Genomic DNA, 45187 nt, shown 5'->3' with positions numbered 1-45187 from the left:
GGACACGACCAGCGAGATCGGGCGAGCGGAAGCTCCCGCGGCAGCGGCATTGCTGCGAGGACTGCTCCCCCCCGAGCTCCTGACCCTCTTCGACGCCTCGTTCGTCCGCCTGCATCTTCTCTACGACGAGTTCATCCATCGGCTCGTGCTGCGGGTGGTCAGCGAGACGGGGCTCGAGCAAACGATGCGGGAGCCGGGCACCCCGGCGGAGATCGCGACGCGCGCCGGGTTCGCTGGCTCACAGGCGCTCGTGCCGCTCGACTGGATGCTTCGGCTTCTGGCCGCCCGGGGGCTGCTCGAGGAGCTGTCGGCCGGCGCCGCGTTCCGGTACCGTTCGCTCGGCCCATTCCCGACGCTCGACCCCGCCCCTGTGAGCGAGGAGCAGAAACGACTCGATCCCTCGTGGATGCCCGCTTACACCCTTGCGGAGACCGTCGCGCGGGACTACCCGGCGTTCTTGCGCGGCAAGGTCACCGGCGAAGAGGTGCTCTTCTCCCCCCGGCGGCTCAGGCTCTGGATCGACTACTTCTCCAACGACAATGGTCTCTATGTCGTCAACAACCGCGTGGGAGCGCTCGCGGTCGAGCAGTGGCTGCCCCGGTCCGGCGGAGTGGTGCTCGAGGTGGGCGGGGGGCTCGGCAGTGGCGCCTTGGCGCTGCTGGAGCGGCTGGAGGCGGCCGACCGGCTCGGCGCGATCGCGGAATACCGCTTCACGGAGCTGGTGCCCGCGTTCCTGCGCCGTGGAGAACAGGCGCTGCGGACGCGGCACCCGGGGCTGTCTCGCGTGACGTTCGCGTCCCTCGACATGAACCGCCCGTTCGGGGAGCAGGGGGTGGCGCCCGGGAGCGTGTCGGTCGTCTATGCCGTCAACACGCTTCACGTGGCCCACGACCTGGATTTCACGCTTGGCGAGGTGCTGGGCGCTCTCGAGCCGGGCGGCTGCCTTATCCTGTCCGAGTGCGTGCGCTCTCAGGCGCGGCAGCCGATCGAGTCGGAGTTCGTCTTCAACCTGACAGAGACGTTCCGATCCCCGCGGCTCCATCCGCTCTATCGTCCAAGCGGCGGATTCCTCACGCCCGGGCAGTGGAAAGGGGCCATGGAAGCCGCCGGATTCGCGGACATCCGCTTTCTGCCGGATATCGTGCGGGTCCAGGAACAAGCGCCAAGATTCATCGCTGCCGCCGTCGGGGCAACCCGTCCCCTTTGATCCGCCTTGCGGGGTCCTCTCACCGGATGACGATCGACCGGCCCATCGCTCCGGTGGCCGCTGATCCACATTGACGGAGGGCGGAATGCCAGAGATCCGCTCGATCAGCGCTGTCACGCTTGCCACGAGCGACATGGCGCGAGCTGTCCGGTTCTATGAGGCACTTGGATTTTCGATGGCCTACGGGGGCGAAACGGGCGCCTTCACATCGTTCCATGTCGGCAAGGGATACCTCAACCTCGCGAGGGCCGAGGATCGGACGCCTTCGTCGGATCGGGTGCGCGTCATTTTTTACGTCGACGACGTTGACGCTATGTACGCGCACGTCCTGGCTCAGGGGTTCACGCCGGAGGCGCCCCCTCGGAACGCGTCGTGGGGCGAACGCTACTTTCATCTGACCGACCCCGACGGCCACTCCCTCTCGTTCGCTCAGCCCTTACGGGGTGCCGACCGCTGAGAACACGCTCGGCTTCGTCTTGCTGGGGGCCGTCCTTGACCAGTCCCGGTCTTGGGTTCGCGGCGCGCAACTTTCTGGACTTACAGCGCCGGGGCTTCTGGGCGAGGGCAAGTTGCTGAAAGTCCTGCCGCCCCCGTTGATCTTCTCCCGCCCGGAGAGACCGTGCACTGGCCTCCGACATGGCTCAACCTCCTGTCGTGCGCGAGGCTCCGCAAGCGCCCTTGACACGCACCCGGTTCGCGCCCTACCGTCCAGCCACTGGGGTGCAGCATCGATTGCCTAACAAGTGGAGGAGAGAGCCATGGACATGCTCTTCGGGACCTTCGCCTCGCAGTCCCTTCTCATCGTGCGAGTAGTTCTGGGAATCATCTTCTTCGCTCACGGCGCGCAGAAGGTGTTCGGCTGGTTCGGCGGGCCGGGGCTGCGCGGAGTCATCACCTATTTCAGGCAATCCCTCGGTGTCCCGGCGCCGCTCACGGTGCTCGCCGCCTTGACCGAGTACTGCGGCGGGCTGGCCATGATCGTGGGTGTGCTTGTCCGGCCCGCCGCCGTGGGGCTCATCATCGTCATGCTGGTGGCGATCGCCACTGTGCACTGGCGCCACGGCTTCTTCCTCAACTGGTCGCTCGAGCCCGGCAAGGGGCACGGCTTCGAGATGAACTTGGCGCTGATCGGGATGGCGCTGGCCGTCCTTGTGGGAGGGGCGGGCGCGGTGTCGGTCGACCGGTTGATCCACCCCTGGTAGACCCGTCTGGCCAGGGCATGCCGGGCGTGCGCTCACCGGCATCGCGCCAGCGTTCGGAGTAACGCTGGGTGTCGAAGCCGAGCGTGTGCAGCGCGAGCGGCCAGACGATGAAAAAGAAGGGGCCCCACGGTCTCCGGGCGAGGAAGCGACGACCGGAGGTACGCAATGGCTCGCGGAGGAGAACGCTCCCGTCTCGACGTTTGAGCCGCTGCGTGAAGTCGAGGTCCTCTGTGCCAAGGCAAGAGCCTGGGCCTCGGGGGGCCATGACCGAGATCAGGCGCTATGTTACCTAGGCTCCTGCTGACGGGATGCCCTACCGAAAGCTCGTAGATCCGAAGTAGCAGTATTCACTTTCTGGTCGGTATCGGAGTCACGCTGAGTTCTGCTTGTGTCCTCATGCCTGGATAGTCCCGGACTTCAATGGGGGCGATGAGCCCATCGGCTGGGACGGTGTATGCGAATGTGCTCTCATGCTCCCAGTTGTCGGTTATTGAAAGAGTAAAGACGGTACCCGTCTCGGTGGTGTCCCGCTTGATGTGGAAAATGTGGAACGGCGTCCTTCCGGCTCCTGAGCGGGATCGAGGGTAGCACGACGTGAAGAGGCGGCCCCGCATTTGGCTCCAGAGCCACGTTGAGCGCGCCGGCCATACCTGGATATCCCCTCACACGGGTCCATGTTCACGCGGCGGGCCGCATCCGCTGCCGGATCACCGCCGCGAGTTGCGTGTAGCCGTCGAGCTTGCGCAACCTGATCTGTCCGGTGGCGACGAGGCCGAAGAGGAGCATGAGCGCACTGTCCTCGGTGGGCAGCGCGCCCTGCGTCTTCACGCGCCGGCGGAACTCCTCGTTCAACCGTTCGATGCTGTTGGTGGTGCGGAGCGTTTTCCACTGGGCCTTCGGAAAGCTGAAGAACGTCAGCAGCTCTGTGCCCCCTTCCTGGAGGCTCTTGACCACGCCGGGACACCGCTTCCCCCATGCTCGCTCGAAGGCGGTCCATGCCATCCGGGCGGTCTCGGCGCTCGTCGCGTAGACGATCCGGTGGAAGTCCGCGCGGAGCTCGTCCAAGACATGCTTGGGAGCCTTGCGCTCCAGGTTCCGCAGCTTGTGGACGCAGCAGCGCCGCACCGCCGCCCGCGCCCAGACCTCGCCGATGGCGCGCCGCAAGCCGGCGTGGCCGTCGATGATGCAGAGCAGCGGGGCTTTCAGCCCCCGCCCGACGAGGCCGTCGAGGCACCCCTTCCACGCCTCATACGACTCGCCCCCACACAGGTCCAACTCCACCAGCACCTTCTGGCCGTCGGCGAGCACGCCCACGACAGCCAAGACCGGGACGCGCACCACCTGGCCCCCGCTGCGCACCCGCAGCGCGAGGGCGTCGAGGTAGGCGTAGACGACCTCGAGGTCGTCCAAGGGCCGTCTCTGCCACGCCTCCAGGCTGCTCTTGAGCGTGGCCACGATCCGCGAGACGGCGCTGCGCGACAACGGCGCCCCGTGGAGCAGCGGCGCCAGGGCACCCCGGATCCGCCGGGTGTTGCCTCCGGCCAGATACGTGGCCAACACGGCCGTGTTGACCTCCGCGAGTCGTCGCTGGTAGCGGGGCACCAACATCGACCGCCACTCCTGTCGGCCAGCGCTCGTCTCCACGGTGGCCCGCGGCAGCGAGAGCGCCATCGCCCCGGTTGGCCCGCTCAGCGTCCGCGTCTTCGTCCCATTGCGGTAGCCGTGCCGGCTGTCGCGGCGCTCGTAGCGGCCCGCGCCGAGCGTGGCCGCCAACTCCGCCTCCACCGCGGCCTCGATCGCGCGGCGCACCGCGACGTGGATCAACTCCCCCAGGGTGCTGCGGCCCTGCTCACCCGCGACTGGCTGCGTGCTGGTATGCTCTCCCATGGCGTGTTCCTCCGGAGGCCGTCCTGCAAGACGGCCCGTAAGGGGTGGTCAACCTTCCGGAAGAATGCGCCATTTCTCTTTTCCACACCAATCGGGACACGACCCCCGTCTCACGGAGATCCTTCACAAGAAGACTCTCGAACCAGTACAGCAGCCTACCGCGCAGATGAGCGCCGCGCTGGATCACCGTGGTCGCCTTTCGATCTAGCGAATCCTCCCCGCTTACCCACATGGTCTGTCCGTTAGGGAACGGAAGGCCAATTCTTTCCGGAATAGTCTCCCTGTTCCCTATGAAAGTGTTGCCGTTTGACGTGCGAACGGTGAGCTTAAATATCTCTGCCGTGCTGGCCGCTTCCCCGTGATTCCTGACATTGGCGACTAACAGGGCGACACCGACGGGAGTTCCTTCGGGTTTCTTGGGAGCATCCACCATGACAATATCGTCTATGCCAAGAACGAGCTTCGGGCGCTCCTCATGTCTTGGCGGGTTGGATACTTGCCCGAGAGTGACAATTAGTGAAAACACGAACAGGAACCCAATCAGCCAATATGCCCATTCCTTGCGTGGCTCAACTTTAAATAGCCACATGACGACCCTCGCTAGGGCCGGTGATGGTCGCGCCCTGAATGGCGCTGATCAGCATCCGGTAAGGAGTGAACTCGGCTAAAAGCGTAGCAATTGGGTCGGGGGTCATGAATGGCCTCCTTCGCGCTTCTTCTGCCGAAGGCTAGCGCGGTCCTTTGTATGAAGTAAACAATCGCGCTTGGTCGCGCGCGTCCCCGACGTGCTTGAGCTCGACACGCTCGACCTCGGGAATGCGGCGCACCCAGGAGCACTCCCGCCGATGGAACAGGCGGGAGCCGCGCTGGGCGCAGAAGGGCTCACCGATTTCACAGGCACTATGTTCCCCAGGCTCCAGCGCGCCGCCAATCTCGGCTTCTCACTCGTTAATCCCGAAACCGGCAAGCTGATCGAGGGCGCAGTTTCTCAGGAGAAGGAAACACAAAGGCCCTCATCGGCTCCGGACCTCAGTGGGCGTCGGCGTTCCTGCTTTTCACCGTATCGTTCCTGACACTCTTGCGGGGCTCGCGGCCCCGAACGTAGAGTTGGGTCTATGGAATTGTTCCGCGTGAGGGGGACGCCTGACCGGACCCACGGGCCGCAGCGAAGACGCCGAGCTCCTGGTCGGCGTGGCGTCTCGCGCGAGGAACCCGAGATTCTGGGAGATCTACCCGTGGATGAAGAAACTCGCGATCCGGCGACCCACCTCGGGCTCGACGGGCCATGACTGAGAACGGGCTTTATGTTATCTACGCTCCGCAACTTTGTCTGCCGACAGTCCAGCGAGGGCCCATGGCGAGGAGGCGAGCCCTCGCGCGCGAAACGGAGATGAGGAATCGATGAGGTCTCGGTGAAGAAGCGGACGTGGGTCAACCGCGGGATGCGGCTCGGGCTCCTGCTGGTCGTCCTGCTGGCGGGAGCGCCCGATCCCGCCAGGGCGCCCGCCAGCGACGTCACCGGACTGGACCAGGCCGAGCTGTGGGCGGACGGGTTCACGGACTTGCGCGGGATCGCGGCGGATGCGATCACCGGAGCGGTGTACGTGGCGGACCGCGGCACCGGGACCGTGACGCGGATCGATCCGACGGGCGCCCGGGTCGTGGTCGCGACGGGTCTCGAACGGCCGATGGGGCTGGCGCTCGATCGGAACCGCCAGTTGCTCATCGCCGAGGAGCGGGCCGGGCGGGTGGTACGGGTTGAGGCGACGGGCACGCGGACGGCCTTGATCACCGAGGTCAAGCAGCCGCGCTGGCCGGCCGTGGGCCCAGACGGCACGATCTACGTCTCGGCCCGGCGGCTGACCCGCGGAACCGACCCGGAGCCGGATGATGAGTCGGCCGAGCCCGAGGTCGTGCTCGCCCGCTCACCCACCAGCGGGCTGACCCGTCAATTCGCCGGGGGCTTCAAGAACCTGCAAGGGGTGGCCGTCCACGGGGCGGCGCTCTTTCTTGCCACGCGCGGCCTGCAGAGTGACGCGCACGGGGATGGCGTGATCTTCCAGCTCGCCATCGTGTCCGATGGTACGCCCGGCCCGCCCGCCGTGTTGGGGCCGGCGAATCAGCTCAAGAAGCCGCAGGGGCTGGCGACGGACATGCTGAGCGCGCTCTTCCTCACCACGAAGGAACTGACCGTGGCGGAAGATCGGATCAAGCGGGCCGTGGGCAAGCTGGACCTCAGCGGCCGGCTCACGAGCTATGCCGCGGGGCTCACCGGCCCTCAGGGTCTCGCCTTCGACGCCGCGGGCCATCTCTACGTGGCGGACGGATCCCGCGTGCTGCGGTTCCGGGCGCCCCCGGCCCCGACCCTGAACGGTCTCCCAGACGTCACGAGGAACGTCTCGCTGACCGTTACCGGCATGACCGTGCCGCAGGCCCGCGTCGCCGCGTTCGTCAACGACGACCCCACCGGAGCGACTGCGCTCGCCGACACAGCGGGACATTTCAGCGTGGTGGTGGCACTGGCCGAAAATGCCGACAACCGCCTTGAAGTGTTCGCCACGGGGCACGCGGGCGACGGGCTCACCTCGCCCCCCGCGGAGGCCCGGGTGCTCCACGATGGCCAATCGCCGGCCGTCGCAATCTTGCAGCCGGCGCCGAATACCTGGGTGCGCGGGACGGTGTCGGTGATGGGACGCGGGACCGATGCCGGGAGCGGAGTGCGGGCCTTGCGGTTCACGCTCGATGGCGTCGTTTTTGCCACGGTGACCAATCCTGCGCCAGCGGCAGGGCAGCCCTTCCAGACGACCGCTTCGCTCGATACCAGCAGCCGAGGCGACGGGACCCACACCCTGGGGGTGGTGGCCGAGGACCGGGCCGGCAACGAGGCCACGGCGACCCAGACCTTGCTCGTGGACAATACGCCGCCGGACACAACGATCACCTCGGGGCCCAGTGGCACCGTGAGCGAGACGACGGCGACATTCGGTTTCACGGGGACTGACAACCTGGCGCCCGTCAATGCGCTACGGTTTGCCTGGCGACTGGACGGCGGCGCCTACTCAGCCTTCAGCGCGGCGACCCAAGCCACGGTGAGCGGCCTTATCCCGGGCGCGCACACCTTCGAGGTCAAAACCCTCGACCTTGCCGGCAACGAGGACCCAACCCCCGCCAGCCGGACGTGGACTGTGGGTCAAGCCCTCGCAGTGACCATCACCGACCCGGCCGCAGGGGCGACGGTGCCGGCGGGTATAGTAGTGGTTCGAGGTACCCTCTCGGCGCCGGGCCTCGCGCCCGACTTGGCGGTCAGCGTAAATGGCGTAGCGGCGTTAGTGGCGGGCACGGGTTGGGTCGCCGAGGTCAATCTGTCCGCCGGCAGCCAGGTCATCGAAGCCACTGCGAGAACTGCCAGTGGCGTCCAGGCTTCTTCACGGATCAATCTGAACGTCGTGGGCGGCCCCGCCCCGCCGCTCGTGCTGCGCGGCGTGCCGACTGATGGAGTCGGCCCCCTTGAGGTCCGATGGGAAGCCATTAATCAGTCCGGGCGCGCGCTGGTGCAGTTCGAGCTGGACGTAGCAGGCAGTGGGATCTTTGGGCCCCCGGTGACCACGTTCACCAACGTGCGCACTCTTTACACGAGCCCGGGCCTACGGTTCCCTCGGCTCCGGGCTACCGACGAACAGGGACAGACCTACACGGCCAGCGCCGTGGTCAATGTGGAGGACGCCGGAGCAGCGGAGGCCCGCTTCCAAGCGCTGTGGGCGACGTTCAAGGCGAGACTGCAGGCGGGTGACATCTCAGCGGCGCTCGGCTACATCGTGTCAACAGCTCAGCCGCGTTTCGAACGACTCTTTCAAGCCTTCGGCTCCAATCTCCCCGCGGTCGCCACCAGTCTGGGCGATGCTCAGCTAGCCTTACAGTTCGCCCAGCTCGCGGAGATCGTGCTGACCCGCGGGGAGAACGGACGGACCATGCTCTACTTCGTCTACTTCCGGCGCGATGGGCTCGGCCGATGGTTGATCGAGGAGATGTGAGCGTGCCGGTGCTGGGATCCAGGCACCCTGGGGGGAGAGCGCGCTGGGTTGCGATGGGGAGCCTGCTGCTCCTCGCGCTCGCCTGGCCCTCCCCCGTCCGCGCGGACGGGGGCACGATGCTCTGCCGCATGCTCTTGCAATGCTACTGGGAAAGCCCACCGTTCACGATCCGGGTCATCGACAAGGACACCGGCCGGCCCCTCGTCGATGTGCACGGGCTGGCCGTCTGGATGATCTACTCGGTCGGCAGCGCCACGCAGGCCGTCTTCATGCAGGACGCCGTCAGCGGGCCCGACGGCGTGCTGCGGTTCGCCGGATGGGGCCCGCTTCGCGGCTATCAAGAACTGGAGCGTCCCTTCATCACCCTGTTTAAGCCGGGGTATGTGCTGCCCCGGCCGGAGCCCGGCCTGCGCCGAACGATCAGAGGCCACATCCCGGACGGCGAGTTCGACACGGGCATCCGGCGCTTCTCGCGCGACGGGGAGACCTTTGCGATGGAGCCCTTTCGAGGCAGCCCAGCTGAATGGCTGAAGGATCTGCGGGTGGAGGGCTGGGATATCGGCGGGAACTTCGACCCAAAGAGACCCGAACCGGCGCGGACACCCTATCTGAACCGTCTCTACCGTCTCCGGGCGGAAGTGGAACGGCTCCCGCGAACCGGCATCGAGGAGAGAGACTTGGAGAGCTATAGGGAGAACTTGGAACGCTCGATCCGGCGTCTGGAAGAAGGGGGCAGACCATGAAGAGTCACGGAAGACTCTGGCTCGGTCTCGTCCTCCTGTGCGGTCTTGCGGCGACGCTTGAGGCGTATGAGCTTCGCACCCACGAGCAGATGACCAACGCGGCCATAGATCGATCGAGCGGCTTTCGCAACTACTTGGAGGACGTGGGTCTCAAGCCCGAGGACCAGTTCCAGGTGCCGGGGAGCACTGGACCGTTCGACGACCGTCCCCCAGGGACGCCCGATCAATTAGCTCTCTTCGAAAACACTCGCACCGCCCGCGACTGGATGCGAGAAGGAGCGATCCGGGAGGACGATTATCAGCGGCACCCGGCCCTCGAGTTCCTCGGATGTAGTCCTCCCCCCAATCCCCCGACGCTCATCGACCGCATGACGAATCACTTCTTTGATGTGCAACGTGGTGGGGGTGGACTCAGGATCCCACTCGTGGTGAACGGGACTCCTGCCTCCGACTGGGCACTGGGTCGCGTCGGCCGAGGACCAGCGGACAACCAGAATCACTTCACCCTGCTGGATGCGCGCGACTATCAGCTCAAGTCGTTGACGGCGGCGCCGCGGGCGGAGCGGGAGCAGAATACGGCGCTCCTCTTTCGCACGCTCGGGCACGTCGGGCACCTGATCCAGGACATGGGCCAGCCGCAGCACACACGGAACGACCCTCACACGGGCTGCCTCGGCAACCTCGGAGGCGAGCGGAGCTGGTACGAGTGGTACTACGAGTGGGTCGCGCGAGGACAGCAGGCAGCGCTTCGGGCCAACGCGCTTCCTCTCGGCGGATACGGCCCCGCACAGCTCACTGACTACCAGCATTTCTTCAGCGCACCTGGAAATCGCGGGCTGGCCGACTTCAGCAGCCGGAACTTCTTCACGGTAGGGACGAATCTTCCTGATGATCCGACCCTGCCTCCACAATTTCGGTGCGGCGGCCTTGCCAATCCGACTTGCCAGCCGAATGCGTACCGGCAGGTGGAAGAGACGATCACGATTCCGCTCACGAGAGATCGGGTGGCGACCGGGACGGCGATCATCTTTTTGGCCGACATGATAGATCAACTCACCGGCGAAACGATTGCCGGTGTGAAAGTCAGTGCCCGTTCACTGTGGGATCAGTTCCGGGGACTTAAGAATCAGACTCAACAAGGTCCGGAATTCACTCTGACGTCGGCAAACTACGATTCCATCGGCGGCGTGCTGATTCCCCGCGCTGTTGGTTACTCTGCCGGCTTCCTGGATTACTTCTTCCGCGGGCGGCTGGAGCCGGTCTTCACGGCGAACCCCACGGCCCCGGCAACCTCATTGCTGAAGGTCGTGAACCGTTCGGAGGTGGACCCACTGGGAGGCGGCACGCTGTCGGTGCACGTGGACGATGCAAGCGGGGTGCGGACCAACGTGGGCGAGGCGAGTATCGGCGCGACCCAGCCCGGGCTCACGAGCGAGGCTGGAATAGTTGTGGACCCGTCGCTCGAGGCGCGGGCGGTGACGGTGGTCTACCAGGGGGCGCTCGGCGGCGAGGCGGGGGCCGTGATCGGCAAGGTGCAGCCCGCGGCGGCGGTCGAGCAGATCTTCCGCGGCGGGAGCGACTGGATGTTGCGGACCGCCACCGGGATCTTCCCCCTGGGGCTGGGGCTCCCGCCCGTCGGTCCAGAGGTCGTGAAGTGGGGCGACGTGGACAACACGCTTGTGACTCAGGCCTTCATCGGCATCCTGGACATGCGATTCCAGGCCTACCGCATCAAGCGGGCGGAGGGCAGCCGAACGGTCCCGTTGACCGCCGTCAGGACAGTGGACCTCATCTCGCTTGGCGACCCCGTGACGCTCGGGCCGACGCCAATCGATCTGGGGACGACCTGGACGGACCAGCGCGTGGTGGACTACGAGCAGACCGTGGTCGCGCTCGCTCGGGACACCAACGGCGTTGTGAGCTTCCTCGGCACGGACCCGGGATACACCACGACGATGGACCGGACACGACCCCTCCGCCTGACGATGCCGCTGGACGATCAGTCGCCGGACTATGACTGGTCGCTCCTGGACTTCGCGCTGAACCGCGGGGGCGAGGTGGTGGGGCTGGTCTACGTGAGGATTGGGGCGCCCCCGCTCGTGGAGGTCCCGGTGTTGCGACACCAGGGAGATGGCACCATCGGGAATTCGGGCCAGATTGGGTCGGTGGACTTCTTCACGGGCCTGCGCAACGACTGCTGGTTCATCGTGAACCTCACGCGCCGGATTGTGGTCGGCAAGACTTGCGACGACACGGTCCAGACGAGCCACCGGGCGCGCCAGCAGGGGACCTTGGTCTACGACCTGCGGGATGTCGGCGGCAATTGGGTGCCCCTCTTTACAGTGGCGCCACTCGGGGACGAGCCGGAGGTTGGGACGTTCGCCATAGATCACGGGGTGACGGGGGTGAGCCGGACAGGGGTCTACCGGCGCGAATGGACCACCGCAGGCTACGGCACCGTCCAGGTCGGCTCCCAGGCGAGTAGCGGGCTCGTGGCCTTCTCTACCGATTTCTTCCCCGCGCGCCGACTGAGGGCGGTCGTGAGGGGGTCCTCCACGAGTCACGACGTGGAGGTCGTCACGATCCTGGGGGAGTTACGGCGGTCGGATGGGCCGGCGGAGGGCTACACGGTCTTGGCGGCCGATAGCCGGTTCGTAGAGGAGCGGGAGTTCATACAGGCCTGGCAGTGGCGGCCACTCACGGGGGGGCTTACGCCCTTGGCCAGCCTCAGCGTGCCGGCGAACCCCGGGGTCTTCGTCACCACGCACCTGGTGGATGCCAACCGTACCGCGGGGATGTTGCTGACGACCATCTTCACCTTCCCGCGCCAGCGCCAGACGCGCATTGTCAGCACGGCCCGAGAATTGGTTTTCTCTGAGGCACTTCAAAGCCAGTACGACCTGCTGGAGCCGGGCCTACTCTACGGGCTCATCGACCTCCGCTTCCACCGGCAGGGTCAGGCACTCGAGGCGCTGACGGCGCCCGATCCATTGGCGGCTGGTGGGCCGACCACCGGGGCGTATCACGTGGTCGGCCGACGATGAGGGCGGCGGCGCGAGGACTCTTCGTCCTCCTGCTCGCACTGACCACAGCCCCGAGCGGGGGCGAAGCGCAGGGACTGCCGGCCATCCGCCGGGCCGAGATGCAGCGACAGCCCGTACAGGACGGGGCGAGCCTCGGCGGCGTCCGGCTGGGGATGCGAGAGGAAGAGGTGCGAGCCGTCCACGGAGTGCCGGGCAGCGACGGGGGCTCCACGCTGGCGCAGCGCCTGCTGCGATATACACCGCATCCGGATCTGACGCTCGGCGTCCATCTGGGAGCGACGGGGGTCGAGGCGGTGGAGCTGAGCTGGCAGGGGGAGGATCCGCCCCTGGGCCCCGTCACGTGGCGCGGGGTGCGCGTCGGTGATCCCGTCACCGAGGTGGAGGCGCGGTACGGGCCGTCGGAAAGTGCGTCGCTCTGGTATGCAGCCCAAGGCATCGCGTTCAACGCGGGTCGGCCTTCGGAGCGCGTCGAGTCCATCCTCATCTTCCGCCGAGGCCGACTGGCGCCCTAGCGATCGCAGCGCACCGACGCGAAGCAGGGTCGAGTCTTGCAATCCGCCACGCCCGAATCGGGCCGCTTGACCTCGCTACGTGAGAGGGGCGCGGCTGACGGTCATTGAGTTACGCTGAGAAACTGCGCGACCGCGCTCCACGTTTAGCCGTGGTCGCGGACCGTATCGACGCAGCTGGCATCGCGGTCACCGCGCGGGGCAAACTGAGAACGGGTGTTATGTCATCTACGCTCCGCTCTACGCTGTCGGCCGAGGCCGCCTCAGTGGCCGGAGTGGTGGGCCTCGAGGTAGCGCTCGGCTTCGAGCGCGGCCATGCAGCCGGTGCCGGCGGCGGTCACGGCCTGGCGGTAGGTGAAGTCGGCGACGTCGCCCGCCGCGAAGACGCCGGGCACGGAGGTCTGCGTGGTCCCCGGCGCGACCTTGACGTATTCGTTGGGGTGCAGGTCGATCTTCCCCTTGAAGATGGCCGTATTGGGCAGATGCCCGATGGCGACGAAGAGGCCGTCCACCGGGGTCTCCCACTGGGCGCCCGTCTTGAGGTTCTTGAGCCGCACCGCCGTCACCTTGCCCTTGGCCGGGTCGAGGACATCCTCGACCCCCGTGTCCCAGATGAACTCGATCTTCGGGTTTTTGAGCGCGCGCTCCTGCATGATCTTGGAGGCGCGGAGCGCGTCGCGGCGGTGGACCACCTGCACCTGGCGGCCGAGGCGCGAGAGGTAGAGCGCCTCTTCCATGGCCGAATCGCCACCGCCCACAACCATGATGTTCTGGTCCTTGAAGAAGAAGCCGTCGCAGGTGGCGCAGGTGCTGACGCCGCGCCCCATCAGCTTGGACTCGTTGGGCAGGCCGATGAGCTTCGATGACGCGCCCGTGGCGATGATGACCGTGTCGGCCTCGACAGCTGCGTCGTCGGCTTTCACCCGGAACGGCCGGCTGCTGAAGTCCACCTCCGTCACGTCCTCCGCGATCATCTCGGTGCCGAAGCGCGCCGCCTGGGCCTTGAAGGTCTCCATGAGGGGCGGGCCGTCGATGCCGTCCACGAAGCCGGGGTAGTTCTCGACCAGCGTCGTCAGCATGAGCTGGCCGCCCGGCTGGATGCCGATGAACATCACGGGGGCCAGATTGGCCCGCGCCGCGTAGACGGCGGCGGTGTAGCCCGCGGGGCCTGAGCCGATGATGACCACTTTCCGTGTCGGTGCCATGTCCTCTCCTTGCCTTCCTGTTGGTCTCGCCCTTTGGATGCGCCGAATCGGGCCCTGGATGCCCCAGTGCTACACGCCCCAGATGTTAGACACCCTGCTACACACCCAGGATGCGCTCGAGCTCGGCCAGGTCCCGTATCTCGAACTCGGGAGCCTGCACGCCCTCTGGCAAGGGGCTCCCGTCGCGGTTGATCCAGGCCGCGGCCATGCCGACGCTCTGGGCGCCCGCGACGTCGATGTCCGCGCGGTCGCCGACAAACAGCGCGTCACCGGGAGCCGTGCCCATGCGCTGGAGCGCCAGCTCGAAGATGACGGGCTTGGGCTTGCGCCAGCCGACCTCGTCGGAGACGACCACGGTCTCGAAGAGATCAGCCACCGCTTCTCGCTCAAGAATGTGCCACGCCATCGGCGTGTAGTCGAAGTTGGAGACCACCGCCAGCCTATGACGCTTCTTGAGACTGCGCAGCAGCTCACCGTGGTGCTCGGGGAAGACCACAGCCTTCGAGAGCTCTTTCATGTGGGTCGCCAGCAGCATCTGGAGCGCCTCCGGGGGCACCATTCCCTGGCCGAGGCCCAGCCGCCCGAACATCATGCCGAAGCGCTCGGGCGCCGTCACCTCCCGGTGGCTCTCGCCGCGAAGGCGCTCCGCCTCCTCCCAGCTCCAGAAGAGCGCGTCGACGAAGTCCTCCAAAGAGAGGCCGGGAGCGAACGGCTGGAAGGCACGGTGGAGATGGCCCGCTGTCGTGCGCCGGGTCTTGCCGTTGACGTGCACCTCCGGCAGCCTCGAGCGGTCCAGCAGGACGAGCGTGTCGAACAGGTCGAAGAGGACGGCCGACGGCGTCACGGCAGCGGCTTCCTCTTCCCATACCCCTCGTCGAAGCCGTGCCAGAAGCGGACCGCGTCCTCCCCGTGCTTCCAGCAGAGATTGACCGGCTGGGACCCCGCCACCTGTGGCACCAAGCCTGGAAAGTCCACGAGCCCCGTCTCGAGGTCCTTGGTCACGCCGCCCAGGTCGAGGACCTGCTGGAGCACCTGCTTGACCTCGATCGCGTAGCCGTCGAGCCTCTCGGCCCGCGCCTTCCAGTCGCGCTGGTCCACCATGGCGCCGCCCGAGACCCTGATCCGCTCGCGCTCCTCGCCGAGCGCCTCCTGGAGCGCGCTTGCTCTCCGGTGGAGCTCCATCGCCTCGTCCATGAGATCGGTGAGCCGCGGGATCATCGCGTTGATCTCGGCCGCCGTGAAAAGGCGCGGGGTCATTTGGCCTCCACGAGGTTGGGCCTCTCCACGAAAATGGCGTGGACTTCCTTCGGCCCGTGGACGCCGCGCGTGAGGGTCAGCTCGATGTCGGCGGAGCGCGAGGGGCCGGTGATGAAGTTGATGACGGCGCCCGACATGCTGAGCGCTGGGTTGACGTGGAGCGCCTCCAGCATGACTCCCACCTGCTCCAGTGACTCGACCAGTCTGTCGCGCCCGAAGACGGCCACATGCGTCGCCGGCAGGAGCGAGGTCGAGCGCGGCCGTCCCCTGCCCGACACGAGAACGAGCGTGCCGGTCTCCGCCAGGGCCCAGTCGACGCCGGTCACGCCGATCTCGGCGCGGGCCGCAGCGTCCCGGTGGACCGCGCGAGCCGCCGCGTCTGGGTCGCCGTTCGGAGCCACGGTCACCGAGAACCCCTCCGCGCCCAGGCTCCCGCGCAAGTCGAGCCCGAGCGCCCCCGGATGCCATGACAGGACACTCGTCGCCTGGCGCTCCTGGGCGATGCGGCGGATCACCCCCGGGACCTCGTCCATCTTCGAAACCCGGTGGAAGACCCCGGAGACGCGCTCGAACTCTTCGCGAAAGCGTGCTAGGGCCTGGGGCCAGCGCTCGAGCATCTGGCGCCTGACGACCTCGGCGGCCTGGCGGGCGTCGGCGGGGCGCGGCACGGGCCGCGCTTCGAACAGGCCGCGGGTCTTGGCCATCTCCTGACGAATGCTCCCGAGAAACTCGGCGCGGGTCGTCATGGCCGCTCGAGGTCCTTTCTCTGCTCGAGCTCTGGCCAGCGCTCGCTGAAGGTGCGGGACGCGACAGGCGGCAGGTCGCGGGTGCGCGTCCACTTTCCGAAGAAGAGCGGAAGCCCCCTGAGCCTGCCGTTCCTGACAAAGGGCCTCTGCGCGACCCTACCCAGCACGGCGCCGAGGCGGAAGAGCCCGGGCGACGTCATGATCCGCCGGGCCGCCCGGAAGACCATCCGTTCTGGCCACGACGCGATCTTCTCCCTGTCGAGCTGCTCGCGGAGATCCACCAGCATCCGCGGGATGTCGATGCGCACCGGGCAGACGTCCTTGCAAGCGCCGCAGAGGGACGAGGCGTGAGCGAGGTCCTTGACCGAGGCCGCGCCCTTGAGCATAGCGGTCAGCAGGATGCCGATGGGGCCTGGGTACGTGTAGCCGTACGCGTGACCGCCGATCTGGCGGTAGACGGGGCAGACGTTGAGACACGCGCCGCAGCGCAGGCAGTACAGCGCCTCGCGCAGCGTCCCCGCGATCTGGCGGGTGCGGCCGTTGTCCATCAGGATCAGGTGGAGCTCTTCCGGCCCCTCGCTCTCGCCGGGCTGGCGCGGCCCGCGTACCAGCGTCGTGTACGAGGAGAGCTTCTGCCCCGTCGCGCTCCTCGCCAGGATGGCGAGAAAGACCATCAAATCCGTCATGGTCGGGATGACCTTCTCCATCCCCATGACGGCCACGTGGATCCTCGGCAGCGAGGTGACCATGCGCCCGTTGCCCTCGTTGGTTACGAGCACGATGGTCCCGGTCTCCGCCACGGCGAAGTTCGCGCCGGTGATGCCCATGTCGGCGTCGAGGAATTTCTGCCTGAGCTCCTTCCGCGCGACGGCGGTCAGCACCTCCGGGTCGGCCTCGAAGCTGCCGCCCAGCTCCTTCGAGAAGAGATCGGCGACCTGCCTCTTGGTCTTGTGGATCGCGGGCGCGATGATGTGCGAGGGCTTCTCGTGGGCGAGCTGGATGATGTATTCCCCAAGGTCGGTCTCGACGGGCTTGACGCCGGCTGCCTCGAGGGCGTCGTTGAGCTCGATCTCCTCCGTCGCCATCGACTTGCTCTTCACGGCCATGCGGACGCCATTCTCGCGGCAGAGGCGCAAGACGATATCGCGCGCTTCGTCCCCCGTCGCCGCCCAGTGGACGTGGCCGCCCAGCCGCTCGATGTTGTCGGCCAGGCGCTCGAGGTGGCGGTCCAGCTGCTGGAGCGTCCCCTCCTTGATGGCGCGCGCCCTGTCACGGAGCGCCTCGCCCTCCGGGAAGCCCGCGAAGGCCTCCTTCCGGAGGCCGATGAACTTGGTCGTCGCGATGCCGAGCGCCTCCTGCAGGTGCGCGTCCTCGAGCGCGGCATGCGCCCGCGCCGGGAACGGAGTCCGGAGGCTCGCGTCGCTCACGCGCCCGCCGCCGGCGCCAGGACCTGCGCGAGATGCACCGCACGCACGCGCGATCCCCGTCGCGTGAGCCCGCCGCCCATCTGCATGAGACAGCCGGCGTCGCAGGCGACGAGACAGTCGACGCCCGTGCCCTCCGCGTTGGCGAGCTTCTTGTCGAGGACCGCGGTGGACACTTCGGGCAACCTGACCGAGAAGGAGCCGCCGAATCCGCAGCACTCGTCCGAGCCCGGCAGCTCGACCAGCTCGCAGCCCTTGACGCCCTTGAGCAGGGTCCGCGGCGCGCGCGACTCGCCCAGGCCGCGGAGCAGATGGCAGGAGTCGTGGTAGGTGACCTTGCCCCTGAACGAGGACTCGACGTCGGTCACGCCGAGGACGTCCACCAGGAACTGCGACAGCTCGTAGGTCTTGTTCGCCAGGGCCTCGGCTGCCGCCTTGAGCGCCGGATCGTGCTTGAGAAGTCCCGGGTACTCGGTCTTGACCATCCAGGCGCAGGAGCCGGAGGGCACGACGACGTGCTCCGCGCCGGCGAAGAGCTCGACGGTGCGCGCCGCGACGACCGCCGCGTCGTGGTGATAGCCCGAGTTGAAGAGCGGCATCCCGCAGCAGGTCTGTCCCTGGGGGAACTCCACGGTCACGCCCAGGCGCCGCAGGAGCGTGACCATGGCCACACCCACTTCGGGGAAGAACATGTCACCGAGACAGGTGATCATGATCGAGGCCCTCACGACCTGGCTCCCGATTCATGAGACGAGGTCCCGTGGGGAGGCGGCGGCGTCACGACCACAAGGATCAGCAGCGGTTCGGCGCCGTCATTGACGAGGCCGTGCTCGACTCCGGCGGCCGCGACGAGCGCCTCGCCGGCCGCCACGCGCTCCTCCTTGTCTCCGAGCGAGAACCGGCCGGCTCCTTCGAGCACATAGTAGATCTTGTCCTGGTCGCCGTGGGTGTGGGGCTTCTGGTACTGGCCGGGCGCCACGCAGTAGAGGTCAAGCTGGGCACGGTCCGTCGTCGCCAGCGCGATCTTGGCCATCTTGGCGCCTTCGAATTTGACGTGGTCTTCGATCCTGATCTTCATGCATCCCTCAGCGCGCGCGCCAGGAGATCGACCGGGTGGACGACCTGAAGCTCCACGCCCATGTCCCTCGCGTGCTTCGCGATCTGCATAAGACAACCCGGGTTGCCCGCCGCCACGATGCGCGCGCCGGTCTCGCGTATGCGCTCAACCTTCATTCTGCCGAGCTTCTCGGCCATGGCGGGCTCGGTGAGATTGTAAATCCCGGCGCTGCCGCAGCACAGGTCGGAATCCTTGATGTCCACCACGGTCAACCCGGGGATGCGCCGCAGGAGCTCGCGCGGTTGGGCGCGCACCTTCTGGCCGTGGACCAGGTGGCAGGCGTCGTGGTAGGCGACGATCTCCTCGAGCCTCCCCAGCGGGAGATCCGACTCGACCAGCACCTCGCAGATGTCCCTGATCTTCGCCGCGAAGGCCGGGCCGCCGTCATCCGGAAGCCAGTGACCGTACTCCTTGAGCGCCGAGCCGCAGCCGGCCGCATTGGTCACCACCACGTCCACGACCTCGCCGAACACGGCCATGATGCGCGAGGCCATTCCACGGAACTCGTCGAGTCTTCCCGCGTGGAGGTGGAGCGCCCCACAGCAGCCCTGGGCCCGCGGCACGACCACGTCCCATCCTGCCGCCGCGAGCAGCCGCGCGGTTCGCGCGTTGACGTCCGAATAGAAGAAGCGCTGGACGCAGCCGGTCAGAAGTCCCGCGCGCCCCCGAGGCTTGCCTCGCGCCGGTATGTACTCTGGCAGCGGGGCTGACGGAGACATCGCGGGCAGCAGCGCCTCTATGGATTTGAGCCTTTTCCACGGCGCCAGCACGCTCGACCCGCGCACGAGGGCCTGGAGCCCCGAAGCCTGGTAGAAGCGGAGTCCCCAGAGAAGCGGCGCCAGCCGGGCCGGGTACGGAAAGGTCTCGAGCGCCCAGCGCCTGGTCGCGCGGTCGCTCTCGGGCGCGCGGATGCCCTGCCGCTCCAGCTGGCCACGGGTGGCCTCGAGTAGCCGTCCGAAGGGGACTCCGGAGGGACAGGCCGTCTCGCAGCCTCGACAGCCGAGGCAGAGGTCGAGATGGCGCGCCAGGACCGGCGTGAGCCCGATGCGGCCTTCGGCCGCCGCGCGCATGAGGTAGATGCGCCCGCGCGGGGAGTCCATCTCCTGACCGAGCACGCGATAGGTCGGGCACTGCGGAAGGCAGATGCCGCAGTGAACGCAGGCTCTCAACCCCTCCATGGACGGCGCGTCGGTGGTGTCAAATGCGCCGGCGCCGGCACCGGCCGTCACCGTGCTCACAGGCCGCCTACGAAGCGTCCGGGGTTCAGCACCCCGCCCGGGTCGAACTCCGCCTTGAGCCGCCTCATCACGGCGAGCGCCGTCTCTGGGACCGGCCCCCAGACGTCGGCGGCGGATTTCAGGTACAGGGGCGCCCGCTCGACCACGAGACTCCCGCCCTCGGCCGCGAGGGCCTCTCGAAGCGGCGCCACGATCTCCCTCGCCCACGTGTCCGGGGAGACACTCCCCTCGACTGCGGCGCGAAGAATCCCATTGCCCGCCTCGCCCACGAGCGACACCGTCAGGCCGTGGCGGGATATCACTCGCTCCACCTCACCGGCCCAGAACGGCAGGCGGCGGATCTCACTCGCGAGCTTCACCACGGTGGAGCTCGCGAGCGCGCCGCCCATCCGTGTCCAGAAGGCCGGGTCGAGCGCCGAGACGCGTGCGCCGAGTCGCGACGCCATCGAGCCGAGCTCGGCGCCCTGAGACGTCACCGCCTCGGCCACCGTCGCGACCGACACAGCCAGCGCCGCTTCTCCTCTCTCGCTCCCGACGAGCCCGAGCACCGCGGCATTGAGCCACGCCAGGCGCTCGGGCTCGAGGCTGGACGCGAGGACGGCGACGACGAGCGCGCCCGCGGCCTCGCGCGAGGTGAAGGAGAAGAGCCATGATCCGGAGGCGGGTTGAACGGGATGGAGCCTGAGCGCCGCCTCGACGATGACGCCGAGGGTCCCGAGCGAGCCGGTCAAAAGCTTCGGGATGTCGTAGCCGGTCACCGACTTGACGACCTTGGAGCCGCCCCATGTCACGGTGCCGTCCGCCTGAACGAAGCGAGCTCCGAGCAGGAGATCGCGTCCCGTGCCGTAGCGGAAGCGCCGCTGCCCGCTGGCATTCGTCGCGAGCACGCCGCCCACGGTGCGCGAGCCGCCGCCATAGGGGTCCAGCGCCAGCATCTGCCCGTGCTTGCCCAGCTCGCGATCCAGCGCATCGAGCGTCACGCCAGCCTGCACCGTCGCCACCATATCGGCGGGGACATACTCGAGAATGCCCGCCAGGCGCGAGAGGTCGAGAACCGCGTCCAGCCGGAGCGGCGGCGTGCCGAGGTCGAGCGCCGAGCCGCCGCCCCTCGGGGCGACAGCCAGGCCTTCAGCGGATGCCAGGGCCATCACCCGACTGACCTCGTCAAGCGAGCCCGGTCGAGCCAGCCAGCGCGGCGTCACGCCATCAACCGCCGCGGCCGCGAGCTGTGACGGGGCCGTGGTGAGATGCTCACCGCCGACGATGGCGGCGAAGGCGTCCCCGAGCGCCGGAGCCGAGACGGCCACGCTCAGACCCAGGCGCCGGCCGGCAGCCGGGGGGCGGAAGGCCGGAAGACTTCGCCGCAGGCCGGGTGCGAAGGCAGGAGCTTGCCCGGGTTCATGATCCCGTCCGGATCGAAGACGCGCCTGAAGCGCGCCATGAAGTTGAGATCGGCGTCGCCGAACTGGAGCGGCATGCTCGAGGCCTTGTCGAGTCCGACGCCGTGCTCGCCGGTGACGCTGCCGCCCATAGCGAGGCACGCGCGGAGCAGCTCGTCGTTGGCCTCCTTGGCCCGCTCGAGCTCGCCGGGCTCGAGGTCGTTGTAGAGGATCATCGGGTGGAGGTTGCCGTCGCCCGCGTGGAAGACGTTGGCGATGACGAGGCGGTGGCGCGCGCCGATGGCCTGCACCTCCCGCATGATCTCCGGCAGCCGTGAGCGCGGCACGACGGCGTCCTGCAGGATCCAGCTCGGCGACATGCGGCCGACCACGCCGGCGGCCTCCTTGCGCCCCTTCCAGAGCAGCGCCCGCTCGGCCTCGTCCTGGGCGACCCGGATCTCGAGAGCGGCGTGGTCCCGGCAGATCTGCACGATGCGCCCCGCCTGGGCCTCGATTTCCGCCGCGGGGCCGTCGAGCTCGATCAGCAGCACGGCGCCCGCGCCCTTGGGATAGCCCGCGCCGACGCCCTCGTTGATGGCGCGGACGAAGGTCTCGTCGATCATCTCGAGCGCCGCCGGAATGATGCCCGCCGCCACGATGGCCGAGACCGCCTCCGAGGCGGGGTCGATCGCGGAGAAGGACGCGAGCAGGGTCTTGACTCCCGCAGGCACGTGGAGGAGCCGCACGGTGATCGCCGTCAGCAGGCCGAGCGTCCCTTCGCCGCCCACGAGCGCGCCCGTGAGGTCGTAGCCCGGGTGGTCGTGCGCCTTGCCGCCCACCGACAGAATTTCTCCCGCGCCCGTGACGACCTCGAGCCCCAGCACGTGGTTGACCGTAATCCCGTACTTGAGGCAGTGCGGGCCGCCCGCGTTGGTCGAAGCGTTGCCGCCGATGGAGGAGACCATCTGGCTGGAGGGATCCGGGGCGAAGTAGTAGCCGGCCTCACGAGTCGCCTGGGACAGCCACAGGTTGATGAGCCCGGGCTGGACGGTGGCGCAGCGGTTGGCGAAGTCCAGCTCGAGGATCCTGTTCATCCGGGTCAGCGAGACCATGACGCCGCCGACGGGCGCCATGGCGCCGCCGATCAGCCCGGTGCCCGAGCCGCGCGGCACCAGGGCGACGTGCTCGCGGCGGCAGAGGCGCACGAGCTCCACGACCTGGGAGGTCGTCTCAGGCAGCACCACGACGTCTGGCGCGCCCTTGTAGAAGGTGTGCATGTCAGCCTCGTACACCATCCGCCCTTCCAAGGTCGACACCACTCCCCCTGCCCCAAGAATCCCTTCGAGCTCGCGGAGCAGGGCAAGACTCAGCGCCATAGGGGGCCTCGAAAATTAGTTCTTGAGGGCTGGCGAGAAGGGTCCAGATGCGAGGCGGCGCCCGAAGGGCCGCACGCGAGGCGTACTCCTGTACGTCGAGCGGGCGGCCGAGGGCGCCAACGAAGCAGATGGGCCCTTATCGGCGGCCCGCTTTACCCGATCTTCCAGGTCTCGCCCGAGATCAAGAGCTTCGCGACATCGCCCGGGCCGCGCTCCGAGATAGCCGTCTGCTCCTGCTGGATCACGATCTCTTCGTACGTGGTCTCGCCCTCGAGATTCAGGAGCACGCCCACGGGGACGGGGTATTCGGGCGCCCACAGCTGCGCGAGCAGCATGGCCGTGGCGCGGTCTCCCGAGTCGTGGACCCAGAGCGTGCTCTCCGCCACGTCCTTGACCTTGACAACCTTGGGCTTAAGGCCTTCCAGCACGAGGCCGCGCCGGTCGTCTGCCGGTCCGAACGTGATGGGCTTGCCGTGCTCGAGCCTGCACTCGTAGAGGGCCTTGGAGTCCTTGTCGTAGAGCACGTTCCACGCGAGGTCGTTGTAGACGTTGCAGTTCTGGAGGATCTCGACAAAGGCCGCGCCCTTGTGCTGGGCGGCGCGCCTGAGCGTCTCCTCCATGTGCGCGAGGCTCCGGTCCACGGTCCGGGCGACGAACGTAGCGCCCGCCGCCAGCGCGAAGGCGCACGGGCTGACCGGACGGTCGGCCGAGCCCATGGGCGTGGACTTGGTCACCTTGCCCAACTCGCTCGTCGGCGAGTACTGGCCCTTGGTGAGGCCGTAGATCTTGTTGTTGAAGAGCAGGATCGTGACGTCCACGTTCCGCCGCAGCACGTGCAGCAGATGGTTGCCGCCGATCGAGAGGCCGTCGCCGTCGCCCGTGATCACGAAGACCTTGAGCTCGGGCCGGGCCAGCTTGAGCCCGGTCGCCAAGGCCGGCGCGCGGCCGTGGATCGTGTGGAAGCCGTACGTGTTCATGTAGTACGGGAAGCGGCTCGAGCAGCCGATCCCTGAGATGAACACGATGTCCTCCTTCGGGATGCCGAGACCCGGCATCGTCTTCTGCATCGCGCTCAGGATAGCGTAGTCCCCGCAGCCGGGGCACCAGCGCACGTCCTGGTCGGACTCGAAGTCCTTCTTCGTGTACTTGGGCGCCGCGCCGGGGGTTCCGGTGACCGTGCTCACTGCTTCGCCTCCAGAAGTTGGTTGATGGCCTCGAGGATCTCCTGGCTCGCCAGCGGCATGCCGCGGACGCGGTTGAAGCCGACGGCGTCCACGAGATACTCGGCCCGGAGCACCCGCACGAGCTGGCCGCTGTTGATCTCGGGCACGAGCACGCGCCGGTACTGACGCAGGATCTGGCCGAGGTCGGGCGGCAGCGGGTTCAGATGACGGATGTGGATGGAAGCGACCGCCTTGCCTTCCATCTGCGCTTCCTCGACGGCCGCGGTGATGGCGCCGTACGTGCCGCCCCAGCCGACCACCAGCACGTCGCCGGACTCCTTGCCGTTGATGACCGTCGGCGGGATCTCCTGCGCGACCCGCCGGACCTTCTCGGCTCGCGTGCGGACCATGAGGTCGTGATTGTCGGCCTCGTAGGAGATGTTGCCCGTGACGTCCTGCTTCTCGATGCCGCCGATCCGGTGCTCGAGCCCCGGCGTGCCGGGCCGAACCCACGGCCGCGCCAGGGTCGCCGCATCGCGCATGTACGGAGCGAACCCGTCCTTCTCGGTGCGGAAGGCGACCGGGATGTCGGGCAGCGTCTTGACGTCCGGGATGAGCCACGGCTCCGAGCCGTTCGCCAGGTAGCCGTCCGAGAGCACCATGACCGGCACCATGTACTTGATCGCGATGCGCACCGCCTCGTAGGCGATGTAGAAGCAGTCGCCGGGCGTGCATGGCGCGATCACGACGATCGGGCTCTCGCTGTTGCGGCCGTACAGCGCCTGCATCAGGTCGGCCTGCTCGGTCTTCGTCGGCAGGCCCGTGCTGGGGCCGCCGCGCTGGATGTCGAAGATCACGAGCGGCAGCTCCGCCATCACCGCGAGCCCGATGCCCTCGCCCTTGAGCGCGATGCCCGGGCCGCTCGAGGCCGTGACGCCGAGGGCGCCGCCGAAGGACGCGCCGATGGCCGAGGTGACGGCCGCGATCTCGTCCTCAGCCTGGAACGTGCGCACCCGCCAGCGCTTGTGAAGCGCGAGCTCCTCGAGGATGCTCGAGGCCGGCGTGATCGGGTAGGCGCCGTAAACGATCGGGATCTTGGTGCGCTCGGCCGCGGCGAGCAGGCCCCACGCGAGCGCCCGGTTGCCCGTCATGCTGCGGTAGACGCCGGGCGGCATCTCCGCGGCCTCGATGCCGTAGTGCTCGGAGAACATCTCGGCCGTCTCGCCGAAAGCGTGGCCGGCCTTGAGCACGCGGATATTGGCCTCGACGAAGGTCGGGTTCTTGGCGAAGCGCTTCTTGATGGCGTCAAGCGTCGGGTCGAGTGGCCGCGTGTAGATCCAGGAGACGAGCCCGAGGGCGAAGAAGTTCTTGCAGCGCTCCTTCTCCTTGACGTTGAGCGGCAGGTCCTCGAGCGACTTCTTCGTCATCGCGCCGATGTCCACCTGGTAGAGGCGGTACTTCTCGGCCAGGCCCGGGTCGGCGAGCGGGTTCTTGGGCTCGCCTTTCTCGTCCTTCGGGTAACCGGCCTTTTCCAGGTTGCGCTGGTCGAAGGCGGCCGTGTTCACGACGAGGATGCCGCCCGGCTTGAGATCGGCCAGGTGCACCTTGAGCGCCGCGGGGTTCATCACGACGAGCGCGTCGAGCTGGTCGCCCGGCGTATAGACCCGCTGGCTGCCGAACTGCAGCTGGAAGCTCGACACCCCGAAGAGGGTGCCGGCGGGCGCGCGGATCTCGGCCGGGAAGTTCGGCAGGGTCGAGATGTCGTTGCCGGCCCAGGCCGCCTCGGTGGTGAACTGCTCACCCGTGACCTGCATGCCGTCGCCGGAGTCACCGGCGAAGCGGATGACCGCGCGAGTCAGCGTCCGGCGCGGCTTGGCGACCGCCGGGGCGGGCATTACGGTGTCACTCATGGTCTCGGTCGTCCTCTCAGTGACTGCCTTCGTCGGCGCAGAGCGGCCCCGAACGCATCGTCGCTGGGAACCCCCTCCAAGTGGGAGCCGCTACGGCTTCATGCTACCCAAAACCCCTCGGATAGGCAAGGTTATCTCCGGTCTGACCGCCGGAGTTCGCCGCGCCGCTCCGCGGCCCGTGGCCTATAGCTCGAGCAGCTCCATCTTGGGCGACCGCGTGAGGTTGCGACAGCCCCCGGGCTCCACGAGCACCATGTCCTCGATGCGCACGGCCCCCCGCCCCGGGTAGTAGAGGCCGGGCTCGACGGTCACCACCTGCCCTGTCTTGAGCTCGTAGTCGAGCCGACTGATGCGGGGCAGCTCGTGTATGTCGAGGCCGACGCCGTGGCCCGTCCCGTGGAAGAACCCCTGGTTGCGTCCGTCCACGACGCCAGTCGCATAGCCGCGGGCCTCCATGGTGCGCGCCACCTCGGCGTGGACCGCCCCGCCCGAGGCGCCGTCCTTGACCAGCTCGATGCCGCGCAGCTGGGCCGCCAGGACGGCGTCATAGATCCGGCGAAGCTCGTCGGACGCCTTGCCCTTGACCACCGTGCGCGTCATGTCGGCGAAGTAATGCGAGGTCGATGAGCGCGGGAAAATGTCGAAAATGATGCCCTGGTTGGGGCGGATGGGGCCCGAACCCTGGTTGTGCGGGTCCACGCCCTGCTCGCCGCAGGCGATGATGGTGTGCTGGGCGATGCACTCGTTCTCCATCAGCGACACGTTGACGACCTTCTTCAGGTCCTCAGAGGTCAGCGCCCGGCCCTTCCAGACCACCTCGTCACCGCGGATCACGCTCTGACTGAGCACGTCGAGCGCCGCCGCGAGCGCGGTCTCCGTATGCCGCTGGGCCAGCTCGATGGCCGCCACCTCCTCGGCCGACTTGACGACGCGCTTCGGAAAGAACGGGTGCGGCCTCACCTGCACCGTGACCCCGCGCTCGCGCAACCGGTCGGCGGCTTCGAGCGGGAAGTCGGCGGGCACCTCGACGGTCGCGACCCCATAGTCCTCGAGAAGCAGGCTGACGGTGTCGGTGAGCCTCGGCTGGGCCCAGCGCTGCTTGGCCTTGGCTTCCCACTCGGAGAGCGACAGCACCTCGTCGACGCGGGCCTGCTGGCGCGCTCGGTCCACCTCGAGGTCGGACATGAGCAGGATCTTCCTGCCGCCGACCTCGAGGAAGACGAAGGGGTCCGGGGCCATGAACCGGCAGGCGTAGTAGAGGTTCGAGTCTCCCTCGCTGGCGGCGATGATCAGCGACGCAGTCATGCGGCGGCTCCTCGTCGGGTCTCGTACTGAATGACGGGATTGGCCTGCTCGCTGACCTCGCTCAGGTTTGCGATGCCGAGCTCGCCCCGCTGGAAGAGGTACTCGACGTGCGCCCCCGCCTCCTCGAGCGCCAGGAGCCGAGTGTAGCCCGCCCTCGGCCCGAAGAGGCGCCTGGAGACCTCCACCAGCGTCATCGGATCGCGACAGAGATCGAGCACCTGGCCGAGCCGGCGCTCATGGTGGGCCGCGATGACGCCGATGCGAGCCGGCATGTCCTCGATCGGCGCCTCGTGCCCGGGCAGCGCCAGCCTGATCCCGCCCAGCCGGCGCACCTTGTCGAGCGACTGGAGATAGAGCTCGAGCCCGCAGAAGGGCGTGATGGAGGCCGGCGACTGGTGGGGCGTGATGCGCGAGAGCACGTGATCGGCCGTGAAGAGCAAATCGTCCACCTCGAGGCAGATCTGCCCGGGGCAGTGGCCGGGCGTGTGGTGGACCCGGTAGCCGTTGATGATGCGCTGGCCGTCCTTGACCACGCCGTCGATCGTGACGGACTTGAAGAAGGCCTTCGAGAACCGGTACATGGTCTCGAGCTCGTCCCTCAGCTCGGGCGTGACCCCGGCCCGCTCGAGGAAGACCCGCATGTCCTTCGAGGCCAGCACCATCCGCTCCTCGAAGCGGCTCAGCACCCGGGCATCCAGCTCGTGGACCCAGACGCGGGCCCCGGTCTCGCGGGTGAAGTGGCCGACCCAGCCGAAGTGGTCGATGTGGGCGTGGGTGATGACGACATGTCGGACGTCGTCCAGCGAGACGCGCTCGCCGAAGCGGTCCCGCATCTCGTCGAAGCGCTCGTGGAGCCCCTTGACCGAGTCCTCGGTGCCCGAGCCGACGTCCACGAGGGTCAGCGTGTCGCCGTCGACGATCAGGTAGATGTTGTTGACGTGGCCCGGGAAGGTCTCGACGGGCATCCCGTAGACCCGGATGCCGCCCCGGCTCACAAACTTCCGCACCTCCATGGGTTGGATCATCATGCCCATACCGTACCACGCGCGGCCTGGACCACGGCCGGCCGGCGGAGGGGGTGCCGTCTTCCGCTCAGACCTCCTCGCCTCGACGCGCCACCTCGCTCAGGCGCCTCCGCCTCCCCCCATCCCCCGCGGCGGGGGTGCGCTCGCCGCCCCACTGCGTGGGGCCGGCTCGCGCGGCGGAGGCGCCCTGCGCTTCGGGGCGCGCTACGGCTCGTCGGATTCGCTCCAGCCGGCGCCCCCTCCGCCGGCCTCAGCGGTTTCTACTCGAGGGCACCCTGCCTCCCGGCGCCCGGACCACGCGCGTAGAACGCCCGCGATTCCGGCTTACTCCGCGGGGGACTCGTCGGCTTTGCGAAGGGTTTCGATGAAGCGCGCGACGGCGGGAGTCAGCCGCTTGCCCCGCCGGTAGATGAGCCCGATCGGCCTCGCGAGGCCGGAGAACGCGAGCGGCACCGTGGCCAGCGTCCGCATTCCCGACTCCATCACCACGGTTGGCCGCGGCAGGATGCTGACCCCGGCGGCGATGCCGATGGCCTGCTTGATGGTCTCGACGTTGTCGAACTCCATGACCACCTCGACCTTGACCCCGTGCTGCTTGAGCACGCGGTCGATCGCCTTGCGCACCGCGAGATCGCGGTCGAACGCGATGAACTTCTCGCCCGCGAGGTCGCCGGCCTCCACGTGCTTCCGCTTGGCGAGACGGTGGCTCGGATGCGTCACCAGCACCATCGGCTCTGAGCGGAGCGGCAATACGCTGAGTGTCCGGGTCGCCGCGGGATACGACAGGACGCCCACGTCGGCCTCGTCGTTCTGGACCGCCTCCACCACCTTGTGAGGATGCAGGCACTCGAGGAGCACGCGCGCGTGCGGATGCGCCGACATGAAGGGCTGCATGTGCCGGCTCATGTCGTGGAGCCCCACCGAGTAGATCGCCGCGACGCGCACCGTCCCCTCCACCCGATCCCTGGAGGCGAGCAGCCCGGCCCGCGCCTTTTCGAAGCTCTCGAGGAGATCGCGGCAGGCGTCGAAGAACACGCGGCCGGCCTCTGTGGCGACCAGTGGCCTGCGAGAGCGGTCGAGAAGTGGGACGTCGAGGTCGCCCTCGAGCTGCTGGATGGATTGGCTGGCCGCCGACTGCGTGACGCCGTTGGCCGTCGCGGCGCGCGAGAAGCTCCGCAGCCTCACGACGTCACAGTAGAGCTTGAGCGTGTCGAGGTTCACGGGCTGAGGTTACCCTATTAGAATCACTAATGCTATGTTTTTTCTATTTTGTCCTTGGCTAATGCTCGACCGTGGTGTAGGCTCACTGCTCAAGTCGAGGTTTTTCCGAGAGTTCACAAGAACGGGGGGGGAGGCTGGGAGAGGGATGGCGATGCCAGGAGAAGGATGTCGATGAAGGACGGGTTGTCAGCGACGACGCCTGCCGGGATGCCCGGAGCCCAGGGCCTCTACGATCCTGCCCACGAGCACGACGCCTGCGGCGTCGGGTTCGTCGTGGACATAAAGGGGCGGAAGTCACACGCCATCGTGAGCCAGGCTCTCCAGGTGCTCAAGAACCTTCTCCACCGCGGCGCCTGCGGCTGTGAACCCACGACGGGGGACGGCGCCGGCATCCTGATCCAGATGCCGCACGCCTTCCTCGCCAGCGAGTGCGCCGCGCTCGGTCTCAGCCTCCCCTCGCCCAGGCACTACGGCGCCGGCCTCGTCTTCCTGCCGCGCGATCAAGCCCAGGCCGCGCAGTGCCGCGCGATGCTGGACGGGATCGTCCGGGAGGAGGGCCAGACCCTGCTCGGGTGGCGCGTGGTGCCGACCGACGACGCGCCGGTGGGGCCGAGCGCCCGCGCGGCCGAGCCTCTCATAGAACAGGTCTTCATCGGCCGGGCCGCAGGCATCTCCGACGCGCAGGCCTTCGAGCGCAAGCTCTACGTTATCCGCAAGCGCGTCGAGCACGCGGTCCGTCGCTCGGACATTCCCGGCCGCGGCTACTTCTACCTGCCGAGCCTCTCGGCCAATACCCTCATCTACAAGGGCATGCTCTCGGCCGACCAGATCGAGACCATGTTCCCGGATATCGTGGACCCGCGGGTCGAGTCCGCGCTCGCGCTCGTCCACCAGCGGTTCTCCACCAATACGTTCCCGTCGTGGCCGCTGGCGCATCCGTACCGCTACATCGCCCACAACGGGGAAATCAACACGCTGCGCGGCAACATCAACTGGATGCATGCGCGGGAAGCGCTCTGCCGGTCGACCGTTCTCGGCGACGACCTCAAGAAGATCCTGCCGATCGTCGTCGAGGGCGGCAGCGACTCGGCCATCTTCGACAACGTGCTGGAGCTCCTCGTCATGGCGGGCCGCCCCCTTCCGCTGGCGGTCCTGATGATGATCCCCGAGGCCTGGAGCGGGCACGAGTCCATGCCCATCCTGCGCAAGGACTTCTACGAGTACCACGGCTGCCTCATGGAGCCGTGGGACGGCCCGGCCTCGATCGCCTTCACCGACGGGACAGTCATCGGCGCGGTCCTCGACCGGAATGGCCTCCGCCCGTCGCGGTACTACGTCACGAAGGACGGGCTCGTGGTCATGGCGTCCGAAGTGGGCGTGCTCGACATCCCGCCCGAGCGGGTGCTGATCAAGGAGCGCCTCCATCCGGGCCGGATCTTCCTCGTGGACACGGCGCAGGGGCGCATCATCGACGACGCGGAGCTGAAGCACGCCTTCGCGACCGCGCACCCGTACGGCGAGTGGCTGGCAACCCACCTCACGCCGCTCGAGAGCCTGCCCGAGCCGCCTCACCTGCCCGAGCCCGCACACGAGACCGTCCTCGAGCGCCAGCAGGCCTTCGGCTACACCCATGAAGACCTCCGCCTGCTGCTGGGGCCCATGGCGTCCGCAGGCGAGGAGCCCATAGGCTCCATGGGCACCGACACGTCGCTCGCCGTGCTCTCGGACCGCCCGCGACTCCTCTACGACTACTTCAAGCAGCTCTTCGCGCAGGTGACCAACCCGCCGCTCGACGGCATCCGCGAAGAGCTGGTGACCCAGATCGCGACCAGTATCGGTCCCGAGGGCAACCTCCTCGAGCCCACGCCCGAGGCCTGCCGGCAGATCAAGCTCAAGACCCCGATCCTCGACAATGCCGAGCTGGCGCGGATCCGCCACGTTGACCGGCCTGGTTTCAAGGCCACGACCGTGCCCATGCTGTTCCGCGTGGCCGACGGCACGGACGGCCTGGCGCGCGCGACGGAAGAGCTCTGCCGGAAGGCGAGCCAGGCGGTGGATGCGGGATTCACCTATCTCATCCTCTCCGACCGCGGTGTCGACCGCGAGCACGCGCCCATTCCGGCGCTCTTGGCGACGGCCGGAGTCCACCACCACCTGATCCGCGAGGGCAAGCGCGTCAAGGTCGGTCTGGTCATCGAGACGGGCGAGCCGCGCGAGGTCCACCACATGGCGCTCCTCCTGGGCTACGGCGCGGGCGCGGTCAACCCGTACCTCGCCTTCGAGACGCTCGACGACATGATCCGCCAGGGCATGCTGCCGGCGCTGGATCACAAGACGGCGATCACGAACTACATCAAGGCGCTCAACAAGGGCGTCCTCAAGGTCATCTCGAAGATGGGCATCTCGACCATTCAGTCGTACCGGGCGGCCCAGATCTTCGAGGCGATCGGGCTCGCGAAGGGCTTCGTGGACCGCTACTTCACGTGGACGGCGTCCCGCATCGGCGGCATCGGCATCGACGTGGTCGCGAAAGAGGCGCTCCTGCGCCACCACCACGCCTTCCCGGAGCGGCCCGTGGGCGAGCCCGAGCTCGACTGGGGCGGCGAGTACCAGTGGCGGCGCGACGGCGAGTACCACCTCTTCAATCCCGACACCGTGTTCAAGCTCCAGCACGCCACGAGCTCGAAGCAGTACGCGATCTTCAAGGAGTACACGGACCTCGTCAACACGCAGAACGAGCACCGGGCGACGCTCCGCGGGCTCTTCACGTTCAAGTCCACACCAAAGCCGATCGCGCTCCAGGACGTCGAGCCCGTCGAGGCGATCCTCAGGCGCTTCGCCACCGGCGCCATGTCCTACGGCTCGATCAGCCTCGAGGCTCACGAGACGCTGGCCATCGCCATGAACCGGATGGGCGGCCGCTCCAACACGGGCGAGGGCGGCGAGGACCCGGCGCGCTACAAGCGCGACCCGAACGGCGACTGGCGGCGCAGCGCGGTCAAGCAGGTCGCCTCGGGGCGCTTCGGCGTCACGAGCTGGTACCTGATCAACGCGGACGAGCTCCAGATCAAGATGGCCCAGGGCGCCAAGCCCGGCGAGGGCGGCCAGTTGCCCGGCCACAAGGTCTACCCCTGGATCGCCAAGGTCCGGCACTCGATGCCGGGCGTGGGGCTCATCTCGCCGCCCCCGCACCACGACATCTACTCGATCGAGGATCTGGCCCAGTTGATCCACGATCTCAAGAACTCGAACCCGCGGGCGCGGATCAGCGTCAAGCTCGTCGCCGAGGTCGGAGTCGGGACCGTCGCGGCGGGAGTGGCCAAGGCGCATTCGGACGTCGTGCTGATCTCGGGCCACGACGGCGGCACCGGCGCGTCGCCCTTGACCTCGATCAAGCATGGCGGGGTCCCGTGGGAGCTCGGGCTCGCGGAGACCCAGCAGGTGCTGGTCATGAACAAGCTCCGCGACCGGATCACCGTGCAGACGGACGGGCAGATGAAGACCGGGCGCGACGTCGTCATCGCGGCGCTCCTCGGCGCCGAGGAGTACGGCTTCTCCACGGCGCCGCTCGTCGTCATGGGCTGCATCATGATGCGGGTCTGCCATCTCAACACCTGCCCGGTCGGCATCGCGACCCAGGACCCGAAGCTCCGGGCCAAGTTCGAGGGCAAGCCCGAGTTCGTCGAGACCTTCTTCCGCTTCATCGCGGAGGAGGTGCGCGAGCACATGGCGCGCCTCGGCTTCCGTACGATGGACGAGATGATCGGCCGCTCGGACCTGCTCGACGCCGCAAATGCCGTGGACCATTGGAAGGCCCGCGGCCTCGACTTCTCCTCCATCCTCCACAGGCCGCAGGTCGGGCCCGAGGTCGCCGTCCGGAAGGTGGTCGAGCAGGACCACGGGCTCGAGAGATCTCTCGACGTGACGACCCTCGTGCCGCTCTGCCGCGAGGCGCTCGAGCGCCGCGAGCCCGTGGACATCCGGCTGCCCATCAGGAACGTCAACCGCACGGTGGGGACCATCCTCGGCTCGGAGGTGACGCGCCTCCACGGCCCGGACGGGCTCCCGGACGACACCATCCGCATCCACTTCACGGGCTCGGCGGGGCAGAGCTTCGGCGCTTTCGTGCCACGCGGCATCACGCTGACGCTCGAAGGAGACGCCAACGACTACTTCGGCAAGGGTCTCTCGGGCGGCAAGCTCATCGTCTTCCCCCCGCGGGAGGCGACCTTCGTGGCCGAGGAGAACATCCTGGTCGGCAACGTGGTGCTCTACGGCGCCACGAGCGGCGAGGCGTACTTCCGCGGCGTCGCCGGCGAGCGGTTCGGCGTCAGGAACAGCGGCGCGCTCGCGGTCGTGGAGGGCGCCGGGGACCACGGCTGCGAGTACATGACCGGCGGCCGCGTGGTGCTCATCGGGCGCACGGGCCGCAACTTCGCCGCCGGCATGTCGGGCGGCATCGCCTACGTCCTCGACGAGACGGGCGATTTCAAGCGCCGGTGCAACCTGGGCATGGTGGACCTCGAGCCCCTGGTGGACGTCGAGGACGTCGAGCTCGTCAAGGACCTCCTGTCGCGCCACATCCGCCACACTCAGAGCCCGGTCGCCGCGCGGCTTCTCGTCAGCTGGGAGGCGACGCAGCAACTGTTCGTCAAGATCATGCCGCGCGACTACAAGCGCGTGTTGCAGGCGATCAAGAAGGCCGAGGAAAGCGGCATGTCAGTGGACGAGGCCGTGATGGCCTCGGCACACAACTAGGCTCTCCACTACCAGGCTCATGGGCAAGATCACCGGCTTTCTCGAGATCAAGCGCGAGACACCCAAGCGGCGTCCCGTCGGTGAGCGCGTCCACGACTGGCAGGAGGTTTACCTGCCCTTCGAGGCCGACAAGCTCAAGAAGCAGGGCGCGCGCTGCATGGACTGCGGCATCCCCTTCTGCCACCAGGGCTGCCCGCTCGGGAACCTGATCCCCGATTGGAACGACCTCGTCTACCGGGACCGCTGGCGCGAGGCCATCGACCGCCTCCACGCCACCAACAACTTTCCGGAGTTCACGGGCCGCCTCTGCCCCGCCCCCTGCGAGGGCTCCTGCGTGCTCGGCATCAACGACGACCCGGTCACGATCAAGCAGGTCGAGGTCGGCATCATCGACCACGCCTTCGACGAGGGCTGGGTCGTTCCCGCCCCGCCCGCAGCGCGCACGGGAAAGAGGGTCGCCGTGGTGGGCTCGGGCCCGGCAGGTCTCGCCGCCGCCGAGCAGCTCAACCGCGCCGGGCACTCGGTGACCGTGTTCGAGAAGGCCGACCGTATCGGCGGACTCCTCCGCTACGGCATCCCGGAATTCAAGATGGAGAAGCGCATTCTCGACCGCCGCCTGGCCCTGATGGAAGCGGCAGGGATCGCGTTCAGGACGAGCGTGAACGTGGGCGAGACACTGCCCGTCGAGGCGCTCGGCAAGGACTTCGACGCCAGCGTCCTGGCCGGAGGAGCGGAGTGGCCGCGGGACCTCCAGATCCCCGGGCGCGAGCTCCGGGGCATCCACTTCGCCATGGACTACCTCACGCTCCAGAACCGGCGTTGCGAGGGCGACAGCGTCCCGGATCGCGAGTTCATCACGGCCGAAGGCAAGAACGTCGTCATCATCGGCGGCGGCGACACCGGCGCCGACTGCCTCGGTACTGTCCACCGCCAGGGCGCGCGCTCCGTCACCCAGTTCGAGATCCTGCCCCGCCCGCCTGAAGAGCGCGATCCCGCCAGCAACCCCTGGCCCCTCTGGCCCAACATCTTCCGCGTCTCCTCGGCCCACGAGGAAGGAGGCGTGCGCGAGTACTCCGTCAACACCTCGCACTTCTCGGGAGTCGACGGGCGCGTGACGACCCTCCATGCGGTACGCGTGGAGATCGTTAAAGAGGGCGGCCGGATCAGCTTCAAGAACGTCCCGGGCACCGAGTACGCTATGGAGGCCGACCTGGTCCTGCTCGCCATGGGTTTCCTCGGCCCGCGGCGCGAGGGACTCCTGACAGACCTCGGCGTCAAGCTCACCGATCGTGGCAACGTCTGGCGGGACCCGAATTGGATGACGACCGTGCAGGGCGTGTTCGCCGCCGGCGACATCCAGCGCGGCCAATCGCTCATCGTCTGGGCCATCGCCGAGGGCCGAAGCGCCGCCCGCGGCGTGGATCTCTACCTGATGGGCAAGTCCGACCTCCCCGCCCCGCTCAAGTAGCCTCCGCCTCGGCCGCGCTACTTGAGCGGCCTCACCTGCGCGTCCCAGCCCCCGAAGTCCGGCCTCAGCGTGATGACGCGTCTCTGGGCCTCTTCGTAGTAGTACAGGTCTCCGCTCGACGTGGGGAAGCTGAAGCGCGCCTTGCCGCCACTGAGCGTCACCTTGCCCCAGCGCGTCGTCGCGCCCCAAGACGCGACGATCGTGGCGTCGGGATTGACCGTCAAGAAGTAGATCTCGTACGGCCCGCCGGCGAACTTGATCTGGCCTCGCCACTTCCCCTCGATCGTACGGATATCCGTGATCGGCTTGCCCGTCACGTTCGAGGCGCCCAGGAGGAGGGCGGCGGCGAGCAGGATCAGCGTGGCGCGCCCGATCATCGGCGGCGTGGTCATCGAATATCCCGGCCGAGCTACTTGAGCGGGGTTACGTAGACGTACCAGCCGCCGAAATCGGGCGTCATCGTGATGACGCGACCGTCCGACCCGTCGAAGTATAGGAGGGTGCCGCTCGTGAGATGGGAGATCTCGAAGCGCGCCTGGCCCCCGCTCAGCGTGATCTTGCCCCACTGCCAGTTCGGGCCCCACTCCGCGACGATCGTGGAGTCGGGGTTGACCGTGAGGTAGTAGAACTGGGGCGAGCCCATGCTGACGGTGATGGTGCCCCGCCACTTGCCCTCGATGGCCCGGATGTCCGTGAGAGGCTTCGACGGCACCGAGGCACACCCCGCCACCAGCGCCAGGACCGCCAGAGCGAGCGCGCCACGGAGAGATCGAAGCGCAGTCATCTGATTGGTCTCTGCGAGGGGCTGGGGGGGCTCTGCCAGATGGCGTGGCCCACGAAGAAGGGGCCGAGGCTCGCCATGTACTGAGACGTCTGGACGGTCTTGCGCATGGTCTGGACGAGGTGCGAGAGCGGCTGAAGCTCCTTGCCGACCAGGCCGATGAGGAAATCGTTGTCGTGGGCGTCGAGACCGTGGCAGGCAAGCCTGACGTCATGGGCGAGATCTGCGTCGCCGTAGGCGCGCCCGATGGTGCCGTGCTCGCGGAGGATGGCGCCCTGCTCCTGGGCGGACAGCTTGGCGAAGGCACCCGTCCGCCTCAGCGGATACCACACCGCCCAGGGCCAGTCCGGGTTGAGCACGGTGCGGCGCGGGCGGGCCAGCAGCCAGTCTTCGAGGTCGGGCTCGAAGCCGCTCGAGTAGGTCCTGCCGATCATTGCCAGCTCGGGCTTGGGAACCAGGCCGGCGAAGGGCTCGACGGCCAGAACCTCGCGCACCCGCGTGACGAAGAACGCCGGGTCCTCGGCGAACGTGAGCACGCCCACGCCGCGAGGATCCTGAAGGTCGGCGTAGAGCGCCGCCTCGATCCGGCTTCTCTCGAGGGCGGCGGCCAGGGCCTTGGGCTCGGAACATCCACCGAACGCCTGGAGCTGCATGAAGAGGCGGCGGTTCGAGATCTGCCCGTTTGCGCCGCGCTCGGCGACCTCGACCTTGACTCCGTCTGGGACCTTGACTTCGTCTGGGATCTTGACTTCGTCTGGCACCTTGATCTCGTCAGGCTTGCCGGGCCCCGGGGTGGTCATACGCGCCCGCTACCCTCCGCGCGTGTGCATCTCGAGATGGGGCTTGGCCTTGAGCTCGCCGATCTGGACCAGGGGTTGCCTGTTTTTGAGCAGGAGCCGCTCCTCCGCGCCCCTGTCTCTGCGCCCCACCCATGCCGAGCGGATCAGCCCAGCCAGATCGTCGTTTGAAGTGCCATCCCTCAAGTATTTCCTCAAGTCTATTCCGGCCGTGGCGTACAGGCAGAGGAGCCACTGCCCGTCCGCGGTGAGCCTGCTCCTGTCGCAGGTCTGGCAGAACGGCGCCGTGGTCGAGGAGATGATCCCGAAGGTCAAGCCATCAGGGAGCCGGAAGCGGTCGGCCGGCGCCGAAGACTCCTCGACGATGGCCTCGACCCGCCCGTAACGCTCCGTGAGGCGATCGAGGATGTCGGCGCGGGAGACGACCTGGTCCATCGACCACCGTGTCGCCCCGCCCACGTCCATGTATTCGATGAAGCGAAGCTCCGCGCCCATCCGGCGCGCGAACTCGATCAGATCCGCGATCTCGTCGTCGTTGACCCCGCGCATCACCACCGTATCGAGCTTGAGACCGGGCCAGCCCATGCGGCTGACGGCCTCGATCCCCTCGATGACCTGCTGGTACGCGTCGCGACGGGTCAGCGCGCGGAAACGATCGGGCTTGAGGGTGTCGAGGCTGACCGTCACACGCCGGATGCCCGCGTCACGGAGCGCCTGGGCCTCCTGGGCCAGAAGGATGCCGTTGGTCGTGATGGCCAGGTCGCGGATGCGGGGCTCGGCCGCGATCATCTTGACGAGGCGGGGCAGATCCTTCCGCAGGAGCGGCTCGCCGCCCGTGAGGCGCACCTTGTCGACGCCGAGACCGGCGAAGACGTCCACCAGCCGGGCAACCTCCTCGAAGGTCAGGATGTCGGCGCGCGGCAGCCACGCATACTCCTCTTCCGGCATGCAGTAGGCGCAGCGGAGGTTGCAGCGGTCCGTGACGGAGAGGCGGAGGTTGCGGAGCGGCCGCGCGAAGGTATCGCGGATCACGGCAGCTCCACGAAGACGCGGCCGTCGTCCACCGACACCGGGAAGCAGGGCATCTTGAGGGCCGGGTTGTTGACGTTGGCGCCCGTCTTCACGTCCCAGCGCCAGGCGTGCCACGGGCACACGACCACCGTGCCGTCGAGATCTCCCTCGCCCAGCGGCCCGCCGCGGTGCGCGCAGTCATTGTCGAGGGCGTAGAAGGCGCCGTCCACGTTGAAGAGGGCGAGAGTCTTGCCTTCGGCCTCCACGACACGCCCCTCCCCGATCGGGACGTCGGCGGCCGGCCCGATGAAGACGCGGCGGCTCATGCCGGCACGGCCTCGCCCAGCCCGGCGCGCTGCCATTCGCGAAGAAGGCCGGCCTTCTTCACGCCCACGTCGAAGTGGTCCCACGGCATGATCTCGCCCTCGGGGCGACTGCGCCGCGTGTAGAAGGAGGGGTCTACCCCCCACTCCCGAAGCGCCCGGCGCCAGTCACCGTCCAGCCGGGCGGCGATTTCGAGGAAGTCGCCGACACGGCGGTCTCCCCGCGCCAGCAGCGCCTGGAGCCCCGCTTCGCGCGGGTTCTCGTGCACCACCCGCACCTGGAGCCGCCGCGCGCCGGCCTTGATCGCTTCGAGCTTGCTCTCGAGGTCGCGCGGCTCGTCGAAGGGCGCCCACTGGAAGGGCGTCCACGGCTTGGGCACGAAGGAGGACACGGACAGCGTCAGCTTGCCGAAGGGATGGCCGTCCGGCCCGGGCACGCGCAGGCGCTCCAGCATGCGGCGCGCCAGATCGGGGATGGCTTCCACGTCCTCCATGGTCTCGGTCGGCTGGCCGATCATGAAGTAGCACTTGAGGTTCGGGATGCCGTACTTGCGCAGGAGGTCGCAGGCGGCGTAGAGCTGCTCGTCCGTGATGACCTTACGGATGACTCGACGTAGCCTTTCCGTGCCCGCCTCGGGCGCCATGGTCAGCGTCCGGTGCCCGCCGCGCTGGAGCGAGGCGACCAGGTCTTCGGTCAGGCTGTCGGCCCGCAGCGAGGAGATCGAGACCTCGACACCGTACTCCTCGAGCATCTTCATGAGGTCGCCGATCCATGGGTAGTCCGACACGCAGGCGCCCACGAGACCCACGCGCTTGGACTCCTTGGCGATCTGGGCGACGGACTCACGCAGCGACTCGATGCTCCGGTGGCGCACGGGCCGGTAGACCTGGCCCTCAAGACAAAAGCGGCACCCTCTTCCGCAGCCCTTGCCCACCTCGAGGAGGGCCATGTGGCCGTATTCCGCCTTGGGGGTCTTGAGAATGGAGCGTGTCTCGAAGCGGTTGACGTCGCCGAGGCGCCTCTTCACGACCAGCGCCGGGACACCCTCCTCCAGTGGCACGACCGCGTCGATGGTCCCGTCCACCGCGTAGCGAACGTCGTAAGCCGCCGGCACGTAGATGCCCTGGAGCGACTTGAGCCGGTCGATCACCCGCTGCCTCAGGCCCTCACGGCTCGACTCCTCCGACCCGTCGGCGCGGCATGCTCCGTAGGCCGCGATGATCTCCCCGACCAGCTCCTCCCCTTCCCCGACGGCGATGGCGTCCATGAAGGGCGCCAGGGGCTCGGGGTTCGAGAAGGCGCAAACCCCGCCCATGAGCACCAGAGGGTCGCCCGGCCCGCGATCCGCCGCCCGCGAGGGGATTCCCGCCATGCCGAGGAGGCGCAGCACGTTGATGTAGTCGCCCTCGTAGGTGACGGAGAACCCGACCACGTCGAAGTCGCGGAGCGGGCGCAGCGACTCGAGAGAGAAGGGCTCGGTGCCGGTGCGCGCGTACTCGTCGGAGTCCTCGGGATCAGGGAAGAACACGCGCTCGCAGACGGCGTCCGGCAGCGCGTTCAGGTGCTCGTAGATCGTCTGGAAGCCCAGGTTGGACATGCCCACGGCGTAGGTGTTGGGATAGACCAGGGCGACCGAGACGCGGCCGCCCCAGTCCTTGCTGACCACACCCTCTTCACCCGCGACGAGGGCTTGGGCTTTCTTCTTGAGTTTCCACGACATACAACGAGTCTAACACGGAGGGTCTGGCACGGAGGGTCTGGCACGGATGGGTAGGCGCTATGGCCGCGGGAGCGGCGGAAACCGGGAACGCGGAGGGAAGCTGTCGAGAAGCCTGCGCTAGACGCCCATGATCTGGACGTCGATGCTGCGCGGCCTCGGCCCGTCGAGCTCGGCGAAGAGGATGGACTGGAAGCGGCCCAGCGACAGCTCGCCGCCGCTGATGCCGACCGCGACGCTCCGGCCCAGCAGCGCGGCGCGGAGGTGCGAATGCGCGTTGCCGCGCTCGCAGTCCGAGTAGCGGGGGTCGTCGTGCCGGTAGCCGTCGTTCTCGGCCACCAGTGTCTCGATCATGGACTTGATGTCCTCGACCAGGGCCCCCTGGAACTCGTTGACGAAGAGCGCGCACGTCGTGTGCAGCGAGTTGACGAGAAGGATGCCTTCCTTGATGTCGGCGCTCAGCATGACGTCGCGGATCGTCTTGGTGATGTCGAGGATCTGCATCCGGTGCTCGCTCAACATCGTGAAGGTCTTGCGCGCGACCTTAAGGGTCTGCACCTAGGTCTCCTCCGTCATCCCGAGCGCTGCCTGCTGCGGCGCTCGCGCTGAAGTTCACCGCACTGCTGGTGCCGAGGGAGGGAATCGAACCCCCACGGCCCCAAAGGGCCAACGGATTTTAAGTCCGCTGCGTCTCCCAGTTCCGCCACCCCGGCGCCTGCTGCGCCCGCCTGCCTGTAGTGGAGGCGGCGAGCGGATTCGAACCGCTGAATAGAGGTTTTGCAGACCTCCGCCTTAACCACTTGGCTACGCCGCCACATACGTCAACAGGGCCCGGTCCAACCCCCGGTTCCCGCATCGAACCCCCGCATCGAACCAATGGAGCGGGAAACGGGATTCGAACCCGCGACCCCAACCTTGGCAAGGTTGTGCTCTACCACTGAGCTATTCCCGCAAGAAATCATCTGCTTCTCAAGCCTGACGGAGTGTAACAAACGCCTTAGGTGGTGTCAACTTAGGTCGCTGTCGGCAGTCCAGCCCGTAGATACCGGGCGGCCTCCTCAGGGGGGGTCGGGTTTATGAAGAAGCCGGTGCCCCACTCGAAACCCGCCACCTTGGTCAATTTCGGGATGATTTCCAGGTGCCAGTGGAAGTGGTCGAGGGTCGGAGTCTTCAGCGGTGCCGAGTGGAGGCTCAGGTTCCAGGCGGGATCGCCCAGGACCCGGTTCATCCGCCTCAAGACCTCGCCCAGGAGTCTCGCCAGGGCCCCGAAGTCCACGCCCTCGGCGTCTTCGTAACTCGAACGGTGGCCCTCGGGCAGGATCCAGGTCTCGAATGGGAAGCGGGGAGCATATGGGCAGAGCGCCACGAAGCCGCCCTCGGCCAGGATGAGCCGGCCGAGCCCGCGGGCCTTACCCTGCATCTCCTGGCGGATGATGTCGCACCAGATACAGCGCTTCTTCATGCGGAAGTGACGAAGCGCCCCCTCGAGCTCCTGCTCGACCATCATGGGAACGATGGGCGTGGCGATGAGCTGGGAGTGCGGGTGCTCGAGCGAGGCGCCGGCGGCCTCGCCGTGGTTCTTGAAGACGCTGACGTACTCGAAGCGCGCATCCTTCTGGAGGTCGACCATGCGCCGGCGCCACGCCTCGAGCACCGCGACCACCTGGGTCTCAGGCAGTCCCGCCAGTGAGGCGCCGTGCTCTGGGGTCTCGATGATGACCTCGTGGGCCCCGATGCCGTTCATCCGGTCGTAGACGCCTTCTCCCGCGGGCTCGAGATCCCCCTCGATCCTGAGCGCCGGGAACTTGTTGGGCACCACGCGGACCTCCCAGCCGGGGCCATTGGGAGCGCTCGTCGGCTCGCGCACCGCGAGGATCTCCTCGGGCGTGCGCGACTCCTGCCCGGGGCAGAAGACGCAGGGACCGGTCTCCTTTGGATGGACCGGCGCGGAGGCGAAGTCGGAGGGCCGCCTGGAGCGCTCGGTCGAGATGATCACCCATCGGCCGACGACGGGATCGCGCCTCAGCTCAGGCACGGCCGGCGTGCTCCTCCTCGGGGCGCGGCTCCCGGGCAAGGAGTGAGGCAAGCGCCTCCTTCACGGGCTTGGCCTCGAAGAGCACGGCCGAGACCTCGTCGCAAATCGGCATGCTCACCCCTGCCCGCCCGGCCAGCATCCGGGCCGAGGCGACGGTGCGCACGCCCTCAGCGACCATGGGAGTGGACGCTTCCGCCTGGGCCAAGGTTTGGCCTCTCGCGACTGCCAGGCCGAGCCGGTGGTTGCGGCTCTGTGAGCCCGTGCAGGTCAGCACGAGGTCGCCGAGCCCGGCCAGCCCCGCGAGCGTCGCGGGCTGGCTTCCGAGCCGGACCGCCAGGCGCCCCATCTCGGCCAGGCCGCGGGTGATGAGCGCCGCGCGCGCGTTCTCGCCGAGCCCAAGCCCGTCTGAGAGCCCGGTGGCGATCGCCATCACGTTCTTCAGCGCGCCGCCGATCTCGACACCGACGACGTCGCGGTTCGTGTAGAGCCGGAAGGCGGGAACGCTCAGCCGCTCCTGGAGGCTCCGCGCGACGCCCGCATCCGTCGAGGCCACCACGAGGGCGGTGGGCTTGCCCAGCGCCACCTCGCGAGCGAAGGACGGGCCCGAGAGGGCCGCGACTTGGTGCGCGGGGACGATCTGGGCGAGAAGCTCGGACATGCGGAGCGCGCTCGAGGGCTCGAGACCCTTGGTCGCCGACAGCAGCACCGCCCCGCTCGGGATCGCGGCCGCCATCAGCTGCAGCACCCCGCGCAGAAAGTGAGACGGCACCGCGAGGATCACGAGGTCGCTGCCGTCGAGCGCCTCGAGGTGGTCGGCACCGGCGACAACGCTCTCTGGAAGGGGGACGTCGGGGAGATAGCGCCGGTTCTCGCGCGCGCCGCCGATCGCCCGGGCCAGCGCCGGATCGCGAGCCCAGAGCCGCACCGCCATGCCGCTTCGGCCGAGCTGGACCGCCAGGGCCGTCCCCCAGCTCCCGGCGCCGATGACCGCCACCGCGCCCCCGCGGGATGTCATGCGCCCCAGGTTGTCATGCGCCCCAGCATGTCATGCGGTGGACGCCCGCTCCCCAAGCCGGCGCTCCGTGCCCGAGAGGAGCCGCTTCACGTTCTCGTGGTGCCGCCATACGATGAGCACGGCGGCGCAGGCCGCCGCCGCCGCGTACATCGGCGTATAGCCGAAGAGCCACGCGCCGATCGCCAGGCCCACGCACGCCAGGATGGAGGCGAGCGACACGTAGCGGAAGGCCGCCGTGAGGACGATCCACACGGCCATCGCGAGCAGGATGGCGCTGGGAGTCAGCGCGAGAAAGGCCCCCAGCGCCGTGGCCACGCCCTTGCCTCCCTTGAAGCGAAGAAAGAGCGGCCAGCAGTTGCCCACGATGGCGAGCACCGCCCCGGCGGCGCCCCACACGGGCTCGGGCCCAATCACTTCCGCCGCTCTGACGGCAACATAACCCTTTGCAACATCGCCGAGCAATGTCAGCACCGCGGGGACGGGACCGAGAGTCCGGAGGACGTTGGTGGCGCCGATGTTGCCGCTGCCCTTGCCCCGGATGTCGAAGCCACCCGCGGCGCGGGCGACCAGGAACCCGATAGGAATCGAGCCGATGAGATAGACCCCGATGAGGCCCAGCACCCTCACGGCCAGCGTTCCTGGTCCTTGATGATCGCGCGCGGCCCCGCCTTGAGGAAGAACCGGTAGAAGTAGTCGGCGCCCGAGACAACCGTCAGCGCCAGCGCCACCCAGAGGACGCCCACCGAGATCAGATGAAAGGGCACGTACTCGGGCGGCACCCCGCGCTCGAGAATGAGGATCGTGATGGCGACGTACTGGGAGACGGTCTTGAGCTTGCCGAACTTGGAGGCGGGCACCACCACGCCCATGGAGAGCGCGACGCCTCGGAGCCCCGTCACGGCCAGCTCGCGGCCGATGATGACCATGGCGACCCAGGCGCCGATCATTTCCACCTGCACCAGGGCGACGAGCGCGGCGGCCACGAGCAGCTTGTCCGCCACCGGGTCGAGCAGGGTCCCAAACCGCGTCACCTGGTTCCGGCGCCGCGCCATGCGCCCGTCGAGCCAGTCGGTGAGCGAGGCGGCGACGAAGATGACGGCGGCGATCAGCACCCAGAGGCGATCGGAGGAGATCACGAAGACGATGATGAGCGGGACCAGGACGATCCGGAACAGCGTCAACGCGATGGGAAGGTTCATCGATTCTCACCCGGCCTCGCCAAACGGCCCGACTGAGTATCGGCCGCCCCCGCGGGCCAAGTCAAGACGCCGGGCCCCGCGGTGATCGCCCCATTCGCCAGCACCGGTACGACGGCTGACGTGTCGAGCCGCAGGCAGCAGTCGAGGTCCGCCCCGCGCGCGCGGGCCTCGAGGTGGCGCGCCCAGCCGGAGTCGCGCCGCAGCCTGTCGAGGCGCGCGCCGTAGAGGATCCCGAGGCAGCGGGCCGCTTGGGCGGCGTCACTCAGCGTCGCCCCGGCCGCTGCCCGAACGATACCCTCGGCCAGGAGGCCCGCGCAGACGGCGTCTTCGAGGGAGAACCCTCCCCTGTCACCGGCGCAGAGCACCGTCAGGTCTCTCCCCGTCGAGACCGCCCAGCGCACCGCCGCCCCGACATTGGTCAGCGCGGCGACAGCCGCCGCGTCGGCCTGGGAGGCCTTGAGCATGGCAGCCGTACCGTTGGTCGTGGTTAATATGATATTGCGCCCGCCGACGCTCTCGGGAGTGCAGTCGAGCGGAGAGTTGCCGAGGTCGAACCCTTCGATCCGGTCTCCGCTGCGCTCGCCGGCCAGCAGGACGGGCTCTGGAAGGAGCGCCCGGGACCGTTCGCGCGCCTCGGCGGCGCCCGCCACGGGGATGACGCACGCGCAGCCCGCGTCGAAGGCCGCGACGACCATGCTCGTGGCGCGGAGCACGTCCACGACGAGGGCCGCTCGGCCGCCGAGCGCAAGGTCGGGGAACTCCCCCGGTGTCAGCGCCACGTGCACACGCATGGCCGGGGCGGCCTACCGGCTGCGGTCGCGGAGGGCGCGGATCTTGAGGCGGAGCGCGCTGAGGTTAATGAATCCCTCGGCGTCCTGCGGGCGGTACACGCGGTCGGCCTCGAAGGTGACGAAGTCCCCGCGGTAGAGCGAGCGAGGTGACCGGCGGCCGGCGATGGTCACCGTGCCCTTGTAGAGCTTGAGCCTCGCGGTGCCGGTGACATCTGTCTGCGTGCTGTCCATCAAGCCCTGGAGCGCCTCGCGCTCGGGAGCGAACCAGAAGCCGTAGTAGATCATCTCGGCGTAGCGCGGCA

At 68.1% G+C, this 45187-nt stretch carries 39 protein-coding genes and 3 tRNA genes; 10 read left to right on the top strand and 32 right to left on the bottom strand.

The annotated features are described in order from the left end of the window. The 3 genes from VGV06_15670 to VGV06_15660 all read left to right on the top strand — a co-directional run. The coding region (locus tag VGV06_15670; GenBank protein ID HEV2056582.1) for a methyltransferase at window positions 1-1207 on the top strand (1207 nt) is incomplete at its 5' end. An 85-nt stretch (window positions 1208-1292) separates the two neighbouring features. Then, entirely contained in the window at window positions 1293-1664 is a 372-nt protein-coding gene (locus VGV06_15665; GenBank protein ID HEV2056581.1) for a VOC family protein, read from the top strand. Window positions 1665-1965: 301 nt separating this feature from the next. Next, entirely contained in the window at window positions 1966-2409 is a 444-nt protein-coding gene (locus VGV06_15660) for a DoxX family protein (GenBank protein ID HEV2056580.1), read from the top strand. Between the two features lie 678 nt (window positions 2410-3087). Here the strand turns inward: VGV06_15660 and VGV06_15655 are convergent. After that, window positions 3088-4296: an IS256 family transposase gene (locus VGV06_15655; protein ID HEV2056579.1), complete on the bottom strand. Its 1209-nt coding sequence runs from the start codon at window positions 4294-4296 to the stop codon at window positions 3088-3090. A gap of 764 nt (window positions 4297-5060) precedes the next feature. Between VGV06_15655 and VGV06_15650 the strand changes: the two genes are divergently transcribed. The 5 genes from VGV06_15650 (at window position 5061) to VGV06_15630 (ending at window position 12626) form a co-directional block, all read left to right on the top strand. Further along, a complete protein-coding gene (locus VGV06_15650; GenBank protein HEV2056578.1) occupies window positions 5061-5369 on the top strand; it encodes a hypothetical protein in 309 nt (102 codons plus the stop codon). Between the two features lie 369 nt (window positions 5370-5738). After that, window positions 5739-8327 (top strand): Ig-like domain-containing protein, encoded by a 2589-nt coding sequence (locus VGV06_15645; protein HEV2056577.1) that lies wholly within the window; start codon window positions 5739-5741, stop codon window positions 8325-8327. Window positions 8328-8443: 116 nt separating this feature from the next. Then, window positions 8444-9070, top strand: coding sequence for a hypothetical protein (locus VGV06_15640; protein ID HEV2056576.1), 627 nt, complete (start codon window positions 8444-8446; stop codon window positions 9068-9070). Beyond that, on the top strand, window positions 9067-12114 hold the full coding sequence (locus VGV06_15635) for a hypothetical protein (GenBank protein ID HEV2056575.1): 3048 nt from the start codon (window positions 9067-9069) through the stop codon (window positions 12112-12114). The genes VGV06_15640 and VGV06_15635 overlap by 4 nt, the downstream gene beginning before the upstream one ends. Beyond that, window positions 12111-12626 carry a hypothetical protein gene (locus tag VGV06_15630; GenBank protein ID HEV2056574.1) on the top strand — a complete coding sequence of 172 codons (516 nt, stop codon included), beginning with the start codon at window positions 12111-12113 and terminating at the stop codon, window positions 12624-12626. Before VGV06_15635 ends, VGV06_15630 begins: the two co-directional genes overlap by 4 nt. Before the next feature lie 260 nt (window positions 12627-12886). On the opposite strand, the gene trxB is transcribed toward VGV06_15630, so the two are convergent. From trxB to VGV06_15555, 15 genes are all read right to left on the bottom strand, one after another. Continuing rightward, on the bottom strand, window positions 12887-13828 hold the full coding sequence (trxB, locus tag VGV06_15625) for a thioredoxin-disulfide reductase (GenBank protein HEV2056573.1): 942 nt from the start codon (window positions 13826-13828) through the stop codon (window positions 12887-12889). A gap of 97 nt (window positions 13829-13925) precedes the next feature. Next, the gene (locus tag VGV06_15620) at window positions 13926-14672 is read right to left on the bottom strand and encodes an HAD family hydrolase (GenBank protein ID HEV2056572.1); all 747 of its coding nucleotides are present in this window, start codon (window positions 14670-14672) and stop codon (window positions 13926-13928) included. Continuing rightward, window positions 14669-15085: a DUF2203 domain-containing protein gene (locus VGV06_15615; protein ID HEV2056571.1), complete on the bottom strand. Its 417-nt coding sequence runs from the start codon at window positions 15083-15085 to the stop codon at window positions 14669-14671. The genes VGV06_15620 and VGV06_15615 overlap by 4 nt, the downstream gene beginning before the upstream one ends. Beyond that, the gene (locus VGV06_15610; GenBank protein HEV2056570.1) at window positions 15082-15831 is read right to left on the bottom strand and encodes a lactate utilization protein; all 750 of its coding nucleotides are present in this window, start codon (window positions 15829-15831) and stop codon (window positions 15082-15084) included. The genes VGV06_15615 and VGV06_15610 overlap by 4 nt, the downstream gene beginning before the upstream one ends. Then, a complete protein-coding gene (locus VGV06_15605) occupies window positions 15828-17258 on the bottom strand; it encodes a LutB/LldF family L-lactate oxidation iron-sulfur protein (protein ID HEV2056569.1) in 1431 nt (476 codons plus the stop codon). The genes VGV06_15610 and VGV06_15605 overlap by 4 nt, the downstream gene beginning before the upstream one ends. Beyond that, the gene (locus VGV06_15600; protein ID HEV2056568.1) at window positions 17255-17968 is read right to left on the bottom strand and encodes a (Fe-S)-binding protein; all 714 of its coding nucleotides are present in this window, start codon (window positions 17966-17968) and stop codon (window positions 17255-17257) included. The genes VGV06_15605 and VGV06_15600 overlap by 4 nt, the downstream gene beginning before the upstream one ends. An 11-nt stretch (window positions 17969-17979) precedes the next feature. Next, window positions 17980-18333, bottom strand: a complete 354-nt coding sequence (locus tag VGV06_15595; GenBank protein ID HEV2056567.1) for a cupin domain-containing protein — start codon at window positions 18331-18333, stop codon at window positions 17980-17982. Continuing rightward, on the bottom strand, window positions 18330-19610 hold the full coding sequence (locus tag VGV06_15590) for a (Fe-S)-binding protein (GenBank protein ID HEV2056566.1): 1281 nt from the start codon (window positions 19608-19610) through the stop codon (window positions 18330-18332). Before VGV06_15590 ends, VGV06_15595 begins: the two co-directional genes overlap by 4 nt. Further along, window positions 19607-20917, bottom strand: a complete 1311-nt coding sequence (locus VGV06_15585; GenBank protein ID HEV2056565.1) for an FAD-binding oxidoreductase — start codon at window positions 20915-20917, stop codon at window positions 19607-19609. The genes VGV06_15590 and VGV06_15585 overlap by 4 nt, the downstream gene beginning before the upstream one ends. 2 nt (window positions 20918-20919) lie before the next feature. After that, window positions 20920-22365 carry an FAD-linked oxidase C-terminal domain-containing protein gene (locus VGV06_15580; GenBank protein ID HEV2056564.1) on the bottom strand — a complete coding sequence of 482 codons (1446 nt, stop codon included), beginning with the start codon at window positions 22363-22365 and terminating at the stop codon, window positions 20920-20922. Window positions 22366-22517: 152 nt separating this feature from the next. Then, window positions 22518-23549 carry a 2-oxoacid:ferredoxin oxidoreductase subunit beta gene (locus VGV06_15575; GenBank protein HEV2056563.1) on the bottom strand — a complete coding sequence of 344 codons (1032 nt, stop codon included), beginning with the start codon at window positions 23547-23549 and terminating at the stop codon, window positions 22518-22520. Beyond that, window positions 23546-25438, bottom strand: coding sequence for a 2-oxoacid:acceptor oxidoreductase subunit alpha (locus VGV06_15570; protein HEV2056562.1), 1893 nt, complete (start codon window positions 25436-25438; stop codon window positions 23546-23548). Before VGV06_15570 ends, VGV06_15575 begins: the two co-directional genes overlap by 4 nt. Before the next feature lie 183 nt (window positions 25439-25621). Next, window positions 25622-26743, bottom strand: coding sequence for a Xaa-Pro peptidase family protein (locus VGV06_15565; GenBank protein ID HEV2056561.1), 1122 nt, complete (start codon window positions 26741-26743; stop codon window positions 25622-25624). Further along, window positions 26740-27756, bottom strand: a complete 1017-nt coding sequence (locus VGV06_15560) for an MBL fold metallo-hydrolase (GenBank protein HEV2056560.1) — start codon at window positions 27754-27756, stop codon at window positions 26740-26742. Before VGV06_15560 ends, VGV06_15565 begins: the two co-directional genes overlap by 4 nt. 336 nt (window positions 27757-28092) lie before the next feature. After that, window positions 28093-28989 carry a LysR family transcriptional regulator gene (locus tag VGV06_15555; protein HEV2056559.1) on the bottom strand — a complete coding sequence of 299 codons (897 nt, stop codon included), beginning with the start codon at window positions 28987-28989 and terminating at the stop codon, window positions 28093-28095. A 165-nt stretch (window positions 28990-29154) separates the two neighbouring features. Between VGV06_15555 and gltB the strand changes: the two genes are divergently transcribed. Beyond that, window positions 29155-33747 (top strand): glutamate synthase large subunit, encoded by a 4593-nt coding sequence (gltB, locus tag VGV06_15550; protein ID HEV2056558.1) that lies wholly within the window; start codon window positions 29155-29157, stop codon window positions 33745-33747. A gap of 19 nt (window positions 33748-33766) precedes the next feature. Continuing rightward, a complete protein-coding gene (locus VGV06_15545; protein HEV2056557.1) occupies window positions 33767-35215 on the top strand; it encodes a glutamate synthase subunit beta in 1449 nt (482 codons plus the stop codon). Window positions 35216-35232: 17 nt separating this feature from the next. On the opposite strand, the gene VGV06_15540 is transcribed toward VGV06_15545, so the two are convergent. From VGV06_15540 to VGV06_15465, 16 genes are all read right to left on the bottom strand, one after another. After that, the gene (locus VGV06_15540; protein ID HEV2056556.1) at window positions 35233-35607 is read right to left on the bottom strand and encodes a hypothetical protein; all 375 of its coding nucleotides are present in this window, start codon (window positions 35605-35607) and stop codon (window positions 35233-35235) included. A 17-nt stretch (window positions 35608-35624) separates the two neighbouring features. After that, window positions 35625-35999: a hypothetical protein gene (locus tag VGV06_15535; GenBank protein ID HEV2056555.1), complete on the bottom strand. Its 375-nt coding sequence runs from the start codon at window positions 35997-35999 to the stop codon at window positions 35625-35627. Continuing rightward, window positions 35996-36796, bottom strand: a complete 801-nt coding sequence (locus VGV06_15530) for a chlorite dismutase family protein (protein HEV2056554.1) — start codon at window positions 36794-36796, stop codon at window positions 35996-35998. The genes VGV06_15535 and VGV06_15530 overlap by 4 nt, the downstream gene beginning before the upstream one ends. A gap of 9 nt (window positions 36797-36805) precedes the next feature. Beyond that, on the bottom strand, window positions 36806-37825 hold the full coding sequence (gene moaA, locus VGV06_15525) for a GTP 3',8-cyclase MoaA (protein ID HEV2056553.1): 1020 nt from the start codon (window positions 37823-37825) through the stop codon (window positions 36806-36808). Continuing rightward, a complete protein-coding gene (locus VGV06_15520; GenBank protein ID HEV2056552.1) occupies window positions 37822-38130 on the bottom strand; it encodes a Rieske 2Fe-2S domain-containing protein in 309 nt (102 codons plus the stop codon). Before VGV06_15520 ends, moaA begins: the two co-directional genes overlap by 4 nt. Then, window positions 38127-39848 (bottom strand): radical SAM protein, encoded by a 1722-nt coding sequence (locus VGV06_15515; protein HEV2056551.1) that lies wholly within the window; start codon window positions 39846-39848, stop codon window positions 38127-38129. The genes VGV06_15520 and VGV06_15515 overlap by 4 nt, the downstream gene beginning before the upstream one ends. A 117-nt stretch (window positions 39849-39965) precedes the next feature. Then, window positions 39966-40403 carry a secondary thiamine-phosphate synthase enzyme YjbQ gene (locus tag VGV06_15510; protein ID HEV2056550.1) on the bottom strand — a complete coding sequence of 146 codons (438 nt, stop codon included), beginning with the start codon at window positions 40401-40403 and terminating at the stop codon, window positions 39966-39968. Window positions 40404-40469: 66 nt separating this feature from the next. Beyond that, window positions 40470-40558: transfer RNA gene (locus tag VGV06_15505), tRNA-Leu, on the bottom strand. Window positions 40559-40583: 25 nt separating this feature from the next. Beyond that, window positions 40584-40659, bottom strand: a tRNA-Cys gene (locus VGV06_15500). A 63-nt stretch (window positions 40660-40722) separates the two neighbouring features. Beyond that, window positions 40723-40797: transfer RNA gene (locus VGV06_15495), tRNA-Gly, on the bottom strand. Window positions 40798-40857: 60 nt separating this feature from the next. Next, on the bottom strand, window positions 40858-41880 hold the full coding sequence (gene galT, locus VGV06_15490) for a galactose-1-phosphate uridylyltransferase (protein HEV2056549.1): 1023 nt from the start codon (window positions 41878-41880) through the stop codon (window positions 40858-40860). Continuing rightward, the gene (locus VGV06_15485) at window positions 41873-42895 is read right to left on the bottom strand and encodes an NAD(P)H-dependent glycerol-3-phosphate dehydrogenase (protein HEV2056548.1); all 1023 of its coding nucleotides are present in this window, start codon (window positions 42893-42895) and stop codon (window positions 41873-41875) included. Before VGV06_15485 ends, galT begins: the two co-directional genes overlap by 8 nt. Before the next feature lie 30 nt (window positions 42896-42925). Continuing rightward, window positions 42926-43522 carry a glycerol-3-phosphate 1-O-acyltransferase PlsY gene (plsY, locus tag VGV06_15480; GenBank protein HEV2056547.1) on the bottom strand — a complete coding sequence of 199 codons (597 nt, stop codon included), beginning with the start codon at window positions 43520-43522 and terminating at the stop codon, window positions 42926-42928. Next, complete coding sequence (gene pgsA, locus VGV06_15475) at window positions 43519-44094, bottom strand: CDP-diacylglycerol--glycerol-3-phosphate 3-phosphatidyltransferase (protein ID HEV2056546.1); 576 nt, start codon at window positions 44092-44094, stop codon at window positions 43519-43521. Before pgsA ends, plsY begins: the two co-directional genes overlap by 4 nt. After that, window positions 44091-44885, bottom strand: coding sequence for a 2-phosphosulfolactate phosphatase (locus tag VGV06_15470; protein ID HEV2056545.1), 795 nt, complete (start codon window positions 44883-44885; stop codon window positions 44091-44093). Before VGV06_15470 ends, pgsA begins: the two co-directional genes overlap by 4 nt. Window positions 44886-44897: 12 nt before the next feature. After that, window positions 44898-45187: argininosuccinate synthase (locus tag VGV06_15465; protein ID HEV2056544.1), on the bottom strand; the 290-nt coding region annotated here is incomplete at its 5' end.

The organism is Candidatus Methylomirabilota bacterium (assembly GCA_035936835.1).
Taxonomy (GTDB): domain Bacteria; phylum Methylomirabilota; class Methylomirabilia; order Rokubacteriales; family CSP1-6; genus AR37.
The sequence above is the reverse complement of the archived record's forward strand: the minus strand, read 5'-3'. Positions and strand labels throughout refer to the sequence as shown.

Coding starts and splice junctions, on each gene's coding strand:
- VGV06_15665 (HEV2056581.1), top strand. CDS start 1,293: ATGCCAGAGATCCGCTCGATCAGCGCTGTCACGCTTGCCACGAGCGAC.
- VGV06_15660 (HEV2056580.1), top strand. CDS start 1,966: ATGGACATGCTCTTCGGGACCTTCGCCTCGCAGTCCCTTCTCATCGTG.
- VGV06_15655 (HEV2056579.1), bottom strand. CDS start 4,296: ATGGGAGAGCATACCAGCACGCAGCCAGTCGCGGGTGAGCAGGGCCGC.
- VGV06_15645 (HEV2056577.1), top strand. CDS start 5,739: ATGCGGCTCGGGCTCCTGCTGGTCGTCCTGCTGGCGGGAGCGCCCGAT.
- VGV06_15640 (HEV2056576.1), top strand. CDS start 8,444: ATGCTCTGCCGCATGCTCTTGCAATGCTACTGGGAAAGCCCACCGTTC.
- VGV06_15635 (HEV2056575.1), top strand. CDS start 9,067: ATGAAGAGTCACGGAAGACTCTGGCTCGGTCTCGTCCTCCTGTGCGGT.
- VGV06_15630 (HEV2056574.1), top strand. CDS start 12,111: ATGAGGGCGGCGGCGCGAGGACTCTTCGTCCTCCTGCTCGCACTGACC.
- trxB (HEV2056573.1), bottom strand. CDS start 13,828: ATGGCACCGACACGGAAAGTGGTCATCATCGGCTCAGGCCCCGCGGGC.
- VGV06_15615 (HEV2056571.1), bottom strand. CDS start 15,085: ATGACCCCGCGCCTTTTCACGGCGGCCGAGATCAACGCGATGATCCCG.
- VGV06_15610 (HEV2056570.1), bottom strand. CDS start 15,831: ATGACGACCCGCGCCGAGTTTCTCGGGAGCATTCGTCAGGAGATGGCC.
- VGV06_15600 (HEV2056568.1), bottom strand. CDS start 17,968: ATGATCACCTGTCTCGGTGACATGTTCTTCCCCGAAGTGGGTGTGGCC.
- VGV06_15595 (HEV2056567.1), bottom strand. CDS start 18,333: ATGAAGATCAGGATCGAAGACCACGTCAAATTCGAAGGCGCCAAGATG.
- VGV06_15580 (HEV2056564.1), bottom strand. CDS start 22,365: ATGGCGCTGAGTCTTGCCCTGCTCCGCGAGCTCGAAGGGATTCTTGGG.
- VGV06_15570 (HEV2056562.1), bottom strand. CDS start 25,438: ATGAGTGACACCGTAATGCCCGCCCCGGCGGTCGCCAAGCCGCGCCGG.
- VGV06_15565 (HEV2056561.1), bottom strand. CDS start 26,743: ATGACTGCGTCGCTGATCATCGCCGCCAGCGAGGGAGACTCGAACCTC.
- VGV06_15560 (HEV2056560.1), bottom strand. CDS start 27,756: ATGGAGGTGCGGAAGTTTGTGAGCCGGGGCGGCATCCGGGTCTACGGG.
- gltB (HEV2056558.1), top strand. CDS start 29,155: ATGTCGATGAAGGACGGGTTGTCAGCGACGACGCCTGCCGGGATGCCC.
- VGV06_15545 (HEV2056557.1), top strand. CDS start 33,767: ATGGGCAAGATCACCGGCTTTCTCGAGATCAAGCGCGAGACACCCAAG.
- VGV06_15540 (HEV2056556.1), bottom strand. CDS start 35,607: ATGACCACGCCGCCGATGATCGGGCGCGCCACGCTGATCCTGCTCGCC.
- VGV06_15535 (HEV2056555.1), bottom strand. CDS start 35,999: ATGACTGCGCTTCGATCTCTCCGTGGCGCGCTCGCTCTGGCGGTCCTG.
- VGV06_15530 (HEV2056554.1), bottom strand. CDS start 36,796: ATGACCACCCCGGGGCCCGGCAAGCCTGACGAGATCAAGGTGCCAGAC.
- VGV06_15520 (HEV2056552.1), bottom strand. CDS start 38,130: ATGAGCCGCCGCGTCTTCATCGGGCCGGCCGCCGACGTCCCGATCGGG.
- VGV06_15515 (HEV2056551.1), bottom strand. CDS start 39,848: ATGTCGTGGAAACTCAAGAAGAAAGCCCAAGCCCTCGTCGCGGGTGAA.
- VGV06_15485 (HEV2056548.1), bottom strand. CDS start 42,895: ATGACATCCCGCGGGGGCGCGGTGGCGGTCATCGGCGCCGGGAGCTGG.
- pgsA (HEV2056546.1), bottom strand. CDS start 44,094: ATGAACCTTCCCATCGCGTTGACGCTGTTCCGGATCGTCCTGGTCCCG.
- VGV06_15470 (HEV2056545.1), bottom strand. CDS start 44,885: ATGCGTGTGCACGTGGCGCTGACACCGGGGGAGTTCCCCGACCTTGCG.